Genomic DNA, 48,326 nt, shown 5'->3' on the forward strand with positions numbered 1-48,326 from the left:
GCCCCACCGCGCCCGGCCCCCACCCGACCTGCCGTCGGCTAGCCCGGCGCGAGCGTGCTGTCGGCAAGGCGCAGAACACGATCCACTCCTATTGCGTCGAGGAACGACGCATCGTGGCTGACGACGATGAAGGCGCCGCGATAGGCCGCCAACGCGCTTTCCAGCTGCCCGACGCTGACCAGGTCGAGGTTGTTGGTCGGCTCGTCGAGGAGCAGCAGCTGTGGCGCCGGTTCGGCGAACAGCACGCAGGCCAGCGTGGCACGCAGCCGCTCCCCGCCCGACAGCACGCGCACCGGACGCTCGACGGCATCGCCGCGGAACAGGAACTGCGCCAGCAGATGACGGCGCCGGGTCACCGTCAGGCTGGGTGCGAACGCGGCGAGATTCTCGGCGACCGACCGGTCTTCGTCGAGGAGATCGAGCCGTTGCGACAGGTAGGCGACGCGCCCGTCGGCGACCTCGACGGCGCCGGCGTCCGGTTCGATCTCCCCGAGCAGGGTCCGCAGCAGAGTCGTCTTGCCTGCGCCGTTGGGTCCCGTCAACGCGATCCGCTCAGGTCCGCGCACCGTCAGGTCGATGCCGTCGAGAACGTCGCATCCGTTCCTGCTCACACGTATCCCGTTGAGCCGCAGAATCATCCGCGCTGATGGCACCAGCGTACCGGGCAGCTCCAGCACCAGTGCGTCGTCGTCGCGCACCGCGCGCTCGGCGTCCTCCAGACGGCTTCTGGCGTCGTCGACCCGGCTGGCGTGCACGTCGTCGGAGCGGCCCGCCGTCTCCTGCGCGCGGCGCTTCCGCGCGCCGGCGACGATCTTCGGCAGCCCGGCGTCACCGAGTGTGCGGGCAGCGGTGCCTGCGCGGCGGTCCGCCCGTTCCCTGGCCTGCTGACGTTGGTGCTTCTCGCGTCGCAGGAGCTGCTCGGCGCTGCGGACCGCGTCCTGCGCCGCGCGCTGGGCATCGGTGACCGCGTCCTGATAGGCGGTGAAGTTGCCGCCGTAGAAGCGCACCTGCCCGCGGTAGAGCTCCGCGATCCGGTCCATCCGGTCCAGCAGCACCCGGTCGTGGCTGACCACCAGCAGGCATCCGCCGAAGTCGTCGAGCGCGTCGTAGAGCCGGTGGCGCGCGTCCGCATCGAGGTTGTTGGTGGGCTCGTCGAGCAGCAGCACGTCGGGGCGGCGCAACAACTCCCGCGCCAGGCCGAGGCTGACCACCTCCCCGCCGGACAGCGACCGCAGCGACCGGTCCAACCCGATGTGCCCGAGGCCCAGCCGGTCCAGCTGGGCCCGGGTGCGTTCCTCGACGTCCCAGTCGTCACCGATCACCGCGAAGTGGTGGGCGCTCGGATCCCCTGCTGCCAGGGCGTCCAGCGCGTCGATCACCGCGGCGACGCCGAGCACGTCGGCGACGCTGCTTTCGTCGAGCAGCGGGAGCGTCTGCGGAAGATAGCCGACCACGCCGTCGGCGGTCACCGCGCCGGTGGTGGCGGTCAGCTCGCCGGCGATCAGCCGCAGCAGCGTGCTCTTGCCTGCGCCGTTGGCCGCGACCAGCCCGGTGCGGCCCGCGCCGACGGTGAAGGACAGGTCGGTGAACAGCGGGGTGTCGTCGGGCCAGGAGAATGACAGATGGGTACAGACAACAGAAGACATGCGGGAGTGCTTTCGTCGAGGCGTGACGCCTTCGGAGATCGAGGCGTGACGCCTGCGGAAATGGGACCCGTCCGGGAACTACCCGGTGATGTCTTCTCCCAGCATGGTTTCCAGGCTAGCGCTGCCGTCAACCGATTAAGTAGCGCCTCAGCATGTCGGTGACCGCGGTGATCTGCGCGACGTCGACGCTCTCGTCGACGCGGTGCGCGAGGTTCGGGTCGCCCGGGCCGTAGTTGACCGCCGGGATTCCCAGCGCGGCGAACCGGGACACGTCGGTCCAGCCGTACTTCGCGCGCACCTGGCCACCGGCAGCCTCGACGAGCGCGGCCGCGGCCGGCCGGGTCAACCCGGGCAGCGCGCCCGCGGCGGCGTCGGTGAGCTCGATCGTGACGTCGAGCCTGTCGAACACCTCGCGCACGTGGGCGTACGCCTGCTCGACGCTGCGGTCCGGGGCGAAACGGAAGTTGACCGTGACACTCGCCGCGTCGGGGATGACGTTGCCGGCGACACCTCCGTCGATGCGCACCGCCGACAACCCCTCGCGGTAGACGCAGCCGTCGATGTCGACACTGCGGGCCTGATAGGACCGCAGACGGGCGAGAACGTCGCTCAGCTTGTGAATCGCGTTGTCGCCCAACCAGGATCGGGCGGAATGCGCGCGGGTGCCCGTCGCTCTGACGATCACCCGCAGGGTGCCCTGACAGCCGGCCTCGATCAATCCGCCGGACGGTTCGCCGAGGATCGCGACGTCGGCGGCCAGCCACTCGGGTAGCTCGCGTTCGATGCGGCCGAGCCCGTTGGCGGAGGCCTCGATCTCCTCACAGTCGTACATCACCAGCGTGATGTCGTGGGCGGGTTCGGCGACGGTGGCGGCCAGGTGCAGGAACACCGCGTCACCGGCCTTCATGTCCGAGGTTCCGCAGCCGTGCAGTACGCCGTCGGCCAGCCTGCTGGGCAGGTTGTCGGCCGCGGGCACGGTGTCGATGTGTCCGGCCAGCAGCACCCGCGACGGCCTGCCGAAGTCGGTGCGGGCCAGCACGGCGTCACCGTTGCGGACGATCTCGAACCCGGCGGTCTGTTCGCGCAGCGCGGTCTCGATCTCGTCGGCGATGCGCTTCTCGTGGCGCGACTCGCTCGGGATGTCCACCAGCGCGGCGGTCAGCGCGATCGGGTCGCCGTGTAGGTCCAGCACACGACCACGGTAACCCGTCGCACTGGCCGCCCACCGGCACCCTCAGTACTGGATCGCTTCGATCAGGGGCCCGGGCTCGTCCATCAACGCCCAGAAGCGGTCCCGGATCGCCACCGTCACCGGGCCGGGCTCCCCGTCGCCGATGGGCACACCGTCGAGGGTGTTGATCGGTGTCACACCGCCGGCGGTGGTGACCGCCATGATCTCGTCGGCGTCATACAGTTCGTGGCTGGTGACGTCGCGCAGCGCGGCCTCGATGCCCATCGCTCCGGCGATCTCGAACACCGTCTTACGGGTGATGCCGGGCAACGCATTTCGCGAAGGAGATGCGAGCTTGCCGTCCTTGACGATGCAGACGTTGAATCCCGGTCCCTCCGCGACGCAGTTGTCTGCGTCCATCAGGATGGCGGTGCGGGCGCCGCGGTCCTTGGCCTCGAAGCTGGCCGCGGTCAGATCACCCCACTGGTAGTTCTTGATGGTCGGGTCGACGGTGTTGCGGCCGGCACGGCGCACGTGGCGCGGTACGACGGCGGTGGTCCCGAAGATCTGCTCGGCGGGCGGGAACGCCCACAGGTACGGGATCGCGTAGATGTACACCTGGTGGGTCAGTTTCGAGAGATCCTTCTCCCCCTTGCGCTTTCCGTATCCACGCGTGATGGTCAGATTGACGAACGACTCGCGCAGCTGTGAGAGGGACACGCACTTCTTGGTGATGTCGGCGAGTTCGTCTTTGGTGTAGCCGGAATCGAGGCGCAGCTTGCGGGCACCGTCGAGCAGTCGGTCGAGATGGTCACCGAGTCGGAAGATGTTGCCGTGCCATACGTGGGCCACGGTGTAGGTGAGGTCAGAGTGCCCGAACCCGGTGTCGAAGATCGAGATCTTGGCGTCCTCGGCGGGCAGGTACTCACCTTCGATCCAGGCCACGCCGCCGGCGAACGGGCTGGAGTAGTCGATCTCGTAGTCGCTGTACTGGATCACCGAGCCCGCCGGGGTGTCCTCGCGGATGGCGCCGGGTTCGACGGCGACGAGATTCGAGGTTCCGGTGTCAATGCCCATGGAAAAAGGTCCTTTCAGAGGGATCAGAGGTTCGGAGAGCAGAAGCGAAGCGACCCGGGGTCACACACCGTGGGTCTTGGCGTAATCTGCACCGGCGTCTCCGCGGCTCAACCGCGACTTCAGGCCGGTGGCCCACCAGACGGCGGCAAGCACGACGATGCCGAGGAAAACCCATTTGTTGGTGGCGAATTGGGGCAGGAGCAGCAGCGCCACGGCCACGCCGAGGAACACCGACAGCGCTGTGACGTACAGCGGCAGCCGGAACCTGCCGAGGTCGAAGGTACCGGGTTCGGCCGCCGGGATGGTGCCCCGCCGGTAGCCGACGAGCAGGCCGATGGTCTGCAGGATGTAGACGAAGAAGAACAGCAGCGATGCGATGCCGATGATGTAGTTGAACGCCTTCTCGTTGACCAGCGCGGACAGCAGCAAAACCGTTGACAGGAAGCCTAATCCGACCACTGCGTACGTCGGTGCCTTGCTCTTCGGCGACACATGGCGCCACACATGGGAGAACGGCAGCATGTTGTCGCGGGCCATCGAGTAGGTCAGCCGGGTGGCGACCAGGATGTTGGCCAGCAGGCACGCCAGGATGTTCGTCAGCGCGATCGCGACGACGACCTTGGTCACCGCAGGACCGGCCTGCTGGGTGATGATCTCCTCGATGGGCGCGGCCGAATTGGCCTGCACCGCGGAGGGATCCTTGATCGCCAGCACGTACACGACATACATCAGGAACTCGATGACGATCGAAGTGACCAGTGCGTAGAACATCGTCTTCGGCACGACCCGGCGCGCATCCTTGGTTTCCTCGGCGACGTCGGCGCCGGACTCCACCCCTATGAGGCCGAAGAACGGCCCGAGCGCCGCCGCGAGCCACGCCAACATGTAGGAGTCCTTGTCGCCGGCCTGCCCGCCGGTGAACAGCGCCGAGATCGGCTGGTGGTTCTCCGGTGCGCTGAACGCGATGATCGCGACCAGGGCGGTGGCGCCCACGGTGATCACCAGCTCGAGGCTGACACCGATGTTGTTGACCATGGTGGCGAACCGGACGCCGTAGATGTTGATCAGCACGCACACGAACACCACCGCGATGGCGAGCAGGATCTGCGTGGTCTGCGTCATGCTCCAACCGAGCAGCCCGCCGAGGTATCCGGACAGTATGAAGCCGACCCCGGTCATGCCGCACACCCAGCCCATCAGTGCGATGAAGCCGGTGAACCAGGCGAGGTCGGGGCCGTTGATCCGGCTGACCCACTGATAGGAGTAGCCGGCCAACGGCAGCTTGGCGGTCAGGTCGGCGGCGATGAAAGCCCACAGCGCGAACACCGCGCCGGCCAGTAGCAGCGTCCATACGAACGGGGCCCCGGCGGTGAAGTAACCCGCACCGAAGCCGGTGAAGACGGCGGTGGTGGCGCTGATGGTAGCGAACCCGATCGCGAACGACGCGAGCGTGCCGACCGATCGGTCGAGCTTTTGGCGGTAGCCGAGTTCGGCGAGTTTGGCATCCTCGTCGCTCAGCGCGGGCTGTCGCTGTTCTGAATGAGTGGGTGGGGAAATCGCATCGGTCATGGTCGCTCCAGGTCAAGCCATCGGAAAGAACACCTGGAGACAGAAAACCGCCATCGTGCGGACACCGGAAGTTTGCACTTTTGATCTGCTCATAAACTGGATCTATCAGCCGTGGTCCGCGTTGTCGCCGTCCCCGAAACTCCATTGCGACTGCACGTGTCTGACCAGCGCATCGGCCTGCGGGGTGAGGTCGGCGGGGTTCCACGCCAGCGCGGTGTGACTGGGTGGCCGGTCGCAGATCGGCACGTAGACGATGCCGGGGCGGTCATAGAACCGGGCCACCGACGAGGTGGTGAAACTGATGCCGAGCCCACGGGCGATGGCGGTGGTCTCGGCCTCGTAGGTCGCCGCCACGGCGGCGATCGTCGGCGGGCGGTTGCCGCGGACGTCCATCGCCAGCCAGTAATCGCGCCAGGTACCCGCAGTCAGCGGGGCGCAGACGATCGGATCGTCGAGCAACTCGGCGATTTCGACCTCGCGGCGCTCGGCGAGCCGGTGGTCTCGGGGCAGGCAGGCCACCCACGACTCGGAGTCGAGAATCAGCATGCGGTGCTCGGGCAGGTCCACCGGCGGGCGGATGATGGCGACCTCGGTGGTGCCGTCCGCCAACCCGGCCGTCGGGTCGGCGAAGTCGAACTCGATGGGTTCGACGGTGACGTCGGGGTAGGCAGCCTCGAAGTGGCGGACGAGCCGGAACAGCAGATCGGCGCCGGTGCCGATGAGGTAGCCGACGCGTAGTACCCCGCGACGGGTGCCCGACAACATGATCAGGTTGTCGACGACGGCATCCACGCCGGAAAGCGCCTGCTGCACCTGTGGCAGCCATGCCGCGCCGAGATCGGTCAGGGCGACTTCCCGAGTGTTGCGGTGAAACAGCACGACGCCGAACTGGTGCTCGAGTTGCTTGATCGCGGTCGACAGCGCGGGCTGGGTGATGAACAGTTTCTCCGCCGCCCGCCGGTAGTTCAGCTCATGGCCGAGAACGGCGAAGTAGCGCAGTTGGCGCAACGTCACGTCGACGGTCGTAGCTCGCCTCCTGACCTGGTCGGGACCCTGTGCAGCGATGCTAGGCCCACCGGTAGCCTGAAGCACCGTGACTTCTGCTTCTGGTATCGGCGTGGCGACGATCGCGGCCGACGGATCGGTTCTCGACACCTGGTTTCCCGCGCCGGAGCTGACCGACGGCGGCGAAGCGGGGACGGTGCGGCTCTCGGTGGCGGAGGTGCCCGCGGAGCTCGCGGCGCTCGCCGGCCGCGACGAGGACCGCGACGTGGACGTCGTCGTGGTGCGCACCGTCATCGCGTCCCTGGACGACAAGGCCGTCGACGCGTACGACGCCTACCTGCGGCTGCACCTGCTGTCTCACCGGTTGGTCGCCCCGCACGGGCTCAACGCCGACGGCCTGTTCGGCGTGCTCACCAACGTCGTGTGGACCAGCCACGGACCGTGTGCGGTCGACGGGTTCGAGACGGTGCGGGCCCGACTGCGCCGCCGCGGGCATGTCGCGGTCTACGGCGTCGACAAGTTCCCGCGGATGGTCGACTACGTGCTGCCGTCCGGGGTCCGCATCGCCGACGCCGACCGGGTGCGCCTCGGCGCGCACCTGGCGCCGGGGACCACAGTGATGCACGAGGGCTTCGTGAACTTCAACGCCGGCACGCTCGGCAGCTCGATGGTCGAGGGCCGCATCTCGGCGGGTGTCGTCGTCGACGACGGCTCCGACGTCGGTGGCGGCGCGTCCATCATGGGCACGCTGTCCGGCGGCGGCACGCAGGTGATCTCGGTCGGCAAGCGCTGCCTGCTGGGCGCCAACGCCGGGCTGGGCATCTCCCTCGGCGACGATTGCGTCATCGAGGCCGGGTTGTACGTCACCGCGGGCACGAAGGTCACCCTTCTCGATGGCGACCGGACGGCCACCACCGTCAAGGCGCGCGAGCTCTCCGGCGCGAACAACCTGCTGTTCCGCCGCAATTCGGTGACCGGGGCCGTCGAGGTGGTCAAGCGCGACGGCACGGGCATCACGCTCAACGAGGCCCTGCACGCCAACTGACCCCCGCTTTTACTGGCGCGAGCGTGCGTGTCTGCGGGCGACACGCCGTGTCAATCGCGAACTTTGCGCACGCTCAAACCCGCTGGCGCTCAAATTGATCCGCTGGGCTGGGGCGCCTCAGCCCGCGGCGCTGGCCTTCAACGGCGGGCAGTTGCCCTGCGCGTCGACCGCGAGCTCGAAATGCCAGATCTCGTTGGCGTAGATCTGGCACAGGCCGAACCGCGCGCCGTTGGCGATCAGCCAGCGGTCGGCCTCGGCCGGTCCGATGTCGATGGCCTGGCCGGAGACATGCTTGGACACCTCGGGCGTGGCGACCAGCTCGGCGGCCTTCTGCACGCTGCCGTAGGTCGTGACTGCGTCGTCGAACAGCCTCTGCTGGAAGCCCTTCGACCGCCAGCCGGATGTCACCATGAACGGCACACCTGCCGCCTGGGCCGCCCGGGCCGCTTCCTGCACGGCGCCCAGCAGCGCCGGATCTAGCTGCGAGAGAATGGGATTGGCGGTGTCGAACGGTGAGAGCATGGCCCCTTCGGGCAGCCAGCCACCGGTGGTGTCGACGGCCGCCGACCCGATGACCAGGGTGTCCCCGGGTGGTGGCGCGGGCATCGGCGCCGGCGGCACGACGATGCTGGTCTGGACGAGCATCACCTCGGCCGAGTGACCGCAGGCCGACAACAGCGTGGCAGCCACCGCGCCGCCGATCCCGACGAGCGTGCGGGTAATCGCAGATTTTGCCCGCGTGTTGCCCGCAGACACGCACGCTCGCGGGGAAAGGCAGGGAGGTGCCCCCAAGGCTCGTGGGGAAAGGCGAGTCACCCGTCGGCCGCCAGGATGCAGAACTCGTTGCCTTCCGGGTCGGCCAGCACCACCCAGCTCTGCTCCCCCTGGCCGATGTCGACTCGGCGTGCGCCGAGGCCGATCACCCGCTCCACCTCGGCGTCCTGGTCGTCGGGCGTGAAGTCGAAATGGATCCGGTTCTTGACCGCCTTGCCCTCGGGCACCGCCAGGAACAGCCAGTCCGGTCCCACGCCGCCGGGAGCGCGCAGCGTGACATCACCGTCGTCGGTGTTCTCGGCCGGCCAGCCCAGCACCTGCGACCACCAGGCGGACAACATGCGAATGTCGGTGGCATCGATGCAGATCTCGCTGAACCTCAGACCCATTGCGCCAGTTCCTTCTTCAGCAACTTTCCCATCGCGTTGCGCGGCAGACTCTCGACGACCCGGACCTCCCGCGGCCGCTTGTGGACGGAGAGTTGTTGCGCCACATAGTCGATCAGCTCGTCGGGTTGGGCGTCGCCGACGACGAACGCAATGATGCGCTGCCCGAGATCCGCGTCGGGCGCGCCGATCACGGCGGCCTCCCGCACCCCGGCATGCTGCAGCAGCACCGTCTCGATCTCGCCTGCACCGATCCGGAAACCGCCGCTCTTGATGAGGTCCACCGACTCGCGGCCGACGATGCGGTGCATACCGGACGAGTCGATCACCGCGACGTCACCGGTGTGGTACCAGCCGTCGTCACCGAGCACCTCGGCGGTGGCGTCGGGGCGGTTGAGGTACCCGTCGAACAGCGTCGGGCTCTGCACGTGCAGCTGCCCGATGGACTCCCCGTCGTGCGGCAGCTCCGTGCCGTCGTCGGCGACCAGCCGCGTCGTCACCCCCTGCAGCGGCAGCCCCACCCAACCGGGCCTGCGCTCGCCCGAGGCGAATGTGCTCAGCGTGATCAGCGTCTCGGTACTGCCGTACCTCTCGACGGCCCGGTGCCCACTGAGTGCGGCGAGCCCGTCGAACACCGGGACCGGCAGGGCCGCGCTACCCGACACCAGAAGTCGGGCAGGGGCCAACGCCCGCGCCGCGTCGCCGTCCTCCACCACGCGCGACCACACCGTCGGCACCCCGAACAGCAACGTGCCGCCCAGCTCACGCACCGCCCGGGCATAGGCCGCGGGCTTGGGTTTTCCGGTGTGCACGAACCGGTTTCCCACCCGCAGCGAGCCCAGCAGACCGAGCACCAGACCGTGGACGTGGTACAGCGGAAGCCCGTGCACCAGCGTGTCCTGCGGTGTCCACTCCCACGCCTGCGCCAGCATGTCGATGTCGGCGGCGATCGCGCGGCGACTCACCACCACACCCTTGGGTGGTCCGGTGGTCCCCGAGGTGTAGATGATCAGCGCGGCGGCATCCGGTGACGGCTCCGGATAGCGGTGCCATGACCGGGCGTGCAGACGCACCGGGACGTGCGGCAGCCCCTCGGCCTCCTCTGGCAGCTCGCCGAGCCAGGCCTGCGCGCGGGAGTCGGCGAGGATGTGGCGCCGTTCCGCGGCGCCGACGTCGGCCGGCACCGGGACGACGGGCACGCCGGCGATCAGGCAGCCCGTGACCGCGAGCACCGTCGCGGCGGTCGGCGTGGCCAGCACCGCGACCCGCGAGGCGCCGCCCACACGTTCCGCGACGGAGGTAGCCGCCCCGACGAGGTCACTTCGACTCAACGACACCCCGTCGATGCGCACCGCGTCGCCGAGGTCTGCTCCCGCCGCCACGGCCGCGGGGTTCAAGGACGCCAGCAGCACAGAAGATGAGGCTACTCCCACCGGCTGGTCATACTGGTGTGGTGGATTCCATCCGGGCCGTGGGGACGCGCGAGATATACCGCAACAACTGGCTGACGGTCCGCGAGGACGATATCCGCAGGCCGGACGGAACCTCCGGGATCTACGCGGTCGTGGACAAACCGACGTACGCCCTGGTCATTCCGCGCGACGGCGACCGTTTCCACCTCGTCGAGCAGTTCCGCTACCCAATCGGGATGCGTCGCTGGGAGTTTCCGCAGGGCACGGCCCCCGGCCGGGCCGACCTGGACGCCGGCGAACTCGCGGTGCGCGAGTTGCGCGAGGAGACCGGCCTGGTCGCGGCCGCGATGACCGAGATCGGCCTGCTCGACGTCGCCCCCGGAATGAGCAGCCAGCGCGGCCGGGTGTTCCTCGCGACCGGGATCACCGAGGGCCCGCATGAGCGTGAGCACGAGGAGCAGGACATGCGCAGCGCCTGGTTCAGCCGGGCCGAGGTCGAGCAGATGATGCGTGACAGGATCATCACCGACGCGCAGACGCTGGCCGCCTGGGCGTTGATGCTGCTGGCCGGTCACTGACAGGTTCGGCCCCGTTCGCCGAGCTCCGTTCCGCACGAACGTCATTCGCCGCAAGCGCCGATACCAAGCCGTGATCCAACCGTGCCCCAACGGGCCGTGTCGGTCAGGCACGTTGACGGATGAGCCGATTAGGTTGCACTTGCCACACTGAAGAACTGCGAGGAAGCCATGCCGGCGCGACGGGCGCACCACATACTTGCATCCGCGACTTTCGTTGCGGTCGCATGCGTGTGCGCCGACGGCACCGCGCAGGCGGCCCCGCCGGACTGGAGCGGCCGCTACACCGTGGTGACGTTCGCATCCGACAAACTCGGCACGAGCATCGCGGCCCGGCAACCCGAACCGGATTTCAGCGGGCAGTACACCTTCAGCACGTCCTGCGTCGGCACCTGCGTGGCCACCGCCACCGACGGTCCGGCGCCGTCCAACCCGACGATCCCGCACCCCCCGCGCTACACCTGGGACGGCAGGCAGTGGGTGTTCAACTACAACTGGCAGTGGGAGTGTTTCCGCGGCGCCGACGTGCCGACCGAGTACGCAGCCGCCCGTTCGCTGGTGTTCTATGCACCGACGGCCGACGGCACCATGTACGGGACGTGGCGCACCGAGATCCTGGAAGGCCTCTGCAAGGGCACCGTGATCATGCCCGTCGCCGCCTACCCCGCCTAACCGCGGCGTTCGGCCAGGGCCCGCAGAAAGAACGTGAGGTTGGCCGGCCGCTCGGCGAGCCTGCGCACGAAGTAGCCGTACCACTGCGTGCCGAACGGCACGTAGACGCGAATATGGTTGCCCGCCTCGGCAAGTCGGCGCTGTTCGGCGTCACGGATGCCGTAGAGCATCTGGTATTCGAAATCGTCCACGCCGCGGCCGTACTCGCGCGCCATAGACGGTACCGCGCCGAGGATCTCGGGGTCGTGGGAGGCGACCATCGGATAACCCCTGCCCGCCATCAGGATGCGCAGGCACTGCAGGTACGAGTCGGTGACGTCGTCGCGATCCCGGAAGGCCACCGAAGCCGGTTCGGCATAGGCCCCCTTGCACAACCGGATTCGGGCCCCGGACGCCGCGAACTCGGCGCAGTCGGCGCGCGCGCGTTTCAGGTGCGACTGCAGCACGGTGCCCACCCAGTCGAAGTCCACTCGTAGCTCACGCACGATCGACAGCGTGGAGTCGGTGGTGGTGTGGTCCTCGGCGTCGACGGTCACCCACACTCCGGCGCGTTGCGCCCGTTCGCAGATCGCGCGGGCGTTCTCCAGCGCGATCTTCTCACCGTCGCGCGGCAGGGCCTGCCCCAACGCCGAGAGCTTGAGTGACACCTCCAACGGCCTTACCGCCGCGGCGGTTTCGCCACGGCCGGCGAGCGCATCGAGCAGCGTCAGGTAGGCCTCGACGGTCGCATCGGCCGCGTCGGCGTCGGTGACGTCCTCCCCGAGGTAGTCGATCGAGACCAGTCGGTGTGAATCGCGAAGATCCCCGACGGCGGTGATCACGTCGGCGGTGCTCTCCCCCGGTACGAAGCGGCGCACCACCTTGCGCGTCACGGACATCCGCTCGGCCGCCCGGCGCAGGCCTTCCCGGCGCGATGCCGCCAGGATCACCGGCCGCGCAATCTTGTCGAAGACAGACACCGCTCATACCTCCATGTGGGGATAGGTGTGACTGGTCGGCGGCACGAACGTCTCCTTGATCGAACGCGCCGACGTCCACCGCAGCAGGTTGAGCGCGGAGCCGGCCTTGTCGTTGGTGCCCGACGCCCGCGACCCGCCGAACGGCTGCTGCCCGACCACCGCGCCGGTCGGTTTGTCGTTGACGTAGAAGTTGCCCGCCGCGTGCCGCAGTCGCCGCTCGGCGGTCAGCACCGCGGCACGGTCGTCGGCGATCACCGCGCCGGTCAGCGCGTAGCGGGCACTGGTGTCGACGACGTCGAGGATGCGCTCGTAGTCCTCATCGGGATAGACGTGCACGGCCAGCAGCGGTCCGAAATACTCTGTGCTGAAAGCTTCATCGCCTGGATCGTCGGACAGCAGCACCGTGGGGCGGACGAAATAGCCTTCGCTGTCGTCGTATTCACCTCCCACCGCGACGGTCACCCCGGCGGCACTCTTGGCCCGTTCGATGGCGGTGACGTTCTTGACGAAGGCCCGTTCGTCGATCAGCGCGCCGCCGAAGTTGGCCAGCTCGGTCACGTCGCCGTAGGGCAGCGCCTCGGTGGTGTCGAGGAAATCGTCGCCCATCTTCTGCCACACCGACCGCGCGATGTAGGCCCGCGATGCGGCCGAACACTTCTGCCCCTGATAGTCGAACGCACCACGGATCAGGGCGGTGCGCAACACATCCGGCTGTGCAGACGGGTGCGCGACGACGAAGTCCTTGCCGCCGGTCTCGCCGACCAGCCGGGGGTAGGTGTCGTAGCGGTCGATGTGAGTGCCCACCTCGCGCCACAGGTGCTGGAACGTCGCGGTCGAACCGGTGAAGTGGATGCCTGCCAGCCTGCGGTCGGAGAGCAGCACGTCCGAGACGGCAAGCCCGTCACCGGCGAGCAGGTTGATCACCCCGGGCGGCAGGCCCGCCGCCTCGAGCAGCTGCATGGTCAGATAGGCCGCGAACATCTGGGTGGGCGACGGCTTCCACACCACGGTGTTGCCCATCAGCGCGGGCGCGGTCGGCAGATTACCCGCGATGGCGGTGAAGTTGAACGGGGTGATGGCGTAGACGAACCCTTCCAGCGGGCGGTAGTCGGTACGGTTCCACACCCCCTTCGAGTTGAGCGGCTGCTGCGCCAGGATCTGTCGGGCGAACGCGACGTTGAACCGCCAGAAGTCGACGAGCTCGCACGGCGCGTCGATCTCGGCCTGGTAGGCGGTCTTGGACTGGCCGAGCATCGTCGCCGCGGCGATCTTCTCCCGCCACGGCCCTGCCATCAGGTCCGCGGCGCGCAGGAACACCGCGGCGCGCTCGTCGAACGGGGTGTTCTCCCAGCCGGGCTTGGCGGCGACGGCGGCCTCGACGGCGGCGGCCGCGTCGGCGTGGTCGGCATTGGTGCAGATTCCGAGCCGGGCCGAGTGGCGGTGCGGCTGGACCACTTCCACCGAGGGCCCGGCGCCCATCCGGTGGGTGCCGCCGATGACGTGGGGCAGCTCGATCGGGTCCGCGGCGAGGTCGGCCAGCATGTTCTCCAGCCGGTGGCGTTCGGGGGAACCGGGTGCGTACTCGTGCACCGGCTCGTTCGAGGGCAGGGGTACGTCGCTGATCGCGTCCATCCTGCAAGGATGCCCATTTTCGGCCGCGATTCCGATGGCCTATCGGACAACAGGTGTCACACTTGTTAGTCGTATCGGATAAAGGAGCGGCCGATGGTGGTCACGCCGGCGGGCCTGGGGCTCGGACAGTTGCTGCTCGCCCTGGACCGCACGATGGTCACGCTTGTCGAGGCGCCACGCGGCCTGGACATGCCGGTCGGTTCGGTCGCGCTCGTCGACGCCGACGACGTGCGCCTGGGCCTGGCGGTCGGCCCCGGCTCGGTCGATCTGTTCTTCCTGCTGGGGGTGGCCGACGTCGACGCGCTGCGGTGGCTGGAGCACCACGCCGACCGACCCGTCGCGATCTTCGTCAAAGAACCCACCGCAGAAGCCGTCGCCCGTGCGGTGGCCCTGGGCGCCGCCGTGGTGGCCGTCGACCCCCGCGCGCGCTGGGAACATCTGTATCGACTGGTCAACTACGCCTTGGAACACCACGGTGACCGGGACGACCCGTCGCGCGACTCGGGCACCGACCTGTTCGGGCTGGCCCAGTCGATCGCCGACCGCACGCGGGGCATGATCTGCATCGAGGACGCCGACAGCCGCATGCTGGCCTACTCGGCGTCCAGCGAGGAAGCCGACGAGTTGCGTCGCCTGACCATCCTGGGCCGCGCCGGTCCCCCCGAGCATCTCGAATGGATCGGTCAGTGGGGCATTTTCGACGCGCTGCGGGCCGGCCCGGACGTGGTACGGGTGGCCGAGCGCCCGGAGCTGGGATTGCGGCCGCGCCTCGCCGTCGGTATCCACCTGCCCGCAGACACCCGTCACGCGCCCCGATTCGCCGGCACCATCTGGCTGCAGCAGGGCTCGTCGGCGCTGGCCGACGATGCCGAGGAGATTCTGCGCGGCGGCTCGGTGCTGGCCGCCCGGATCATGTCGCGGCTGGCGACGGCGCCGTCGCAGCACGCCGCGCGCCTGCAGCAACTGCTCGGCCTCACCGGCGTCGACGTCGACGACGTCGGTGCACTGGCCCGCGAGCTGGGCATCCCGGAGGACGCGCGGGCGGCGATCGTCGGCTTCCGGGGACTCGGCGCCGCGGTGCCCGCGGACGTCATCGCGTTGAGCGCGGGCGCTTTTCGCGCCGACGCCCAGGTGGCCGCGGCCGGGGACCGGGTGTACGTGCTGTTGCCGAAGGCCGGCGCCGCCGCATCGTTGACATCCTGGGTGCGTGGTGTGGTGGCCGCGTTACGGCGCGAACTCGGGCTCGAGGTGCGGGCGGTCACCGCGCCGCTGACCGGGCCTGCGGGCGCGGCGGGTGCCAGGGCCGACGTGGACCGGGTGTTCGACAGCGCCGAAAGGCACCCCGGTGCAATCGATTTGGTGACATCGCTGGACGAGGCGCGCACGACGGTGCTGCTCGACGAGATCGTCTCGCACGTCGCGGCACAGCCACACCTGGTCGACCCTCGGGTGCGGCGGTTGCGGGCGGGCGATCCCCTGTTGGCCGAGACGCTGCAGGCCTATCTCGACGGCTTCGGCGACATCGCCGCGATCGCAGCGCGGCTGCACGTGCACCCGAACACGGTGCGCTACCGCATCAGGAGGGTCGAAAAGCTGCTGTCGACCTCTCTCGAGGACCCCGACAGCCGCCTGGTGCTCGCGTTGGGATTGCGCGCCACCGAGCCCCGGTGAATCGCGATCTGCGCCACCCCAGGTGCCTCAGCGCGCCGAATCCGCCAGCCGTGCCACCGCGGCGGCGATGCGTTCGTCGGTCGCGGTCAGCGCCACCCGGACGTGCCTGGCGCCGCGCGGTCCGTAGAACTCCCCCGGCGCGACCAGGATGCCTTTCTGCGCCAGCCATGTGACGGTGTCCCGGCACGGCTCGCCTCGGGTGGCCCACAGGTAGAGCCCCGCCTCGGAGTGGTCGACGGTGAATCCGGCCGCCAGCAGCGCGGGCAGCAGCGCGTCGCGGCGTCGGGCGTAGCGTTCCCGCTGTTCCCGCTCGTGCGCGTCGTCGTCGAGGGCGGCCACCATCGCGGCCTGGATCGGGGTCGGCACCATCATGCCTGCGTGCTTGCGCACCGCCAGCAGTTCGGCCACCACCGCCGGGTCTCCGGCGACGAAACCCGCCCGGTAGCCGGCCAGCGACGACGTCTTGGACAACGAGTGCACGGCCAGAAGTCCGGTGTGGTCGCCGTCGCAGACGTCGGGGTGCAGCACCGAGACGGGTGCGACGTCCCAGCCGAGGCCGAGGTAGCACTCGTCGGAGGCCACCAGCACGCCGCGGTCACGCGCCCAGCCGACCACCTTGCGCAGATGGTCGACGCCGAGCACCCGACCGGTCGGGTTGCTCGGCGAGTTGACGTACACCAGTGCCGGCACGGACGGGCCCAGTTGGGTGAGCGAATCGGCGCGCGCCACCGCGGCGCCGGCCAACAGCGCCCCGACCTCGTAGGTGGGGTAGGCCAACTCGGGCACCACCACGGTGTCGCCTGCACCCAGGCCGAGCACGGTCGGCAGCCAGGCGATCAGCTCCTTGGTGCCGATCGCCGGCAACACCGAACCCGGTGCCAGATGGGTGATCCCGTACCGGCGGCGCAAGGCCGACACCGCCGCCTCGCGCAACGCGGGGGTGCCGTGGGTGGTCGGATAACCGGGCGCAGAACTCGCCGCGGCCAGGGCGTCGCGGATGACCGGGGCCACGTCGTCCACGGGGGTTCCCACCGACAGGTCGACGATGCCGCCGGGGTGCGCGCGGGCGGCCGCGGTCGCGTCGGCCAGGGTGTCCCAGGGGAACACCGGCAGGGACGCCGACTTCAGGTACCGACGGCCACCCTCAGCCGAGACGTGCTGCGACGTGGTACTCAGTCCTCACCCTGCGGAGGCAGGTCCTTGACGGCCTGCGGGTCGTTGTCGGTCTGACCGACCTTCGACGCACCGCCCGGCGAACCCAGTTCGACGAAGAAGTCCGCGTTGATCTGGGTGTACGCGCTCCACTGGTCGGGAACGTCATCCTCGTAATAGATGGCCTCGACGGGGCACACCGGCTCGCAGGCGCCGCAGTCGACGCACTCGTCCGGATGGATGTACAGCATGCGAGCGCCCTCATAGATGCAGTCGACAGGGCACTCCTCGATGCACGCCTTGTCTTTGACGTCGACGCAGGGCTCAGCAATGACGTACGTCACGAACTACTCCTCAAGTCCTATCGGACGACCTGTCCGGTGGGGCTGCTGTCAGGGCCGGGCTCAGCCGATACCGCGGCCAACCCAGCAAGTATCCCTGCCGGTAGTTGGACGCGTGTCTCAGTGTGCCCTAACTCGCGCGCAACCCCGGCCGGGGGTGGCGTGCGGTTACTGATACTAAACGTCGCATATACCGTCCGCCTAGTGCCGCGCCGTCACTTGCCCAACCCCGGTGGCGACGGCTACGCGCCTTCTGGCAGCGGACGGTAAGTGAGGCGGCTGACGCGCAGATGCGGCACATGGTCGGCGGGCCCGGGCCGGTCGGGGAAATCGAACACCCCCAGGGTCAGGAACATCGGGTAGTCCGGCGCCTGGTTAGCGACCCTGGTCGTCACGCCGTCGATCGAGAACTCGACCGCGCCAGGCCGCCAGTGCACCGCATACGTATGCGACTGCGCGATGTCGATGTCGAGTGGGACAGCGGAGAAGTCTTCGCGCAGCGCCGGATCGCGGAACTTGTGGATCCCCTGGCCCACTGCAGCCCGACCGCCGGCCACCGTGTCGCCGAACACCTCCATGACGCAGATCTCGCCACACCGGTCCGGTTCGTCCTCGAGTCCCACCATCCACGCCGAGAACATCGACCGCGGGCTCAGATCCGCCGAACAGGTGACGGAGATGGTTCCGAAATGCGGGAGGAACCCCAGCACGGTGGGCTGCTCTTCCATCACCACCAGGCCGTCGCGGAACGGCTGCGGCGCGTCGGTGGAGCCGATCGCGCCGGACCAGTTGGCGCTCTGAACCGCCGACACCCGCAGCGGCCCGTCATGCAGATCGGGACACCACAGCTGCTGAGCCTGCGGGATGGAGAGGTCAAGCCCGTCCGGACCCGCCTCGAACGTCGCCGCCGCAGCGTCCCGTGAGCTCCAGGCAGGCAAATAGGACGCCGTCCAGACTGCCGGGTCGAGCCGCCCGAACCGTTCGTCGAAGACCACGCCGGGAGCGTAACCAACCCGCCCGACAGGTCCAGTCGACGAGACCCGCCCGGCCCGGGAATAGATTCGGACTGCAGTCCGCTTATCTTGAAGGTATCCGTCGGGACCGCCGACGCCCACCAGAGAAAGCGACACCCATGACCACTGTCACCTCCGCCCTGTCCGTCGGCACCTGGGCCATCGACCCCGTCCACTCCTCGGTCGGCTTCTCCGTACGCCACCTGATGGTGAGCAAGGTGCGGGGCGTGTTCGACACGTTCAGCGGCGCGATCACCGTCGCCGAGGACGGCACGCCGTCGGTGCACGCCGAGATCGCCGTCGACTCCGTCAACACCCGCAACGAGCAGCGCGACGGCCACCTCAAGTCCGCGGACTTCTTCGACGCCGAGAAGCACCCCGTGGCGACGTTCAGCTCGACCGCGGTCCGGCAGGACGGCGACGGCTACGTCGTCGACGGTGACTTCACCCTGAAGGGTGTGACCCGCCCGATCTCACTGAACCTGGACTTCAACGGGGTGAACCCGGGCATGGGCCACGGCGAGGTCGCCGGCTTTGAGGCATCAGTTGTGTTGAACCGCAAGGATTTCGGTATCGACATCGACATGCCGCTGGAAACCGGCGGCGCCGTGGTCGGCGACAAGGTGACGATCACGCTCGAGATCGAGGCGCTCCGGCAGGCATGACGGGACGTCAGTGGCACCGCCGCGGCGGTGTCACGACGTGATCTGGTGGCTGATCTCGCCGACCTGCTCGATGCTCAGCGTGATCCGGTCACCGGGCCGCAGCCAGTGTCCGGTCTCCATACCGCTCCCCCCGGGCAACGTGCCGGTGGCGAAAAGCTCACCCGGATACAGCTTCTCGTCCCGTGACGCATGGGCGATCATGTCGCCGATCGTCCATTGCGGGCCGGCGCTGGAGACGGTGCTGACGGTGCGTCCGTTGATGGTGACCGATCCGCTGAGGCTCTCGAGGATCGGCAGGATCTCGTCGGCGGTGACGGCCACGGCCGACATCGACGACACGAAATGTTTGGCCTTCTGCGGCCCCAGCCCGGTGGCCATCTCGGCACGTTGAACGTCGCGGGCGCTGAAGTCGTTCACGACGACGAACGCGCCGACCGCGTCCACCGCCTCCGCTGAGCTTGCATTGAAAAGTGGTGCCTTGAGCACGAATCCGAGTTCGAGTTCAAAGTCCAGCGCCGTGGAGTACGACGGAAAGGCCACGGGCGCGCCGCTGGGCACAAAGCTCAGGTGGTTGGACATGTAGTAGATGGGTTGGCGGTAGAACAGCGGCTTGGGCTTGAACAGCGGGAACGGTTTTCGGGTCAGCTTCTCGACGGTCTCAGCCGCACGGGACTGGGCGGGATGGAATCGGCGCACGAGTCCGCGGGCCGCGTCGATCGCATGGTCTTCGTAGAGCATGAAGTCACGGAACGACGCGGGCTGAAACGGCAGGACGCAGCCGGCGAGGCCATGATGGCGCTGCGCGGCAGCCAGTTCCCAGGCGGGGTCGAACACCGGGCCGCCCAGCACCGACGGATCCGGCGCGGGCGCCCACGACCCGTCGGGCCCGAGGGATTGCAGTTCCAACCGACCGTCGGCGATCACCCGGCGCAGCTTCATGGTTCCGTCCTACCAGCTGAACGCCCAGACGCGCCCACCCGCCGATGCGAGCGTGCGCGAACTACGCAGAAATGGCGGCGTGTTGCCCGCAGACACGCACGCTCGCGGAAAAGGGGGAAAGAGAAGGGGGGAAGAAGAGGGGGTGGGCTACGGGCGGCTACGGGGGGCTACGCCGCGAGCGGGGTGTAGTCGGTGGTGCGCTGGCGTGCCGGGCGTCCGATGCCCTCGGCGATGGCGACCAGCTCCGCGACGGTCTTGGCCGAACCGTTCTCCGAGCCCGCCATCCGCGAGATCGTCTCCTCCATCAAGGTGCCGCCGAGGTCGTTGGCGCCGCCGCGCAGCATCACCTGCGTGCGCTCGGTGCCGAGCTTGACCCAACTGGTCTGGATGTGAGAGATCCTGCCGTGCAACATGATCCGCGCGAGCGCGTGCACCGCCCGGTTGTCGCGGTGCGTCGGTCCGGGCCGCGACCCGCCGGCCAGGTACAGCGGCGAGGACTGGTGCACGAACGGCAGAGGCACGAATTCGGTGAACCCGCCGGTGCGGTCCTGGATGCCGCGCAACACGTTGAGATGCCCCACCCAGTGCCGCGGGGTGTCGACGTGGCCGTACATCATCGTCGAGCTCGACCGCAGCCCCACCTCGTGCGCGGTGGTCACGACCTCGATCCACATCGACGTCGGCAGCTTGCCCTTGGTCAGCACCCAGCGCACCTCGTCGTCGAGGATCTCGGCTGCCGTGCCGGGGATGGTGTCGAGCCCGGCCTCGCGCAGCGCGGTCAGCCACTCCCGGATCGAGGTTCCGCTGCGGGTGACCCCGTTGGCGATCTCCATCGGCGAGAACGCGTGCACGTGCATCGACGGCACCCGCGCCTTGACCGCCCGCACCAGATCCGCGTAGCCGGTCACCGGCAGCTCCGGATCGATGCCGCCCTGCATGCACACCTCGGTGGCGCCGGCGACGTGGGCCTCCCACGCGCGGTCGGCGACCTCCGCGGTGGACAGCGAGTACGCGTCGGCGTCGCCCTTGCGTTGGGCGAACGCGCAGAACCGGCAGCCGGTGTAGCAGATGTTGGTGAAGTTGATGTTGCGGTTGACCACGAACGTCACGTCGTCGCCGACGGTGTCGCGCCGCAACGAATCCGCCAGTGCGGTCACCGCATCCAGCGCCGGGCCGTCGGCGGTCGCCAACGCCAGGTACTCGTCGTCGGAACACCCGGCCGGATCCCGCTCGGCCGAGCGCAGCGCGGCCAGCACATCGGTGTCGATGCGTTCCGGTGCGCGGGCGGCCAACTCCTCGACCTTGGCCCGGATGGACTCCCAGTCGCCGAACGCATCGCCGAGATCGCTGCGGGTGGTCGTCAGCCGGCCCTCGGTGTCGATCGCGGTGTGCAGATCGACACGGCCCAGTGACTCCGTGGCCTCGTCGGGTTCCTGCCACGGTCGCCCGACCGGGTTGACGTCACGGGCGTAGCCGGTGTCGGGGTCTGCCAGCGCGGCCACGTGCCCGTGCACCCTCGGATCGATCCAGGCGGCGCCGGCCTGCACGTACTGCGGTTGGGCGGTGAGTCGCTGAACCAGGTCGTAGCCGGCCTCAAGCGTCACCTCGGCCAGCTCGTCCAACGCCGGCCACGGCCGCTCGGGGTTGACGTGGTCGGGTGTCAGCGGCGACACCCCGCCCCAGTCGTCCACCCCGGCCGCGATCAGCGCCAGGCATTCCTGGCGGGACACCAGGTTCGGTGGCGCCTGGATGCGCACCTTCGGGCCCATCACCAGCCGGGTGACCGCGATGGTGGCCAGGAAGTCGTCGAGCCCGGCGTCCGGGACCGAGGCCATGGCGGTGTGGTCCTTGGCGCGGAAGTTCTGCACGATCACTTCCTGGACGTGACCGAACTCCTTGTGCGAACGTCGAATCGCGTGCACCGTCTCGGCCCGCTCGGTCAGCGTCTCCCCGATCCCCACCAGCAGCCCGGTGGTGAACGGGATCGACAGCCGGCCCGCGTCGTCCAGGGTCCGCAGCCGCACCGCCGGGTCCTTGTCCGGGCTGCCGTAGTGGGCCAGGCCCTTGGTCTCGAACAGCCGACGCGACGTGGTCTCCAGCATCATGCCCATCGACGGGGCGACCGGCTTGAGCCGCGACAGCTCCGACCACGACATCACGCCCGGGTTCAGATGCGGCAGCAGGCCGGTCTCCTCCAGCACCCGGATCGCCATCGCCCGCACATAGTCCAGCGTCGAGTCATACCCTCGTTCGTCGAGCCACCGGCGCGCCTCCGGCCAGCGAGCTTCCGGCCGGTCACCGAGGGTGAAAAGCGCTTCCTTACAACCCATTTCAGCCCCGCGGCGCGCGACGTCGAGTATCTCGTCGGGCTCCATGAACATGCCCTTGCCCTCCGCGCGCAACCGGCCGGGCACCGTGACGAACGTGCAGTAATGGCAGGTGTCACGGCACAGATGCGTCACCGGGATGAACACCTTGCGCGAATAACTCACCGGCAACCGGCCCGTGTCGCCCCGCCGGCCCGCGGCCTCCAGACCCGCGTCACGCACCCGCGCCGCCGACGCGCACAGGTCGACGAGGTCGTCACCGCGCGCCGTCAACGCGATCGCCGCCTCGTCGACGTTCAGGGCCACCCCGTCACGGGCCCGCCGTAACACCCGTCGCAACGCAGCGGGATTGGGCGCGCCAGATCTGGGAGGAACCACCGGGCTGGGCAGGTCAGCGCCGCGCTGGGTGTTCAGAGCCACTCTCCTGTAACCCCGGCGTTGTCGCGGTTCATCCGCGCGTCTCACTATCTGAAACAGAATGCGCCTGCCATCCGCGTGACATAGCAGTCACAGTAGTCACCGGGCGCCGGTGCGCGGGTCCGCCCCCGCCGCCGGCGGGTGACGCATGAGCAGCCACGCGGCGGGCAGGGCCCCGAGCGCGACCAGCAGCACCGGACCGAACTCCATGATCCCGACGCCGCCGAACACGATGTCGTCACCGGGCTTGAACACCATGCACAGCAAGACGGTGGCCAGCCACGTCCACAACGGCAGGGCGGCGAGTCGCGGAACCGACGTCCACTGCAGGCCGGCCCATACCAGCGAGAGATTCAGCGCCCCGCTGAGCAACGCACTGATCGGCAACGGCACCGGCCCCAGCCGCAGCGGCAGGAAAAAGACGGCCATCAGGGCCGAGAGCACACCGTCGAGGCCGAGCAGGGCCAGAAGGAGAACGCGAAGCCGGTCCGACACCGGCGGAGAGGACGCCGTCAGGTCGGGATGCTGTCGAGCACGGAGACGATCGAGCCGATCACCCACTGGTAGCTGTCGAGGCGGTCCTGCCAGTGCTGCAGGTTGGGATCCAGGTCCGGGTCCATGTACTTCCCCTCCGTGCGCAGTCGGTTGCGGGCAGCTTACCCCGCGGCGCGTCGTCAACCCACCGACAGCCCGGACAGCAGATCGGTTTCCCAGCCGCGCTCGTCGCGCGCGCCGGCAGAACCCGCGGCAAGAACGTAGTACTCGGTCGGATCCACCGGCAGGGCGACATTGTTCGACAGCGCGAAGCTGCGCCCGTCGGGCGAAACGCTGACCTGCGTCCGGTGCGCACGCAGCGCCGCCACCCGAGCCGACTCGTGGGCGGTCAGATCCAGCGCCGCGTCGATCGCCTCGTCGGAATAGCCGAACAGCGGCAGGTCGTCGGCCGAGACCCGGATCCACTCCTCGGGCACCGCGCCCATCGAGGCCAGCGCAGCGGCCAGCGCCGAGGACGACGTCACCGTCCAGTACAGCTTCGGCACCTGCCACGTCGACGCGGCGACCGCAGCCGTCGTGACCCGGTGGGCGTGGATGTGGTCGGGATGGCCGTAGCCCCCGTTCGGGTCGTAGGTGACGACGACGTGCGGGCGCAGCTCGTCGATCGCGGCGGCCAGCGTGGCGGTCTGTTCGGCGAAATCACCGTCGACGAAGCGTTGTTGCTGCCGCGCCGGGGTGCCGTCCATGCCGGAGTCCCGCCAGCGCCCCGCGCCGCCGAGAAAGCGCGGACGGTCCACGCCCAGTTCGGCCAGCGCCGCGGTCAGCTCACCGATCCGATAACCGCCGAGCTGGTCGGCGCGGTCTACCGCGAGCTGCGCCCATTCATCCCCGATCACCTCGCCCTCTTCGCCCAGCGTGCACGTGATGACGTGCACCTGCGCGCCGCGGGCGACGTAGTGCGCGATGGTCGCTCCGGTGGTGAGGGTCTCGTCGTCGGGGTGGGCATGAACGAAGAGCAATCGCGCGGTGTCCATGTCGCTCAGCTTGCCCGCCCGAGGCGTGTCAGGTCGAACCGCGGCCGTCCGCGGCCCCGACCTGACGTTTGCCGGGACAGCGCGCCCGGCATCCGACCTTCGGAATCCGCGCTTCACCGACGACCGGGACCCACGATTTCCGCAAAGCAGGAATCGGGCACACTCTGCAATATTGCGCCGTCTGTCAATTGTCATCTGATGTGTCCAGCAAATCAGCCAGGTGAGCCACAACCCGCTCGCCCGACAACCTCGACGACCACCACTTCGAATTCGGCAATTAGCCAGAATTGGACATCGGGCCGCAATTAGACCTATCCGATGCACGAAGACATTGCACGGAGTGCGAAAAATTCAGTACGTCCCAGAAAAGTACCGAAAAATAGTTGACAAATACTTCTTACCGCGGAGTAAGGTCCGCGGTGTCCGCCATCACATTTACGTAATGAAGGGATATCATGCACGTAACGGTTCGCTCTTATCTCACCGCGGGAGTCGCCCTGGCCGGCGCGAGCGCCATCGCCCTCGCCCCCGTCGTCGTGCCCCCAAGCAGCACCGTCAGCTCCTCTCCGGCCATGTCATCGGTCGCCGTGGAACTCTCCGCCGCCGTCAACCCCATCACCGCCTGGGTGGATGTCTTCGCCGGCGCAGCCACCAACTTGGGTGGGATTGGCAACGCCATTCTTGAGGATCCGTTCCCGCTGCTGCGGCAGGCACTGGAGAACGTGCTCGGGTACGGCGGGACGTTAGTCTCCGCGACCACGGGTGCCATTACCGGCGCGCTGAATTACATTCTCATTTGACAACCCGGCCGGGGCCTGGCCTCTCATCGAAGACGCCTTTACTCAGCTGAGCGAAGGCAACATCTCCGGAGCGATCACCACTGCCGGCGAAGCGCTGCTCCTCGGCCCCATCCTCAACATCGGGCTTCCGATCTTCACCTCGGGTGCGTTGGAGATTCCCGGGAAGATCGCGCAGAACTTCGCCAACGTCGTGAAATCCCTGACCAGCCTCGACACCGTGTTTCCGATCGTGCTGGGCGCCCTGGGCACGGTCATGGCGCCGATGCAGGCGCTCGGCGGCAGCCTCCAGGCGGCTTTCGACGCTCTCGGCGAGGGCAACCTCATCGACGCGGTGGTCGAGCTCATCAACATCCCCGCTTCGGTGACCGGGGCGCTCCTCAACGGATACACGAACGACATGGGCACGACCTACCCCGGGCTGTTCACCTTCAGCGAGAATCCGGGTGAGGGCGGTCTGATTCAGGCGTTGTTCGTGACGCTGCCCAAGGCGCTTGCCGCGGCGATCGCACCGGAAGAAGCAGTGGCAACCGCCGCGGCCGAAGGCCCGGCCGATCCGGACGCCGGCTCGGGCACCATGATCACCGTCGCCGAGGTGGCGGAGACCGACGCAGCCGCGGAGACCGAGGCTGCAGCGGAGACCGAGGCCGCAGTGGTCGCCGACGGTGACACGGTGGTTGAGGAGGCACCCGCCGTGGTTGTCGACGAGGCCACCGCGCCGGTCGACGGAGGCGAGGAGGCGACCACGCCGGCCGACGACGTGGTCACCGCTCCGGTCGACGACGTGGTCACCGCGCCCGTCGACGAAGCCGGGGATGACGTGGAGGCCGCCCCGGACGAGACCGATACGGCTGACGACACCGCCGGCGAGGACGACGGTGATTCGGCCGGGGGCGCGGGCGGCGATTCCGGCGGCGCCGGCGGCGAATCCGGCGGCGACGACTAAGCCGGACGATCGACCGGTAGGCCCCCGCATCCCCGATCCGGGGGCCTACTGCTGCCCGACCTCGCGTGCCTCGTCACACAGCCGCTGGATCACCCGGGCCGCGGGCTCGATCGCGGTGAGCTCAGAGACGCCCTGGCCGACATTGACCGGGGCCAACCGGTAGTCGTCCGCAGCGATGGCCGCACGCAACTCCGTGACGGCTTCGGTGTCCGCGGCCAGCTCGGATTCGCGGCCGTGCCAGCTGTCGGTGAAGGCGTTGCGAAGCACCCGCTCCGGGATGGTCGGCGGCCACGGATAGCCCAGCGCGATGTCGAAGACGCGTGTGGTGACGGTGTCGGTGTTGCGGGCGGCCAGCATCACCTCTGCCGCGGCGTCGGGAAGCGTGGATTCCGGGCATGCCGCGAACGCGGTGCCCAGCCAGCCCCCGGAGGCGCCGGCGGCCAGCGCCGCCGCCAACCCGCGCCCCGATGCGATGCCGCCGGCCGCCAACACCGGGACTGCGACCCGGTCGAGCACCTCGACCAGCAGCGGCAGGGTGCCGACCCGGGGCTGCCCGTGTCCACCGGCTTCAGCGCCCCGAGTGACCAGCACGTCCACGCCGGCGTCGGCCGCGCGCTGCGCCCCGTCGACGTCGGCCACCTGGGTGGCGGTGACGCATCCGGCGTCGTGCGCCCGTCGCACCCACGCCCAGTCGTCGCCGAAGCTGACCGACAGCAGGGCCGGCCGCGCCGCCAGGGCGGCCTCAAGCAGCCGCGGCTGCTCGGCGACGGCCCAACTGATCAGGCCGATCCCGAAAGGCCGGTCCAGGTCCGACACGTGGCGCAGTTCGGTGTGCAGCCGATCGGCGGATCCGGCGCTGCCGATGCCGATCATGCCCAGCCCGCCGGCCCGTGAGACGGCTGCCGCCAACGCACCTCCGGCCACTCCTCCCATGGGCGCGTTGACGATCGGCGCGGCCAGACCCATCGCCTGTGACCACTGTGTCGATGTCGCCTTCATGACCGGAGACCCACTGCGGCAGCCTCACCCAGCCACCCGCGTCGCCGACGATGCCGGCCGGCACCGCGCCGGTCAGGCTGACGAACCAAGAGCAATCGCGCGGTCTCCATGGTCATCAGCTTGCCCCGCCAATGGGGCGCGCGGCGCGCTGGGCTGGCATAGATTCGCGTGGTGACCCGCCGCACCGTGCAGTTCGGGTGCGCCATCGCTGTCATCGGGTTGATCGCGGGCGTGGCCGGTGCGGCAACCACGCTGCTGTTGCACGCGATCGAGCACCTGACCTTCCACTACAGCTTCGGCACACTTCTCAGCGGCATCGAGGGAAGTAATCCGGTCCGAAGGGCCGTGGGCCCGCTGCTGGGTGGCGCGCTGGCCGGATGGGGATGGTGGGCCCTGCGGCGCCGCCAGGACAGACCGCCTCTGACCGGAACCGCCGATGCCGGGCTGCAGGTGCTGCTCGTCGGGTCGGGAGCCTCGCTGGGACGGGAGGGCGCGCCGCGTCAACTCGCCGCGGCTTGGGGCGACATCGGTGTCTCGCGGCTGGCGCTGACCGCGGCAGATCGCCGGATTCTGCTGGCGTGCGCGGCAGGCGCCGGATTGGGCGCGGTGTACAGCGTCCCCTTGGGCGGGGCGCTGTTCGCCACCCGCATCCTGCTCCGGACGTGGCACCCGAGAGCGTTGGGCACCGCGCTGATCACGTCGAGCATCGCCGTCATGGTCGCGGCACCGGTCACCCACCTGGAGCACCCGCTGTCCTGGCCGGATTCGCGGCTGTCCTATCTGTTCGTGTTCCTGGCTCTGGCGCTCGCTCCGGTGGCGACCGCGGTGGGTCTGGTGTTCGACCGCATGATGCACGGCGCGCCGAGATTGACGTTGCGGTCATGGATGGTGATCCCCGGGATTGCGGCGGCAGGTCTGTTGACCGGCGTCTGCTCGATCTGGCTTCCGGAGCTGCCCGGAAACGGCCGCAGCATCCTCCAGGTCAGCATGAGTAGCGGGTTGACGCTGACCTCGGCAGCACTGATCCTGCTTCTCAAACCACTGCTCACGATGCTGTTCCTGAGAGCCGGTGCGGCCGGCGGACTTCTGACCCCCGCACTGGCGACCGGCGCCGCAGCCGGATCCCTGGCCGCGTTGGCGCTCAATCACTGGGCCGGAACGCAGCTGCACGTGGCGGCGGTGTCCCTGAGTTGCGCGGCGGGTCTCCTGGCGATCACCCAGCGCTCGCCGTTGTTCGCAGCGCTGTTCGTCTGGGAGCTCGCGCGTCCGCCGCTGTGGCTGTTGCTCGTGTTCGCGGTCGGCGCCTATGCCGCCTACGGTCTGGCTGCGCTGCGCCGACGGCACCAGAAGGAGGCGGGCCGCGAGATCACTGCGGCAGCTTGACCCAGCTGCCTGCGTCGCCGACGATGCCGACCGGCACAGCGCCGGTCAGGCTGACGTGCTGCACGCTGGGGCCGGCCGCGACGATCGTGGTGTCCTGCAGGATCGGCAGCACCGTGGACATCTCCCACAGCCTGGGCTCGACCTCGTCGATGACCTCGGCGATGTCGGCGGTGCCGTGCAGTGCGGCGTCGATCCTGGGCTGAATGTGCGGGTCGCAGATTCCGGTGATGTTGCTCGGCGCCTGGACGAGTTGATCGGAGTCCGGCTCGGGGGCGGGCGAAGTCTGCGTCGCTGTCGTCGGCGTTGTCGACGTCGTCGGCGGATCGGACGGGCCGCGCGGTCCGGACGTTCCGCTCGGTCTGGGCGGGTCGGAGGTCGGCGCCGGTGCCCCGGTGGTGGTTTCGACTGCGGTGGCCTCCAGCGCCGGACAGCCGTAGCGCGACGCCAGCGACGTCGCGAGGTCACCGCCTGCCGGGTGCCAGCCGATCACCGCATCGATCTGGTTGTTGACCATGGCGTCTCCGTACAGCACCACCGGGTCGAGTGCCGCCACCGTCGCCGCGATCCCGACGCTGCGCAGCTGATCGGCGGCGGTGTTGGCGACCGCGACCGCCGTCGGGTCATTGGCGGCGACGCCGAGCACCAGCGTCAGCGGCTCGCCGTCCTTGGTGAGCCGGCCGCGGTTGCTCTCCGGCGCACCGGGCGCCGGCGGCGGTGAGGTCGGCACCTGCACGGGGTCCACCTGATACCCGGCCTCGGCCAGCAGGGTCATGGCATCCTCCCGCGTCATCGCGGGCGGGGCGGTCGGGACGTAACCGGGGTCCGACGGCGAGCGCACCTGGGCCTGGGCCAGGGTGACGGTGTTGTCGTCGCCGGCGCCGACGGCGGCCAGCAGGTCGACGTCGAGCAGGCCGAGGACCGCCTTGCGGACCAGCGCGTCGGCCAGCATCGGCTGCTGGGCCCGCAGCGTCAGATGCATGACGCGCGGGGTGACGATCCGGGCGGTGCGCACGTCGGGGATCGCGGACAGCTGGGCGAACACCGCCGACCCGCCATGCACCTGGGCGACCTGGGTGTCCCCGTTGCGGATGGAATCGGCCAGCGCGGCGGGCGCCCCGCCGCGGCGGAACAGGATCAGGTCCGGTGTGGCGGGCGTGCCCCAATATCTGTCGTTACGCGCGAGCAGGATCTCGTCACGCTGCGGGTCGATGGTGTCGACGCGGAACTGCCCTCCGGTGACCGGCAGCGCCTGCGCCAGGCCTGCGCCGAATCCGCCGGGGACGTCCTTGACGATGTGGGCGGGCAGGATGTCGTTGAACATCTCACGCCACGCCGGGTAGGGCTGTGCGAACGTCACGACGGCCGTCTTGCCGCCCTCGACGGACTGCACGCCGGTGATGAGGTCGTAGCCGGCCGGGTCGGCAGCGCCGGGCTGGCTGACCATCTGCCGCCACAGGTACCAGTAGTCATCCGCGCCGATCGGCGCGTTGTCGGTCCACTGCGCCTCCGGCCGGATCTTGTAGGTGACGGTGAACGGGTCCTCGCCGGTGACCTCGGCCGACTCCAGCAGGGAGGTGTCCAGCTCCCAGCGCGAACCCGTCGGGGTGCGGGAATCCGGGATCGGTCGGAACGAGCTGGGCAGCACCAGCGAGCTGATCGCCGCGTTGACCGGTGACTGGTCGGACAACAGATGGGAGTTGAATCCGGGCCCGATCGAGTCGATCGCCACGATGATCTGCGTCGCCTTCATCGGCGGCGGCGGGGTCACCTCGGTGGTGTCGGTGCTCTGCGGCGCCGGCGGCGGACTCACCGTGCAGCCGGTCACCAGGGCCAACGTCATGACGGTCGCGGCTAGAGCCGACCCACGGCCGGCGCGGACGCGGCGAAAGGTCGTCGGCACGCTTTACAGATTAACCACGGGCGGCAGACCCACCGTGGTCAGTTGTTGGCCTGTTTGGCGCGCGACTTCGCCCGCGCCCGCAGTGAGGCCGTCAACTCCACCTTGCGCACCCGCACGATCTCCGGGGTGACCTCGACGCACTCGTCGGCCGCGCAGAACTCCATCGCCTTCTCCAGGTCGAGTTCCAGCGGGCGGGCCAGCGTCTCCATCACGTCGGCGGTCGAGGACCGCATGTTGGTCAGCTTCTTCTCGCGGGTCACGTTGATGTCGAGATCCTCGGCGCGCGGGTTGATCCCGACGACCTGGCCCTCGTAGGTCTCCTGGCCGGGTTCGACGAAGAACTGGCCACGGTCGGCGAGCTGGATCATCGCGAACGGGGTGATCTGGCCGCTGCGGTCGGACACCAGCGAACCGGTGTGCCGGGCGCGGATCTCGCCCGCCCACGGACGGTAGCCGTCGAACACCGCGTTGGCGATGCCGGTGCCACGGGTCAGCGTCAGGAAGTCCGTCCGGAACCCGATCAGCCCGCGGCTGGGCACGATGAAGTCCATCCGCACCCATCCGGCGGCGTGGTTGGTCATCTCCTCCATGCGGCCCTTGCGGGCGGCCATCAGCTGGGTGATGGCGCCGACGAACTCTTCGGGGCAGTCGATCGTCATCGCCTCGAACGGTTCATGCAGTTTGCCGTCGACGGTCCGGGTGACCACCTGCGGCTTGCCGACCGTGAGCTCGAAGCCCTCGCGGCGCATCTGCTCGACGAGCACGGCCAGCGCCAGCTCACCGCGGCCCTGCACCTCCCACGCGTCGGGGCGGCCGATGTCGACGACCTTGATCGACACGTTGCCGACGAGTTCGGAGTCCAGGCGGTTCTTGACCATTCGCGCGGTCAGCTTGTGGCCTGACACCTTGCCCGCCAACGGTGAGGTGTTGGTGCCGATGGTCACCGAGATGGCCGGCTCGTCGACGGTGATGCGGGGCAGCGCGTGCGCGTGGTCGGGATCGGCCAGCGTGTCGCCGATCATGATCTCCGGGATGCCGGCCACCGCGACGATGTCGCCGGCGAAGGCCTCGTCGGTGGCGGTTCTCTCCACGCCCTCGGTGACCAGCAGCTCGGTGATCTTCGCGGTCGTGATGACGGGGTGGCCGTCGACTTCGCGCATCCACGCGACCTGCTGCCCCTTCTTGATCCGGCCCTTGTAGATCCGGATCAGCGCCAGCCGGCCCAGGAACGCCGACGCGTCGAGGTTGGTGACCAGCGCCTGCAGCGGGGCTTCCGGATCACCCTGGGGCGGCGGGATGTGCTCGAGCAGCACGTCGAACAGCGGGTCGAGATTCTCGCCGTCGGGGTTCTCGCCGTTGGCGGGCTGGACGGTGCTGGCGATGCCCGCACGTCCCGAGGCGTACAGCGTGGGCAGGTCGAGTGCCTTCTCGGCGGCGGTCTGAGCTTCCTCGTCGAGGTCGGAGGCGACGTCGAGCAGCAGGTCGTGACTCTCTTCGACGACCTCGGCGATGCGCGCGTCGGGCCGGTCGGTCTTGTTGACGACCAGGATGACGGGCAGGTGCGCGGCCAGGGCCTTACGCAGCACGAACCGCGTCTGCGGCAGTGGCCCCTCCGATGCGTCGACGAGCAGGACGACGCCGTCGACCATGGACAGCCCGCGCTCGACCTCGCCGCCGAAGTCGGCGTGCCCCGGGGTGTCGATGACGTTGATGACGGTCATGCTGCCGTCGGCGTGGTGACGATGCACCGCGGTGTTCTTGGCCAGGATGGTGATGCCCTTTTCCTTTTCCAGGTCACCGGAATCCATCAGGCGCTCGATCGCGTCGTCCCCACGGTGGCTCAGCGCACCGGACTGACGCAGCATCGCGTCGACCAGCGTGGTCTTGCCGTGGTCGACGTGGGCCACAATGGCGACGTTGCGGAAATCCGGGCGTGCATTCACGCCGGTGATTGTCGCAGTGCACTGCACAGATCGCGAAAACGAGAGATTCCCGTCACGTGAAAGCCACCGAGCTCGCCGGCATGAAGCCGAAGAAAAAGTGTTGTCGCAGCAAGCCGAGATGCAAGCGCTGTCCCGTGGTTTTGAACAAGGTGCGCAAGGCCGAACTGAACGGGATCCGCGGCAAGGAGCTGACGATGGTCTTCAAGCGGGCCCGCAAGTCCTAGGTGAATCCGGCGCGTTCGGCCACCGTGGGAGACGTCCGTGGCACCTTTTCGGCGCCTTTTCTCAGCCGATTGATTACGCCCGGGCGTACCGTTGAGGGCACCCGTCAAAGCGTCTTCTGGAGGTTGGCAATGGCGGTCTATTCGGTGCTCACCATCGTTCTCATCACGGTGCTGGCGACTCTCACGACGCTGGCGATCTTCCTGGGTCTGGCCAACTGGATCGGCGCGTTCTACATCGTGCGATGTAGCGAGTGTCGTCATCTGACGTTCAGCTCGGCGAATCGCAACCAGGCGTCGTGCCCGCATTGCCGCCATCCCGTGCTGACCCACCCGATCCACGCCATCGCGCACCGGGACAGCCGGGCCGACGTGCGGGTGCCCGGCGACCGGCTGCGCTACTGAGCCGACAGGTCACGGGTAGGACAGCAACACCATCACCCGGCCGTCCTGCGGCGGCTCCGGGAAATCGTCGACGTCGAAGCCGTAGTACTCGACCTGATCCTCGGTGATCTGCTCGATCACCTTGCCCTGCGTGTGGACGGTGCCGCCGTGGGCGTCCTTCATGGCGCCGACGAAGTCCGGCACCGACAGCGATTCGGCCAGCAACAGTGCCTGACCTCCGGACGAAAGGTCAACCAGCACACCGGCTCCCGCGTAGTTGTTGCCTCCTCGCCCGGTGCCGTCGGGCGCCCAGTACACGGGCTCGGACGCCAGCGGGCCCTCGACCCGGCGGTACTGCCCGGGCTGATCGGCGTCGGCGACGGTGACCACGGGAAGCGCCGCGATCGTCCGCTTGTCCTGCCAGAACATCCACCCCAGCGGAATGGCCACGATCGCGTATATCAGGACGATCAGCACCAGCACAGGCTTCCAAGCGATCTCCCAGGACAACCGGCGCTGCGACATCCCGGTGTCGGCGATCTGCTCGTCGAGTCGGCGGCGGCCGAACCTGAAGACATACCAGGCCGACAACCGGACGAGCGCCATCAGCGCCAGCACGATGAGCCCGACGACGCCGGCGATCCTGAAGTAGAAGGTGCTGTCGCCGTTGTTCTCCGTCGCCAGCACCATGACCGCCGGGATCGGAGCAGTCAGGAGCAGGAGCAGAACGTAGGAGGGGTGGCTCGTCAGGTAGACGTAGTGCGCCGTCCACCGAGGGTTGCCGGCGAACACCGTGACGTCACCGACGTCGGCCTTGACCATCGGTGTCCAGGACCCCTGGACCACGCGTGGGCGAACGAGGCCGCGGAAGTACAGGAAACCCGCCGCCGCCGACACCGCGAGGGCACCCCAGAAGACGCCGGGCATCGACTCTCCCGTGCCGGGGACCCCGAACGCGCCGCGGATGTCGATGACCTTGGCGATGAAGAACGTCAGCGGCAGCGCGAAGAACAGCTCGATCAGCCACATCTGGACCAGCTGCGGTATCCGCGAACCGATCCGGTCGAAGGCGAGCACACCCCGCCAGAGGGACCGCAGTGCGCCCATGGATCAGGAGACTAGCGACACCCGTGCGCCTCGGTGGGCGGTTCCCGGCTTGGGGACCCGATCACCAGCCGCGGCGGCGCGGCGCCGAACCGACCAGCTCACCCTTGCCCGCCGCCTCGCGGCTGCGGTAGACGATGTAGGGCCGGAACAGGTAGCCGATCGGCGCGCTGAACGCGTGCACCAGCCTGGTGAACGGCCACAGGCAGAACAGTGTCAGGCCCAGCATCACGTGGATGTGGAACCACAGCGGCGCATCGACCATCAGGTCGCCGCGCGGCTGCAGCACCCAGATGGACCGGAACCAGGGCGACACCGTCTCGCGGTAGTTGTGTTCGGCGCCCACCGGGGTGGCGCCGATCAGCGTGCACGCCAGGCCCGCGACGATCGCCATCACCAGCACCAGATACATCACCTTGTCGTTGACGGTGGTCGCCATGAACACCGGCCCCGTGGTGCGCCGCCGGTACACCAGCAGTGAAATCCCGACCAGGGTGCAGACACCGGCGATCGCACCGAGCACGAGCGCCTGGATGTGGTAGGCGTGATCGCTCAATCCGATTGCGTCGGTCCAGGATTCGGGGATGACCAGCCCGATGATGTGGCCCACGATGACGACCAGGATGCCGAAGTGGAACATCGGGCTGGCGACCCGCAGCAGCCGGCTCTCGTAGAGCTGTGACGAGCGGGTGGTCCAGCCGAACTTGTCGTAGCGGTACCGCCACCACGTGCCCACCACGACGATGGCCAGCGTGACGTAGGGCACCACGTCCCAGAAGATCTCCCACCCGGACATCTCAGCGCCCCCCTTCGCCCGCCCGGTTCATTCCCACCCCTGCTTCGCCCGCCCGGTTCATTCCCACCCCTGCTTCGCCCGCCCGGTTCATTCCCACCCCTGCTTCGCCCGCCCGTTTCGGCGGCACCGTCAACGTGAACGGTTGCAGGCCCACCGCTTCGGCGGGCGGCCCGTCGGCGGCCAGCCGCTGCGCGCGGCGCAACTCCTCGTCGGTGGCCACAGGCAGGGTGGCCAGCACCGCGGCCACTGCCGACGCGTAGGGCGAGCCGACATCGCGCAACACCCCGTGCAACACACCGAGCGGCACCCGGTGCTCGGTCAGCAACCGCCGCCCGACGCCCGCGTCGACGGTCGCGGCGAACTCCAGCACGACAGGCAGAAAGTCGGGGGCTTCGTCGGCCGGTGCCGGCGCCCCCGCGTCCCGGTAGGCCTGCGCGAACGCCAGCATCGCCTGCCCGCGGTTGCGGGTGTCACCGGCGGTCCAGTAGGTCAGGTACATGGTGGCGCGCCGGCGCATGTCGAAGGTGGCGACGTAGTCCTGCGCGGCCTGCATCGGCCCGAGTGCCCGCACAGCGGCCAGGGTGGCCGAAAGTTGTTCGGCGGCAGCGCCTTCGACGTGGTCGAGCAGCTCCTCGGCGGCGGCGAGCTGAGCCCCGTCGGGGTAGCTCAGTAGCAGGGACGCACACTGCCACACCAATCGGTCGGCGAGCGCCGGTGTCCGGGACCGCTTGAGCAGCTTCATCACCGGTCACCGTCCTGCGGGAACAGTCCCGATGGTGCGCCGCGGCCGTCCCAGTTGAGCAGGTTGACCCGCGACGGCCGGGCCTCGTCGGCGGCCATGTGCTCGGAGGTCTGCCGCTGCCGCAACGCGTGAAACGTCTCCACCGCCACCGGGATCGGCTGCCCACTGGCTTCGCCGAACGGACCCGACTCGTACATCCCCGGCCCGCCCTCGAACGACAGCGAGCAGCCGGGTTCCTCCAGCGACCACGGCTCGACGGCCGCATACGCGGTCGGGATGACGTAGCGCTCGTCGTACTTCGCCAACGCCAGCAGCCGGTACATCTCGTAGATCTGCTCCTCGGTCATCCCGACCGATTCGGGGATGTGCGGCTGGGTCTCCCGGCCGAGGTTGACGTCGCGCATGTAGGACCGCATCGCCGCCAGCCGGCGCAGCACCCCCTCGACGACCGCCGTGTCACCGGCGGTGAACAGCCCGGCCAGGTACTCGATCGGAATGCGCAACGCTTCCAGCGCCCCGAACAGGTTGCCGGCATCCTCCCCGTCGTGCCCGTCGCGGCTGACCGCATCGACGACCGGCGACAGCGGCGGGATGTACCACACCATCGGCATCGTCCGGTACTCCGGGTGCAGCGGCAATGCCACCTGGTACTCGTGGATCAGCGCGTAGATCGGCGAGCGCTGAGCGGCCTCGATCCACTCGTCGGAGATGCCCTCGGCGAGGGCGCCCGCGATGACCTCGGGATCGCTGGGGTCCAACAGGATCGACTTCTGCGCCTCGTACAGGTCGGTGTCGTTCTCCACCGAGGCGGCCGCGGTGACGCGATCGACGTCGTAGAGCACGAGGCCCAGATACCGCAGCCGGCCCACGCAGGTCTCCGAGCACACCGTCGGCAGCCCGACCTCGATGCGCGGGTAGCACAGCGTGCACTTCTCGGCCTTGCCCGTCTTGTGATTGAAGTACACCTTCTTGTACGGGCACCCCGACACGCACATCCGCCAGCCGCGGCAGCGGTCCTGGTCGACCAGCACGATGCCGTCCTCGGTGCGCTTGTACATCGCCCCCGACGGGCACGACGCCACGCACGACGGGTTCAGGCAGTGTTCGCAGATCCGCGGCAGGTAGAACATGAAGGTCTGCTCGAGCTCGAGCCGGATCTCCTCGCTGACCTTTGCGAGCACCGGGTCGCCGGGCACGATCTCCGGGGAGCCACCGAGGTCGTCGTCCCAGTTGGCCGACCATTCCACCTTCATCGGCTTGCCGCTGATCAGGCTGCGCGGCGGTGCGACGGGCATGTGCTCGCCCAGGGGTGCGTTGGTGAGGTTCTCGTAGTCGTAGGTCCACGGCTCGTAGTAGTCGTTGATGGACGGCAGCTTGGGGTTGGAGAAGATGTTCAGCAACTTGTTCAGCCGCCCGCCGCCGCGCAACCGCAGCCGACCGCGCTTGTCGCGGATCCACCCGCCGCGCCACCGTTCCTGATCTTGATAGGTGCGCGGATAGCCTTGTCCGGGACGGGTTTCGACGTTGTTGAACCACACGTATTCGGTGCCAGGCCGGTTGGTCCAGGCCTGTTTGCAGGTCACCGAGCAGGTGTGGCACCCGATGCACTTGTCGAGGTTCATCACCATCGCCATCTGGGCCATGACTTTCATCGGCTCACTCCGCCCGCTTCGTTCGGCATCACTGGTAGACCACCTCCTGCGAGCGACGACGCACGATCGTCACCTCGTCGCGTTGATTCCCGGTGGGCCCCAGGTAGTTGAACGCGAACGCCGTCTGCGCGTACCCACCTGCCAGATGGCTCGGCTTCACCAGCAGCCGGGTCAGCGAGTTGTGGATGCCGCCGCGGCGGCCGGTCGTCTCCGTCAATGGGACGTCGATGGTGCGTTCCTGGGCGTGGTAGACGTAGACCACGCCTTCGGGCATTCGGTGGCTGACGATCGCCCGGCACACCAGCACCCCGTTGCGGTTGACTGCTTCGACCCAGTCATTGTCCCGCACTTGGATTTTCGCCGCGTCCGCCGGGCTCATCCACATCGTCGGCCCGCCGCGTGACAGCGAGAGCATGAACAGGTTGTCCTGGTATTCGGAGTGGATCGACCACTTCGAGTGGGGCGTCAGGTACCGCACCGTCAGGCCCAGTTCGCCGCGGGCGCCGATTGCCGGTTCCCCGAACAGCCTGGCCATGTCCAGCGGCGGACGGTACACCGGCAGTTGCTCGCCGAGTTCCTCCAGCCAGTCGTGGTCGAGGTAGAAGTGCATCCGTCCGGTCAGCGTGTGAAACGGCTTGAGCGCCTCGATGTTCACGGTGAACGGTGCGTAGCGGCGACCGCCGGTCTCGCTGCCCGACCACTCCGGGCTGGTGATGACCGGAACGGGCCGCGCCTGGGTGTCGGCGTAGGTGATTCGCCGCTCCTCACTGCCTTCGGCCAAGTGCGCCAGAGGTCTTCCGGTGCGACGCTCGAGTTCGCGAAAGCCCTCCACCGCCAGCCGTCCGTTCGAGGTGCCCGACAGCGCCAGGATCACATCGGCCATCCGCTCGGCGGTGGTGATCGCCGGTTGCCCGGCGGCCGGCCCGGAGTCGAGCACGCCGAACTTCTGCGCGAGTTCGGCGGTCTCCTGCACCGGCCACGTCGTCACCCCCTTGGTGGTGACCCCCAGCCGCTCCACCAGCGGACCCAGCGTCGACCACTTGTCGGCGATCGCGGCGTAGTCCCGCTCCACCACGGTGATCGGGCCGATCGTCTTGCCGGGCACCGGCGTCTCGCCGGTCTCCCGCCAATCACGTTGTGTCCCCGCGGGATAGGCCATCGCACCGGGAGTGTCGTGCTGCAGCGCGCCGAGCACCACGTCGGTGCGGGTGCCCAGATGGCTGCGCGCGAGCGTGGAGAACGTCCGCGCGATCGCGCCGAACGCCTCGAAGTCCGAGCGGGTTTCCCACGGCGGGTCGATCGCCGGGCTGAACGCGTGCACGTACGGGTGCATGTCGGTCGACGACAGGTCGGCCTTCTCGTACCAGGTGGCTGCGGGAAGCACCACGTCGGAGAGCAACGTCGTCGACGTCATCCGGAAGTCGACGGACATCAACAGGTCCAGCTTGCCTTCCGGGATGTCGTCCGGCCACGTGACGTCCTTGGGCCGCAACGCCTCTTCCGTCGGAGTGGCCTGCAGGTTGGAATCGGCACCGAGCAGGTGGCGCAGGAAGTACTCGTTGCCCTTGCTCGACGAGCCGAGCAGGTTGGCCCGCCACACGTTGAGCACCCGCGGCCAGTTCGCCGGATTGTCGGGATCCGTGACCGCCATCTTGAGCTCGCCGGAGGCCAGCTTCTCGCAGACGTACTTGCCGATGTCCTGCCCGGCGGCGCGCGCCTCGTCGGCGACATCCAGGCTGTTGCGGTCGAACTGCGGGTAGAACGGCATCCAGCCCATCGCCGCGGCGGCGGCGACCACGTCCATGGTGTGCTTGCCCGCGAACCGGCCGCGCGCGGTGGGACTTGCCAGCGCGTCGGCCCGGTACCCGTCGTAGCGCCATTGGCCGGTGTGGGCGTACCAGTACGACGTACCCGGCATCTGCCGGGGCGGTCGCGTCCAGTCGGTGGCCATGGCCATGGTGGCCCAGCCGGTCACCGGCCTGCACTTCTCCTGCCCGACATAGTGCGCCCAACCGCCGCCGTTTCTGCCCATCGATCCGGTCAGCAGCAGCATCGCCAGCACCGCACGGTAGGTGGTGTCGCCGTGGAACCACTGGCAGATGCCCGCCCCCATGATGATCATCGACCGGCCGCCGGATTCCTCGGCGTTGCGGGCGAATTCGCGTGCCACCCGGATGGCCTGGGAAGCCGACACCCCGGTGATCGACTCCTGCCAGGCCGGTGTGTACGGCTGGTCGGGATCGTCGTAGCCGGCCGGCCAGTCCCCCGGCAGCCCGGGCCGGGCCACCCCGTACTGCGCCAGCATCAGGTCGAACACCGTGCACACCCGGTGCTCGCCCACCCGCCGCACCGGCACGCCGCGCTGCAGGGTGGCGCCACGGCCGTCGACGGTGTCGAAGCGCGTCAGGCTGATCGACGTGGTCTCGCCCGACTGACCATCGGGCGGGGCGACAGTGAGCGCGGGCACCACATCGCCCAGGTCGAGGTTCCACTTGCCCACACCCTCGTCGCCGTACCGGAAGCCCAGCGAACCAGGCGGGACCACCACCGAATCGGTGGCCCCGTCCAGCAGCACCGGTTTGAAAGCCGCGTTCTCCTGGCCGTCGTATCCAGGGCCCAGATCTGCGGCGGTGAGCATCTTGCCGGGCACCAGCACGCCGTCGCGTTCTTCGAGCTTGACCAGGAACGGCAGATCGGTGTACGTGCGGACGTAGTCGACGAAGAACGGAACACGTCGGCGGACAAAATTTTCCGTGAGGATGACATGCCCCATCGCCATCGCCAGCGCGCCGTCCGTGCCGGCCGCGCACGGCATCCACTCGTCGGCGAACTTGGTGTTGTCGGCGTAGTCGGGGCTGACGCTGACCACCTTGGTGCCGCGGTAGCGCACCTCGGCCATCCAGTGCGCGTCCGGCGTGCGGGTGACCGGGACGTTGGATCCCCACATCATGAGATACGAGGCGTCCCACCAGTCCCCGGACTCCGGCACGTCGGTCTGGTCGCCGAACACCTGGGGCGAGGCCACCGGCAGGTCGGCGTACCAGTCATAGAACGACGTCATCGCCCCGCCGACCAGCTCGACGAACCGCGAGCCGGCCGCATGGCTGACCATCGACATCGCCGGGATCGGCGAGAAGCCCGCCACCCGGTCGGGTCCGTAGGTCTTGATGGTGTGCACGTGCGCCGCGGCGATCATCTCGGTGGCCTCGGCCCATGTCACCCGCACCAGCCCGCCCTTGCCGCGGGCCTGCTGGTATCGACGGCGCCGCTGCGGGTCGGCCTGGATGTCGGCCCATGCCAGCACCGGATCGCCGAGGCGCGCCTTGGCTTCCCGGTACATCTCGACGAGCACACCGCGGGCGTACGGGTAGCGCACCCGCGTCGGCGAATAGGTGTACCAGGAGAACGCCGCCCCACGCGGGCAGCCGCGCGGCTCGTACTCGGGGCGGTCCGGGCCGACCGACGGATAGTCGGTTTCCTGGGTCTCCCAGGTGATGATGCCGTCCTTGACGTACACCTTCCACGAGCAGGAGCCGGTGCAGTTGACCCCGTGAGTGGACCGCACCACTTTGTCGTGGCTCCAGCGGTCACGGTAGAAGACGTCGCCGTCGCGCCCGCCCCGCCGGGTCACCGTGCGCAGGTCCTCGGAGGACTCGCCGGGGGTGAAGAACCGGCCGCTGCGCTGCAACAGTTCCTCGACCACACCTCCGGTGCGTGGCGGACTCGTCACGTGGCGTTCTCCTTCTGTTGCGGCTCCCGGGCGTGCAGCCGCAGCGCGGTGTACAGGAATGCCAGCAGTGCGGTGGCGACCAGCAGGGTCAGCCCGATGGTGTAGTCGTTTTCGAGGCTGTCGTAGGACGCCCCCATGACCAGCGGCGGGAAGTACCCGCCCAGCCCGCCCGCGGCGGCGACGATGCCGGTGACCGAACCCACCGACTTGGCCGGGGCGCGCCGGGCCACCCACGCGAACACGCCGCCGGTGCCGATACCGAGGAAGAGCGCCAGCGTGATGAAGGTGGCCGCCGACCAGATGTCGGGCGGCGGCTGGAAGATCGCGACGAACGCCATCGCCGCGGTACCGGCGAAGGACGCGAGCACCACGTACTTGGGAGCGAAACGATCGGCCAGCGCGCCGCCCACCGGCCGGGCCAGCACCGCCGCGAGGGCGAAACCGGCGGTGCGCGCACCGGCGTCGACGGCCGAGAAGCCGTAGATCGTCTTGATGTACGTCGGCAGGTAGTTGCTGAACGCGACGAACCCGCCGAAGACGACGGCGTACAGGAACGACATCTCCCACGTCACCGGCAACTTGGCCGCGGCCTTCAGCTTGGGCACCACCGCGTCGTGGTTGGGCGTGAAGTTCGGCGAGTCACGCATGATGAACAGGCACAGCGCGGCGGTCACCGCCAATGCCGCGGCGATGATGACGTGGGTGGTGAACAAGCCGAACCACTTGACGAAACGCGGTGTGAAGAACGCGGACAACGCGGTGCCGACCATGCCCATGCCGAACACGCCGGTGGCGAAACCGCGGCGCGAGGCCTCGTACCAGTGGTTGGCGAACGGAATACCGACGGCGAAGACGGTGCCTGCGACGCCGAGGAAGAAGCCGAACACCACCAGCAGCGGGTAGGAGCCCGACGACCCGGCGATGCCGACGGCCAACACCGGGACGATGGACGCCAGCGTCACCGCCATGAACATCACCCGACCGCCGTAGCGGTCGGTCAGCGGGCCGACCACGATCCGGCCGAGCGCCCCGACCAGGATCGGGGTGGCCACCAGGATCGAGGCTTCGCTGCTGCTCAGCGACATGTCGCCCGCATAGGTGGTGGACAACGGGCCGATCATGTTCCAGGCCCAGAAGTTGATTGCGGAAACCCACGTGGCCAGTGCCAAGTTCAGTCCCCGCCGTGCGCCGATGTCCGGCGTTGTCGCCGTGCTCACCAGGTCAGCCAACCATCTTTGGCGTCGGAGTTCCACAGATCTGCGAAATACACGAATTGGTCTGCCGCAGATCGCCTTTCGCAAAGAAAGTGAGCCTTACAGCAGGGATCGGCCCGTATACCCGGGCACCGGTAGGTCCAAACCCGCTACGTCGGAAGCTGTTTGCCCCGGCGCGCAGCGGCTCCGGATGCCCGGGCGTGGTCGGCGCCTGCCAGCAACCGGGTCAGGTCCGGTAGCCAGGCCCGGTCGGCGGGCACCCACGGCAGCGTCTCGATCTCCTCGGTGCGGACCCAGCGCAGCGCCCGGTGGTCGTGGGGCGCCACGACGCCGCGGGTTCTGGTGACCGCGTAGGCGCGCAGACACATCGCCGCGCTCAACGCGATGTCGGCACCGACGCGCGCGCCGACGGTGACGTCGACGCCGAGTTCCTCGTTCAGCTCGCGCACGAGCGCGGCCTCGTCACTCTCCCCCGGTGCCACCTTGCCGCCGGGCAGCTCCCACAATCCGGCCAGCTCGGGCGGACGGTCGCGCTGGGCCACCAGCAGCGCGCCACCCTCGATCAGCGCACCCGCGACCACGATCAATTTCGACACTGCGCCAGACGGTATACCGTCGAAGGCATGGCCGTGTTAACGGATGAACAAGTGGACGCCGCACTGCCCGACCTCAACGGATGGGAGCGTGCCGACGGCGCGCTGCGGCGGTCGGTCAAGTTTTCGGCATTCCTCGACGGAATCGACGCGGTACGTCGCGTCGCCGAGCACGCGGAAGCAAAAGACCACCATCCCGACATCGATATCCGTTGGCGAACAGTCACTTTCGCGCTGGTGACGCACTCCGAGGGCGGAATCACAGACAAGGATGTGCAGATGGCGCGCGATATCGACGGGATCCTCGGGTAGCGACCCACGCGAGCGTCGCCAGTGTGGCGACGATGTAGACCAGGCCCGCCCACGCCAGGTACCACGGCCGCGGGATCACCCAGATGGTGGGCTGGGCGAAGCTCAGCAGCCAGGGCACGCCGACCAGGGTGAGGGCCAGCCACCCCCAGCCGAGCACCCGCGCCCCCAGTTGCGCGCGCAGCGGGCCGTGCAGCAGCCAGATCATCAGCGGTATCAGCCACACCCAGTGGTGCGTCCACGAGATCGGGGACAGCAGCAGGCCGAACAGCTCCACGATCACGATGGCGCCCAGCCGGTCGTCCGCGCCGCCGATGGCGCGCCACGCCAGCAGCGCCAGCACGGCCGTCACCGCGACCCCGACCAGCACAAGCGCGCCGTATCCCGCGTCGTGCCCCAGGATCCGCGAGATCCCGCCGCGCCACGACTGGTTGAACGACGTCCCGACCGGGCCGACGCGGTCGGCGTCGCCGAGTAGTTCGGTGAAGTACATCCGGGTCTGGTCGCCGACGATGAGCGCCGACACGCCGATCGTCAGCGCGAAGACCGCCGCGGAGAACAGCACGGTCGCCCAGCGTCGTGCGCCAACGAAGTACAGGCCGGCGACGGCGGGCGTGAGCTTGACCCCGGCGGCCAGCCCGACCACCAGGCCCGAGAGCCACCACTTCGAGGTGTAGACCGCGTAGAGCACGCCGAGCACCAGCAGCACGTTGACCTGGCCGTAGTCGAACGTGCTGCGCAGCGGCTCGGTCCAGATGCCGACGGCGGTCCACAGCATCGCGACACGCCGACTGCCCACCGCGGTCGGGGACAGCAACCGCTGGCTGAGCCGCACCACGCCGTAGAGCGCCGCGATGATGCCGACCTGCCACGCGAACGCGACGAATCCGAACGGCAGCAGGTGCAGCGGGTAGAACACCACCGCCGCGAACGGCGGATAGGTGAACGGCAGCGGGAAGTCCGGCGTCTGGTCCGCGTAGACGTACTCGTACAGCGTGCCGGGTCCGTCCAGCTCGGCCGCACCGCCGACGTAGACGTGGAGGTCGACGAAGTTGGCGCCGTTGGGCACCAGGTAGGTCCATGCCAGCCGGGCGGCGATGCTGAGGATCAACAACGCGGGTGCCGCCGCCGACAGGTGTGCGACGAGGCGGGCGGCTCGGCGGGCGGGCACCGGGGTGACGGAATCGGTGGTGTCTATCCGACCGACTCTACTGAGCGGTCACCATCCGCCTTCACCTCAGTAACGGTTCCATAAATGCCACACATGTCACTTGAGTAACTCTAGTAACAGGCTAGCTTCGGGAGCAGGCGTGCCATCGGTGTCATTCGCGGACACCGACGCCACCGACGGAAATGGGAGAACTTTCATGCACCGCACCCGGAAACTGTTCGCCTCCACGATCATCGCAGCGGCTGGGGCGGTGTCGGCAGCCGTGGCGTTCAGCGCCACCGCGACCGCGCAGCCCGCGCCCGCGCCGGCCCCCGCGCCCGAGATCCCGGGGCTGCCGTTCCTGCAGCAGCTGGCGGCCAACCCCGCCGCCGCCACGCAGCTGATGCAGGGTTTCGCCAACATCATGGGCAACGCGTCCGCGCCCGCCGCCACGGCGACCGCGACGCCCGCCACGCCGGTCACCGGACCGGGCGCGACCGCGTCGATCAGCCTGCCGCAGCCGGCCGACGTGCTGCCGGGCGCGAACGTGCTGCCGGGCGCGACCGCACTGCCGGGCGGCAACATGACCACGGTGCCGGTCGGCAACACGACCACGGTGCCGCAGACCGCGCCGGCCGCCGCCCCGGCCTCGCCGCTGTCGGGTCTGACCGAATCGCTGGGCGTTCCGGGTGGTCTGGCCTCGCTGCTTCCCGGCGGGAGCCCGCTGGGCGGCCTGCTGCCCACCGGCCCGACGGCCCCGGTCACCGCGGCACCCGCCGGCGCCCCGGCACCCGCACCGGCGCCGCTGTTCACCCCGCTGTCGGCCCTGCCCTGACACCCGCCGCACACCGAACCCATCTGAAACCACCGATGTATTGGGGGATCATGTCAACGAGGACGACGCTCACCACCACGCTGGCGGTGTGCTCATCGGTCGCGTTGCTGACGGTCGGCGTGACCGGCGTTGCGCACGCCGACCCGACGGCACCGCTGCCGATCGACGGGATGCAGGCCCCGGGCCTGCCCGCGGTGCAGAGCCTCGGGCCCGTCATCCAGCAGGCCGCCTCCGATCCCACCAATGCGGCGTCGATGCTGATGGCTGCCGCCGCCGTGTTCGCCGGAGACATGGCGGCGCCGCAGCCGTCCCGCGACGTCGCGTCGGCGGTCAACCAGTTCGTCGCGCAGCCCGTCGCGCACGTTCCGGCGACGGGTGCGGTGCCGGGCGCCGAGGCTCACCTACCCGCGGGCGTCAACCCTGAGCACGTCCTGGGCCCGGCACCGGAGGCGCTGCCCCAGGCCCTGCCGCAGGCGCTGCCCGAGGTCGCACACGCCCCCGCCGCCGCAGCGGCACCCGGACCCGCGCCGGCACCTGGACCCGCACCGGCCCCGGGACCCGCGCCGGCCCCGGGGGCGGAGGTCGCCACCCCCGTCGCGGCTCCTGCCGCCCCGGGCGGGCTCGGCCCCAACGCGCCGGTGACACAGGACTTCCTGTACCCGTCGATCAGCAACGGGTGCCTCTCCGACGGCGGCAACGTACTCGCGACCGCGATCTCGGTGGCCGGACCGGCGACGATCCCACTGCCCGGCCCCGGCCCCGGCCAAACCGCTTATGTGTTCACCGCGATCGGCACGCCCGGTCCCGCGGCCGAGCAGAAGCTGCCGCTCAACGCCACCTGGGTGAACCTGACCACCGGCAAGTCGGGCAGCGTCACCCTCAAGCCGCGCCCGGACATGAACCCGAACGGGCCGACGACGCTGACCGCCATCGCCGACACCGGTTCGGGCAGCATCATGTCGACGATCTTCGGTCAGGTCACCACGACCGAGAAGCAGTGCCAGTTCATGCCGACGATCGGCTCGACCGTCGTCCCCTGACCCCGGGAAGATGCGCGAAAGTGCACTCACGGTAGTGGAACGGGCCGTTTCACTACCGTGAGTGCACTTTCGCGAAAGGTCAGTAGGCCATGAAGAGGATGGCGTCGCGGTCGTAGTCGCGGCCGGGGTGCACCTCGGTCAGGTGCGCCTGGGCCTTCTCCACGAGCTCGTCCTCGTCCTTGCCGGTGATGGCTTCTCCGCAGGGGCAGTTGAGATGAGTCTTCATGGCTTCACAATGGCACAGCACCCGGCGCGCCATACGACAAGATCGTCAACATGGACCTGTACGACGTAATGCGCACGACCGGAGCCGTCCGGCAGTTCACCAGCGATCCGCTGCCCGACGAGGTCCTGGTCCGGATCCTCGACAACGCGCGGTTCGCCCCGAGCGGGGGCAACCGGCAGGGCGTGCACGTCATCGCGGTGCGGGACCGGGCCACCCGCGAAGCCCTCGGCGCGCTGTCCGTGACAGGTGCGCGCCGCTACATCGCGCAGCAGCGCAACGGCGAAGGGCCGTGGAACCCGTTGCGACCCATGCAGATATCGGCCGAACAGCTGGCCGCCACCGAGGTGCCCGCCGAACTGTCCGCGCCGCTGCTCACCTCGGCTGTCGTCCTGGTGGTGTGCGTGGACCTGGCCGTGGTGGCCGCGTTCGACCAGGACCTCGACCGGGTAGGCCTGATCGCCGGCGCGTCGGCGTATCCGTTCGTGTGGAACGTGCTGCTGGCCGCGCGCAACGAGGGCTTCGGCGGCGTCCTGACGACAATGGCCGTCGCCGAGGAGCCGGGTGTGAAGGCGCTGCTGGGCATTCCCGACGACCATGCCGTGGCCGCGGTGCTGCCGCTCGGCAGGCCGCAACGCCAGGTCACCAAGCTGACCCGCAGGCCGGTGTCGCAGTTCGCCACCCGGGAGAGATTCGACGGCGAGTCACTGTGACGCCGCGCCCGCGGCGTGAGACCTTGGAAAGGTGACGGTCACGTTGGGTTATGCCACGGCCGTGAAGGGCTGCGCAGACCTCGACGGGCAGCTCGCCGAGCTCGCCGCGGCGGGAGTGGACCCGCGGCGGATCTTCACCGACAGGACGGCGGGGTCGGCCGACAAGATGCGGGCCGGGCTGCTGGCCCTGCTCAGCTACGCGCGCTCCGGTGACGTCGTCGTGGTGGTGGCGCTCGACCGGCTGGGTCGCTCGGTGGCCGAGGTGACGAAGACCGTCGCCGACCTCACGCGGCGCGGAATCACGCTGCGCTGCCTGCGGAACGGGCTCGACACCGCCACCTCCACCGGGCGCATCGTCGCCGACGTCCTCACCGACCTGGCCGGCCTCGACGCGGTGAGCACCACCGAAGTCAGGCCTTAGCCGCCTTCGCTTCCTTGTTCCTGGCTTTGGCTTCCTTCTTGTAGGTGCGCACCTTCTGCAGCGAGCCGGGATCCGTCACGTCGGCCACCGACATGTGCGAGCCTGCCTTGCCGTAATCACCGGCGGCGGCGCGCCAGCCCTTCGGTGTGACGCCGTACTGCTTGCCCAGCAACGCCAGGAAGATCTTGGCCTTCTGCTCACCGAAGCCCGGCAACGCCTTCAGCCGCCGCAGCACCTCAGCACCGTCGGCACCGTCGGACCACAAGGCCGTCGCATCGCCGCCGTACTCGTCGACGATCACCTGCGCCAGCGCCTGCACCCGCTTGGCCATCGATCCCGGGAAGCGGTGCACGGCAGGGGTTTGCGCGCACAGGGCTGCGAACGCCTCGGGGTCGTGGTCGGCGATCACGTGCGCGTCGAAGCTGCCCATCCGGTCGGCGATCTTCTTCGGCCCGCCGAACGCCACCTCCATCGGAATCTGCTGATCAAGCAGCATTCCGACCAGCAGCGCGAACGGATTGCCCTCCAGCAGCGCATCGGCCGCAGGTTCCTGGACTAACTGCAGTTTCGCCACGCGGCCAGTCTAGGACGAGGCGACACCGGGCAGTCCGCCGTAGCCGCTGCTGCAGAGCGCCGGCCGCTGATCGACTTCGTCTGCGCGGTACCTGTGAACCAGCAGTTCCGAGGTCCCGGTCGGGTGGAGTATGCGAACGTGTAGGCGATAGCCGGTGGAAATGCCCGGAGGAGTCGAAGTTGAGACGCGTTATCGCACCTCTTGTCGCAGCGGTCATCGCCGCTGTCGCATCGGCAGGCATCGCTCAGGCAATTCCAGACCAGGGCACACCGGAGTTCGACAGCTACCTGCAGGGTTTACAGCGCAATGGCTACAACCTGCATCCCGACACCGCGTGGCGCGTGGCTCACCAGGCGTGCGTGGGCGGCATACCGGGGGTACATCGGTTTGGAGCTGGCCGCTCAAGGGGTCGTCGGCCCCGGAGCGCAGCAGCGGGTGATGGAGGTGGCCACCAAGTACGCCTGCCCCGTTCAGTAGGCGAGCCACCGCGCATCGCACCGGCGCCGAGCCGGATGGCACGCCGCCGCGCGCGGAGGTAACGCCGAGACGACTGCCGCACTGCCGGGCAGATCAGCCGGCACCGGTCCTGAGGTGACCGGGTCCCGCGCACGACCTAGTTGGTGGTTGGTGGTGGGGGTTGGAAGGGTGTGTACCACTTCCATTGGGCGCGTTCCCCGGGT

Annotated in this window: 44 protein-coding genes and 1 pseudogene; 15 read left to right on the forward strand and 30 right to left on the reverse strand. The window is 69.0% G+C overall.

What is annotated here, in order from left to right; translation table 11 throughout:
• Positions 1-38: 38 nt before the first annotated feature.
• From BN976_RS10990 to BN976_RS11010, 5 genes are all read right to left on the reverse strand, one after another.
• On the reverse strand, positions 39-1,646 hold the full coding sequence (locus tag BN976_RS10990) for an ABC-F family ATP-binding cassette domain-containing protein (protein ID WP_036370737.1): 1,608 nt from the start codon (positions 1,644-1,646) through the stop codon (positions 39-41).
• 127 nt (positions 1,647-1,773) lie between these two features.
• The gene (gene dapE, locus BN976_RS10995) at positions 1,774-2,838 is read right to left on the reverse strand and encodes a succinyl-diaminopimelate desuccinylase (RefSeq protein WP_011781667.1); all 1,065 of its coding nucleotides are present in this window, start codon (positions 2,836-2,838) and stop codon (positions 1,774-1,776) included.
• A gap of 42 nt (positions 2,839-2,880) precedes the next feature.
• Positions 2,881-3,894, reverse strand: coding sequence for an aminotransferase class IV (locus BN976_RS11000; protein ID WP_011781668.1), 1,014 nt, complete (start codon positions 3,892-3,894; stop codon positions 2,881-2,883).
• A gap of 60 nt (positions 3,895-3,954) precedes the next feature.
• The gene (locus tag BN976_RS11005; protein ID WP_011781669.1) at positions 3,955-5,463 is read right to left on the reverse strand and encodes an APC family permease; all 1,509 of its coding nucleotides are present in this window, start codon (positions 5,461-5,463) and stop codon (positions 3,955-3,957) included.
• 105 nt (positions 5,464-5,568) lie between these two features.
• The gene (locus tag BN976_RS11010; RefSeq protein ID WP_011781670.1) at positions 5,569-6,477 is read right to left on the reverse strand and encodes a LysR family transcriptional regulator; all 909 of its coding nucleotides are present in this window, start codon (positions 6,475-6,477) and stop codon (positions 5,569-5,571) included.
• Positions 6,478-6,556: 79 nt separating this feature from the next.
• Here BN976_RS11010 and dapD point away from each other — a divergent pair, with 79 nt between their 5' ends.
• A complete protein-coding gene (dapD, locus tag BN976_RS11015) occupies positions 6,557-7,513 on the forward strand; it encodes a 2,3,4,5-tetrahydropyridine-2,6-dicarboxylate N-succinyltransferase (protein WP_011781671.1) in 957 nt (318 codons plus the stop codon).
• A 117-nt stretch (positions 7,514-7,630) separates the two neighbouring features.
• Here the strand turns inward: dapD and BN976_RS11020 are convergent, their stop codons facing one another.
• The 3 genes from BN976_RS11020 to BN976_RS11030 all read right to left on the reverse strand — a co-directional run bounded on the left by BN976_RS11020 (position 7,631) and on the right by BN976_RS11030 (position 10,085).
• A complete protein-coding gene (locus BN976_RS11020; RefSeq protein ID WP_083767367.1) occupies positions 7,631-8,158 on the reverse strand; it encodes a M15 family metallopeptidase in 528 nt (175 codons plus the stop codon).
• A 167-nt stretch (positions 8,159-8,325) separates the two neighbouring features.
• Positions 8,326-8,676 carry a VOC family protein gene (locus BN976_RS11025; RefSeq protein ID WP_011781673.1) on the reverse strand — a complete coding sequence of 117 codons (351 nt, stop codon included), beginning with the start codon at positions 8,674-8,676 and terminating at the stop codon, positions 8,326-8,328.
• Complete coding sequence (locus tag BN976_RS11030; RefSeq protein WP_036370740.1) at positions 8,667-10,085, reverse strand: acyl-CoA synthetase; 1,419 nt, start codon at positions 10,083-10,085, stop codon at positions 8,667-8,669. Before BN976_RS11030 ends, BN976_RS11025 begins: the two co-directional genes overlap by 10 nt.
• 41 nt (positions 10,086-10,126) lie before the next feature.
• On the opposite strand from BN976_RS11030, the gene BN976_RS11035 reads away from it, so the two are divergent.
• Together BN976_RS11035 and BN976_RS11040 are read left to right on the forward strand one after the other, a co-directional pair.
• Entirely contained in the window at positions 10,127-10,663 is a 537-nt protein-coding gene (locus BN976_RS11035; RefSeq protein WP_011781675.1) for an NUDIX domain-containing protein, read from the forward strand.
• 168 nt (positions 10,664-10,831) lie between these two features.
• Positions 10,832-11,332, forward strand: a complete 501-nt coding sequence (locus BN976_RS11040; protein WP_036370742.1) for an Rv2253 family sensor-like surface protein — start codon at positions 10,832-10,834, stop codon at positions 11,330-11,332.
• Here the strand turns inward: BN976_RS11040 and BN976_RS11045 are convergent.
• The gene (locus BN976_RS11045; protein ID WP_036370744.1) at positions 11,329-12,291 is read right to left on the reverse strand and encodes a proline dehydrogenase family protein; all 963 of its coding nucleotides are present in this window, start codon (positions 12,289-12,291) and stop codon (positions 11,329-11,331) included. The genes BN976_RS11040 and BN976_RS11045 overlap by 4 nt on opposite strands.
• Positions 12,292-12,294: 3 nt before the next feature.
• The gene (pruA, locus tag BN976_RS11050) at positions 12,295-13,923 is read right to left on the reverse strand and encodes an L-glutamate gamma-semialdehyde dehydrogenase (RefSeq protein WP_036370746.1); all 1,629 of its coding nucleotides are present in this window, start codon (positions 13,921-13,923) and stop codon (positions 12,295-12,297) included.
• 93 nt (positions 13,924-14,016) lie between these two features.
• Between pruA and BN976_RS11055 the strand changes: the two genes are divergently transcribed.
• A complete protein-coding gene (locus BN976_RS11055; protein ID WP_036370749.1) occupies positions 14,017-15,594 on the forward strand; it encodes a PucR family transcriptional regulator in 1,578 nt (525 codons plus the stop codon).
• Positions 15,595-15,621: 27 nt separating this feature from the next.
• Here BN976_RS11055 and dapC read toward each other — a convergent pair whose 3' ends face one another.
• The 3 genes from dapC to BN976_RS11070 form a co-directional block, all read right to left on the reverse strand.
• Positions 15,622-16,701 (reverse strand): succinyldiaminopimelate transaminase, encoded by a 1,080-nt coding sequence (gene dapC, locus BN976_RS11060; RefSeq protein WP_036370752.1) that lies wholly within the window; start codon positions 16,699-16,701, stop codon positions 15,622-15,624.
• 65 nt (positions 16,702-16,766) lie between these two features.
• Entirely contained in the window at positions 16,767-17,090 is a 324-nt protein-coding gene (fdxA, locus tag BN976_RS11065) for a ferredoxin (protein WP_011781681.1), read from the reverse strand.
• Positions 17,091-17,329: 239 nt separating this feature from the next.
• Positions 17,330-18,082, reverse strand: a complete 753-nt coding sequence (locus BN976_RS11070) for a glycoside hydrolase family 16 protein (RefSeq protein ID WP_036370754.1) — start codon at positions 18,080-18,082, stop codon at positions 17,330-17,332.
• Between the two features lie 137 nt (positions 18,083-18,219).
• Here BN976_RS11070 and BN976_RS11075 point away from each other — a divergent pair, with 137 nt between their 5' ends.
• A complete protein-coding gene (locus tag BN976_RS11075) occupies positions 18,220-18,765 on the forward strand; it encodes a YceI family protein (protein ID WP_011781683.1) in 546 nt (181 codons plus the stop codon).
• Between the two features lie 30 nt (positions 18,766-18,795).
• On the opposite strand, the gene BN976_RS11080 is transcribed toward BN976_RS11075, so the two are convergent.
• The 4 genes from BN976_RS11080 to mshB form a co-directional block, all read right to left on the reverse strand.
• Complete coding sequence (locus tag BN976_RS11080; RefSeq protein WP_036370756.1) at positions 18,796-19,704, reverse strand: fumarylacetoacetate hydrolase family protein; 909 nt, start codon at positions 19,702-19,704, stop codon at positions 18,796-18,798.
• A 167-nt stretch (positions 19,705-19,871) separates the two neighbouring features.
• Positions 19,872-22,451: a bifunctional FO biosynthesis protein CofGH gene (locus tag BN976_RS11085; protein WP_036370759.1), complete on the reverse strand. Its 2,580-nt coding sequence runs from the start codon at positions 22,449-22,451 to the stop codon at positions 19,872-19,874.
• 96 nt (positions 22,452-22,547) lie between these two features.
• Positions 22,548-23,009, reverse strand: coding sequence for a hypothetical protein (locus BN976_RS11090; RefSeq protein ID WP_049778144.1), 462 nt, complete (start codon positions 23,007-23,009; stop codon positions 22,548-22,550).
• A gap of 113 nt (positions 23,010-23,122) precedes the next feature.
• Complete coding sequence (mshB, locus tag BN976_RS11095; RefSeq protein WP_036370761.1) at positions 23,123-23,977, reverse strand: N-acetyl-1-D-myo-inositol-2-amino-2-deoxy-alpha-D-glucopyranoside deacetylase; 855 nt, start codon at positions 23,975-23,977, stop codon at positions 23,123-23,125.
• 455 nt (positions 23,978-24,432) lie between these two features.
• On the opposite strand from mshB, the gene BN976_RS34370 reads away from it, so the two are divergent.
• On the forward strand, positions 24,433-24,777 hold the full coding sequence (locus BN976_RS34370) for a hypothetical protein (RefSeq protein WP_235622035.1): 345 nt from the start codon (positions 24,433-24,435) through the stop codon (positions 24,775-24,777).
• 148 nt (positions 24,778-24,925) lie between these two features.
• Positions 24,926-25,720, forward strand: coding sequence for a hypothetical protein (locus BN976_RS34375; protein WP_051558399.1), 795 nt, complete (start codon positions 24,926-24,928; stop codon positions 25,718-25,720).
• A 45-nt stretch (positions 25,721-25,765) separates the two neighbouring features.
• Here the strand turns inward: BN976_RS34375 and BN976_RS11105 are convergent, their stop codons facing one another.
• Complete coding sequence (locus tag BN976_RS11105; RefSeq protein WP_036370763.1) at positions 25,766-26,719, reverse strand: NAD(P)H-dependent flavin oxidoreductase; 954 nt, start codon at positions 26,717-26,719, stop codon at positions 25,766-25,768.
• A gap of 171 nt (positions 26,720-26,890) precedes the next feature.
• On the opposite strand from BN976_RS11105, the gene BN976_RS11110 reads away from it, so the two are divergent.
• Positions 26,891-28,102, forward strand: coding sequence for a chloride channel protein (locus BN976_RS11110; protein WP_036371332.1), 1,212 nt, complete (start codon positions 26,891-26,893; stop codon positions 28,100-28,102).
• On the opposite strand, the gene BN976_RS11115 is transcribed toward BN976_RS11110, so the two are convergent.
• Both BN976_RS11115 and typA read right to left on the reverse strand, forming a co-directional pair.
• Complete coding sequence (locus tag BN976_RS11115; protein WP_086008446.1) at positions 28,086-29,942, reverse strand: ABC transporter family substrate-binding protein; 1,857 nt, start codon at positions 29,940-29,942, stop codon at positions 28,086-28,088. The two genes, BN976_RS11110 and BN976_RS11115, sit on opposite strands and share 17 nt — an antisense overlap.
• A gap of 98 nt (positions 29,943-30,040) precedes the next feature.
• Complete coding sequence (gene typA, locus BN976_RS11120; RefSeq protein WP_011781692.1) at positions 30,041-31,945, reverse strand: translational GTPase TypA; 1,905 nt, start codon at positions 31,943-31,945, stop codon at positions 30,041-30,043.
• A gap of 353 nt (positions 31,946-32,298) precedes the next feature.
• On the opposite strand from typA, the gene BN976_RS11125 reads away from it, so the two are divergent.
• A complete protein-coding gene (locus BN976_RS11125) occupies positions 32,299-32,571 on the forward strand; it encodes a thioredoxin domain-containing protein (RefSeq protein WP_011781693.1) in 273 nt (90 codons plus the stop codon).
• A gap of 9 nt (positions 32,572-32,580) precedes the next feature.
• Here the strand turns inward: BN976_RS11125 and BN976_RS11130 are convergent, their stop codons facing one another.
• From BN976_RS11130 to BN976_RS11160, 7 genes are all read right to left on the reverse strand, one after another.
• Positions 32,581-33,657, reverse strand: a complete 1,077-nt coding sequence (locus BN976_RS11130) for a hypothetical protein (RefSeq protein ID WP_036370768.1) — start codon at positions 33,655-33,657, stop codon at positions 32,581-32,583.
• A gap of 61 nt (positions 33,658-33,718) precedes the next feature.
• Positions 33,719-34,450, reverse strand: a complete 732-nt coding sequence (gene narI, locus BN976_RS11135; RefSeq protein WP_011781695.1) for a respiratory nitrate reductase subunit gamma — start codon at positions 34,448-34,450, stop codon at positions 33,719-33,721.
• A 1-nt stretch (position 34,451) separates the two neighbouring features.
• Positions 34,452-35,192 carry a nitrate reductase molybdenum cofactor assembly chaperone gene (gene narJ, locus BN976_RS11140; RefSeq protein WP_109489593.1) on the reverse strand — a complete coding sequence of 247 codons (741 nt, stop codon included), beginning with the start codon at positions 35,190-35,192 and terminating at the stop codon, positions 34,452-34,454.
• A complete protein-coding gene (gene narH / locus BN976_RS11145) occupies positions 35,192-36,844 on the reverse strand; it encodes a nitrate reductase subunit beta (RefSeq protein ID WP_036370770.1) in 1,653 nt (550 codons plus the stop codon). The genes narJ and narH overlap by 1 nt, the downstream gene beginning before the upstream one ends.
• A gap of 28 nt (positions 36,845-36,872) precedes the next feature.
• Entirely contained in the window at positions 36,873-40,574 is a 3,702-nt protein-coding gene (locus BN976_RS11150; protein ID WP_036370771.1) for a nitrate reductase subunit alpha, read from the reverse strand.
• The gene (locus tag BN976_RS11155) at positions 40,571-41,791 is read right to left on the reverse strand and encodes a nitrate/nitrite transporter (protein WP_036370773.1); all 1,221 of its coding nucleotides are present in this window, start codon (positions 41,789-41,791) and stop codon (positions 40,571-40,573) included. The genes BN976_RS11150 and BN976_RS11155 overlap by 4 nt, the downstream gene beginning before the upstream one ends.
• Before the next feature lie 146 nt (positions 41,792-41,937).
• Entirely contained in the window at positions 41,938-42,384 is a 447-nt protein-coding gene (locus BN976_RS11160) for a (deoxy)nucleoside triphosphate pyrophosphohydrolase (protein ID WP_036370775.1), read from the reverse strand.
• Between the two features lie 27 nt (positions 42,385-42,411).
• Between BN976_RS11160 and BN976_RS11165 the strand changes: the two genes are divergently transcribed.
• Positions 42,412-42,693, forward strand: a complete 282-nt coding sequence (locus tag BN976_RS11165) for a 4a-hydroxytetrahydrobiopterin dehydratase (RefSeq protein ID WP_011781701.1) — start codon at positions 42,412-42,414, stop codon at positions 42,691-42,693.
• Here the strand turns inward: BN976_RS11165 and BN976_RS11170 are convergent.
• Entirely contained in the window at positions 42,641-43,861 is a 1,221-nt protein-coding gene (locus BN976_RS11170; protein WP_011781702.1) for a mannosyltransferase, read from the reverse strand. The two genes, BN976_RS11165 and BN976_RS11170, sit on opposite strands and share 53 nt — an antisense overlap.
• Positions 43,862-44,057: 196 nt before the next feature.
• Here BN976_RS11170 and BN976_RS11175 point away from each other — a divergent pair, with 196 nt between their 5' ends.
• Together BN976_RS11175 and BN976_RS11180 are read left to right on the forward strand one after the other, a co-directional pair.
• Entirely contained in the window at positions 44,058-44,675 is a 618-nt protein-coding gene (locus BN976_RS11175) for a hypothetical protein (RefSeq protein WP_036370779.1), read from the forward strand.
• Positions 44,676-44,725: 50 nt separating this feature from the next.
• On the forward strand, positions 44,726-45,715 hold the full coding sequence (locus tag BN976_RS11180) for an Rv1157c family protein (protein WP_036371335.1): 990 nt from the start codon (positions 44,726-44,728) through the stop codon (positions 45,713-45,715).
• A 79-nt stretch (positions 45,716-45,794) separates the two neighbouring features.
• Here BN976_RS11180 and BN976_RS11185 read toward each other — a convergent pair whose 3' ends face one another.
• A complete protein-coding gene (locus BN976_RS11185; RefSeq protein ID WP_011781705.1) occupies positions 45,795-45,941 on the reverse strand; it encodes a DUF1059 domain-containing protein in 147 nt (48 codons plus the stop codon).
• 50 nt (positions 45,942-45,991) lie between these two features.
• Here BN976_RS11185 and BN976_RS11190 point away from each other — a divergent pair, with 50 nt between their 5' ends.
• Together BN976_RS11190 and BN976_RS11195 are read left to right on the forward strand one after the other, a co-directional pair.
• The gene (locus BN976_RS11190; protein ID WP_036370784.1) at positions 45,992-46,651 is read left to right on the forward strand and encodes a nitroreductase family protein; all 660 of its coding nucleotides are present in this window, start codon (positions 45,992-45,994) and stop codon (positions 46,649-46,651) included.
• 31 nt (positions 46,652-46,682) lie between these two features.
• A complete protein-coding gene (locus tag BN976_RS11195) occupies positions 46,683-47,072 on the forward strand; it encodes a recombinase family protein (protein WP_011781707.1) in 390 nt (129 codons plus the stop codon).
• Here the strand turns inward: BN976_RS11195 and BN976_RS11200 are convergent.
• Positions 47,062-47,646: an HhH-GPD-type base excision DNA repair protein gene (locus tag BN976_RS11200; protein ID WP_036370786.1), complete on the reverse strand. Its 585-nt coding sequence runs from the start codon at positions 47,644-47,646 to the stop codon at positions 47,062-47,064. The genes BN976_RS11195 and BN976_RS11200 overlap by 11 nt on opposite strands.
• 179 nt (positions 47,647-47,825) lie before the next feature.
• Here BN976_RS11200 and BN976_RS11205 point away from each other — a divergent pair.
• A pseudogene (locus BN976_RS11205) lies at positions 47,826-48,123 on the forward strand (DUF732 domain-containing protein).
• Positions 48,124-48,326: the final 203 nt, after the last annotated feature.

Source organism: Mycolicibacterium austroafricanum, assembly GCF_000612725.1.
Lineage (GTDB): Bacteria > Actinomycetota > Actinomycetes > Mycobacteriales > Mycobacteriaceae > Mycobacterium > Mycobacterium austroafricanum.

Bases quoted from the DNA above. Each gene is read 5' to 3' on its own strand.
- BN976_RS10990 (WP_036370737.1), bottom strand. From the start codon at position 1,646: ATGTCTTCTGTTGTCTGTACCCATCTGTCATTCTCCTGGCCCGACGAC.
- BN976_RS11000 (WP_011781668.1), bottom strand. From the start codon at position 3,894: ATGGGCATTGACACCGGAACCTCGAATCTCGTCGCCGTCGAACCCGGC.
- BN976_RS11005 (WP_011781669.1), bottom strand. From the start codon at position 5,463: ATGACCGATGCGATTTCCCCACCCACTCATTCAGAACAGCGACAGCCC.
- BN976_RS11020 (WP_083767367.1), bottom strand. From the start codon at position 8,158: ATGCTCGTCCAGACCAGCATCGTCGTGCCGCCGGCGCCGATGCCCGCG.
- BN976_RS11025 (WP_011781673.1), bottom strand. From the start codon at position 8,676: ATGGGTCTGAGGTTCAGCGAGATCTGCATCGATGCCACCGACATTCGC.
- BN976_RS11040 (WP_036370742.1), top strand. From the start codon at position 10,832: ATGCCGGCGCGACGGGCGCACCACATACTTGCATCCGCGACTTTCGTT.
- pruA (WP_036370746.1), bottom strand. From the start codon at position 13,923: ATGGACGCGATCAGCGACGTACCCCTGCCCTCGAACGAGCCGGTGCAC.
- BN976_RS11055 (WP_036370749.1), top strand. From the start codon at position 14,017: ATGGTGGTCACGCCGGCGGGCCTGGGGCTCGGACAGTTGCTGCTCGCC.
- BN976_RS11075 (WP_011781683.1), top strand. From the start codon at position 18,220: ATGACCACTGTCACCTCCGCCCTGTCCGTCGGCACCTGGGCCATCGAC.
- BN976_RS11080 (WP_036370756.1), bottom strand. From the start codon at position 19,704: ATGAAGCTGCGCCGGGTGATCGCCGACGGTCGGTTGGAACTGCAATCC.
- mshB (WP_036370761.1), bottom strand. From the start codon at position 23,977: ATGGACACCGCGCGATTGCTCTTCGTTCATGCCCACCCCGACGACGAG.
- BN976_RS34370 (WP_235622035.1), top strand. From the start codon at position 24,433: ATGCACGTAACGGTTCGCTCTTATCTCACCGCGGGAGTCGCCCTGGCC.
- BN976_RS11105 (WP_036370763.1), bottom strand. From the start codon at position 26,719: ATGAAGGCGACATCGACACAGTGGTCACAGGCGATGGGTCTGGCCGCG.
- BN976_RS11115 (WP_086008446.1), bottom strand. From the start codon at position 29,942: ATGACGTTGGCCCTGGTGACCGGCTGCACGGTGAGTCCGCCGCCGGCG.
- BN976_RS11125 (WP_011781693.1), top strand. From the start codon at position 32,299: ATGGCGGTCTATTCGGTGCTCACCATCGTTCTCATCACGGTGCTGGCG.
- BN976_RS11130 (WP_036370768.1), bottom strand. From the start codon at position 33,657: ATGGGCGCACTGCGGTCCCTCTGGCGGGGTGTGCTCGCCTTCGACCGG.
- narI (WP_011781695.1), bottom strand. From the start codon at position 34,450: ATGTCCGGGTGGGAGATCTTCTGGGACGTGGTGCCCTACGTCACGCTG.
- narJ (WP_109489593.1), bottom strand. From the start codon at position 35,192: ATGAAGCTGCTCAAGCGGTCCCGGACACCGGCGCTCGCCGACCGATTG.
- narH (WP_036370770.1), bottom strand. From the start codon at position 36,844: ATGAAAGTCATGGCCCAGATGGCGATGGTGATGAACCTCGACAAGTGC.
- BN976_RS11165 (WP_011781701.1), top strand. From the start codon at position 42,412: ATGGCCGTGTTAACGGATGAACAAGTGGACGCCGCACTGCCCGACCTC.
- BN976_RS11175 (WP_036370779.1), top strand. From the start codon at position 44,058: ATGCACCGCACCCGGAAACTGTTCGCCTCCACGATCATCGCAGCGGCT.
- BN976_RS11180 (WP_036371335.1), top strand. From the start codon at position 44,726: ATGTCAACGAGGACGACGCTCACCACCACGCTGGCGGTGTGCTCATCG.
- BN976_RS11185 (WP_011781705.1), bottom strand. From the start codon at position 45,941: ATGAAGACTCATCTCAACTGCCCCTGCGGAGAAGCCATCACCGGCAAG.
- BN976_RS11190 (WP_036370784.1), top strand. From the start codon at position 45,992: ATGGACCTGTACGACGTAATGCGCACGACCGGAGCCGTCCGGCAGTTC.